The sequence below is a fragment of the Hymenobacter sp. UYP22 genome (assembly GCF_040547285.1).
Classification (GTDB): domain Bacteria; phylum Bacteroidota; class Bacteroidia; order Cytophagales; family Hymenobacteraceae; genus Hymenobacter.
Genome location: NZ_JBEPPK010000004.1, coordinates 56953 through 114623, shown reverse-complemented (window position 1 = coordinate 114623; position 57671 = coordinate 56953). Strand labels below are relative to the sequence as shown.

The following is a 57671-nucleotide window of genomic DNA, read 5'->3' as shown; positions in this document are numbered from 1 at the left end:
GTAAGCAAAAAGTCGGAAGTAGCTTCGCAGGAAGATGCCAACGCTATCAACCGTAACATAAAGCTTGGTATCATTCTGTTGCTGATTGGCGTACTGCTCGGCGTGTTTGGTGGTATCTTCAGCGTTCTGGGCGGCATCATCGGTATCATCGGTATCGTACTGATCATCCTGGGTCTGCTCGACGAGGTGTAACCACTTCGAAAAAGCCAATAGCAAAAAAGGCCGAGGCTTCAGCTTCGGCCTTTTTGTGCAGTAAAAATCTATATTGCCGCATACTTTACTTCTGCTAAATACTCCATTATTTCATTTTACCTTCTATTCAAATGAACTCTCGCCTCCTGGGTATCCTCCTAGGTATTCTATGGTTAACCTCCTGCCGCAGCACGCAGATACCCGCGTTTTTTCCGGCCGCCCAACAATATCAGCCGCATCTTGTGCTGCCTTCGCGTGCGGAGTCGGAAGCATTATCGCGCCCATCCGCTGCTGTACGGCCCGCGTCATCCCGCAAGCCAGTGGCCGGCAGCTTATTGCGCAAGTCGGTAGCCACGGCCGCAGATACTTCCCGGCGACCTGCCAAAAAACCCAAAGGAAACCAGCCCACGTTAGTTATAACAGGAACTGATACCTTGGTGGGGTATCCTGTTACTGGCCGCATACCTTCAACTATTACTTCCGACACGTCGGTTATTCCTTCTGATCCGGAGACTACGTTTGTCAATGTAATTGGCGGTGTGCTGACGGCAACCGGGCTTATTTCGCTGGCTGTATCAACTGACAATAAATCGGGCACAAGCTCTAGTTGGGAGAACCTCTATCTGGGAATAGTAGCTTTAACTTTAGTACCAATAGGTATTGCCTTGTTGCTTTATCAAGGAAAAAATGGCCGGTTGCGGCTTAAACGAGAGGCCCGCCGCCAAGCTCGCGCAGATGCGCAGGCACCTCACGTAGCGGCTGGTACTACCTCATCCAGCAAGAAAGCCAAGCGCCATCCACTGCGGAAACTGGCCGCTATTCTGTTGATAGCAGGAGCATTACTATTAGTAGGCGGCCTGTTGACCGCTCCTTATGGAATGCTTTTCTTCGGCTTGCCCGGCACCACTGCCTTGCTGATCGGGCTTATCCTGATGGTAGCCTCACTCTAGCTGGCCGCATGTTACCCCTACATCGGGTCCACGTCGGCGGCTAGGCGCACCTGCTTGAACTCCTTCTGGTCACGTACTAGGTTCATGGCTTCCAGAATATCAGCCTTGGCGGCGCGCAGCACGGTATGTTCCCGGCTGAGCTTGATGGTAATTTCCTGGAGGTAAAAGTTGCGGATGCGGAAAATGTAGGGCGCTTCCGGCCCCAGCACGGCTTCCCGACCCAGGCGGTCTACCAGCTCCTGAGTAAGCAGAATGGCGGCCCGCTCGCCCACTACGGCATCCATGTGCTTCACGGTGAGCCGAATGACGCGCATAAACGGTGGGTAGCCATGCTCCCGCCGCTGCAAAATCTCGTACTCGTAAAACTCCAGGTAGTCGTTGCGGATTACCTTGTCGAAAATCACCTGCTCTGGGTCGCCGGTCTGGATAATCACGCGGCCCTTCTTACCCTTGCGGCCCGCCCGTCCGCTTACCTGCACAAACATCTGGAAGGCCCGTTCGTGGGCCCGAAAATCGGGGTAGTGAATGATGCTGTCGGCGTTGATGATGCCCACTAGGCTCACGTTGGCGAAATCGAGGCCCTTGGTTACCATCTGGGTGCCTACCAGCACGTTGGTGGCCTGCTTCTCGAAGTCCGAAATGATTTGCTGGTAGGAATTTTTGGCGCGGGTGGTATCCAGGTCCATGCGCTGCACATTGGCCTGGGGCAGCATTACCTTCAGGTCATCCTCCAGCTTCTCGGTACCGAAACCCACGGTTTTGAGGTTGCGGGAGCCGCAGGCCGGGCACTGCACGTACATCCGCTCGTGGTAGCCGCAGTAGTGGCAACGCAGTTCGTGGCTGTGCTTGTGGTAGCTCAAACTCACGGCGCAGTTGGTGCACTTGGGTATCCAACCACAGTCGAGGCAGTTGATGAAGGGGGAATAGCCGCGCCGATTCTGGAACAAAATTACCTGTTCCTTAGCCGCCAGCTTGCTTTCCATGGCCTGCATCAGCTCCGGGGTGAAGTGGTTGAGCAGGGTTTTTTGCTCCCGGCTTTTGCGCGTATCCACCAGCTCAATTTCCGGCAGCCCGGCCTCCCCAAACCGCTTGGTGAGTGACACCAGCCCGTAGCGGCCGGTGCGCGTCTGGTAGTAGGTTTCTACGGCGGGCGTGGCTGAGCCCAGCAGGGTTTTAGCACCCTGGAAGTTGGCCATCATCAAGGCTACTTCCCGGGCATTATAGCGCGGGGCGGGGTCGTACTGCTTGTAGCTGGATTCATGCTCCTCGTCCACAATCACCAGGGCCAGGCTATCAAAGGGCAGAAACACGGCCGAGCGGACCCCAATCACCACCTGAAACCGTCCTGCCAGTACGCCATTCCACACTTCCACCCGCTCATTATCGGAGAACTTGGAGTGGTATACGCCCAGCCGCGACCCGAACACGCGCATCAGGCGAGTTACAATCTGAGCGGTGAGGGCAATTTCGGGCAGCAGGTACAGCACCTGCCCGCCCCCGTCCAGAGCCTGCTTAATAAGGTCGATGTAGATTTCCGTTTTGCCCGCGCCCGTTACCCCATGTAGCAGCACAATATCCTTCTGCTGAAACTGGCGCATGATGTCCTCACGGGCCGCCTGCTGCGCCTCACTCAGCGTGAAGTGCATGTTGGCCTCGGCATCGTCCTCATCCAGGGGGAAGCGGGATACAATTTGGTCAAACTGCTCCAGCACGCCGTTTTTGATGAGCGTGTTGACGGCGGAAGGGGAGAGGTGAGGGGCCGAGGTCAGGTAAGCTTTTTCGAGGCCGCGCTGGTTGGCGTGCTCGTTCTGGTACACCGGCACTTTCTGCAGGTAGCGCATAAGTACGTCCAGCTGCTTGGCCCGGGCGGCCAGTTGGGCAAATAGCTCCTCCAGCGCGGCCTCGGCAATAAACCGATGAGCCAGGCGCACCTTCTTCACCACCTTAGGCGAATACTTATCCTGTAAGTGCTCGAACAGAAATACCACATCCTTCTGCATCAAGGACTTGATGTACTTGTGGAAGGAAGCAATGCCCAGCAGCTCACCTACTTCCGTGAACGTCATGGATTTGCCCTCCTCACCGGTGCTCAGCGCGGCCACTACCTTCTGCTCCTGCTCACTAAGCGGATAAGGGTTCGTTTCGGCCTCAAAAGCCGGATGCAGCTGTACCCGGCTCTCGGAGCTGAGTTTCAGGGCCGAGGGCAAAGCCGCATTAATAACTTCGCCTAGAGTGCACAAGTAATAGTCAGCTATCCAGCGAAACAGCTTCAGCTGGGGCTGCGTGACTACCGGCGCATCGTCAATGAACTCCAGAATATACTTGGCCTGGTATTCCTTGGGCGGGTTCTCGTGCACGGCGGCCACGATGCAGCTCAGGGTTTTCTTGGCCCCAAATTGCACAATCACGCGCCCGCCCACCACCACGTGGTCGTTCAGCTCAAAGGGGACGCGGTAAGTATAAAGTTTCGGCAACGGTAAGGGCAGAATCACATCCGCAAACAGCGTTAGGCGGTCGGCGGCGGGTTCTGGCTGGGGCTGCACAAAGTCAAACGTCAGGCTCAAGGGCAAAAGGAAAAGCAGTGGCTTTTCCGTAGGTAAAAACGGTAGAAAAGGCGGCGGTGCGCAAGAAGACCATTCCCAGACAAGGGGCCAGGTCTGGGTACTGGCCAGTTGGTAAAGATACGGCCGGGCCATGCTTTCTTGGCGCGCCGAAAGCCTACTAAAAAAGAAAACCCGACCACTGGCGGTCGGGTTTTCAATTAGCTGTTTTCGGAAGTTGGCGTATCGGTGCTTGGCTTCTTACGCGGAGGGCGGGGCTTGCGCTTAGGGGCGGGAGCCGTTGCGGCGGGCGCTTCCCTGGGCGTCTCAACAACCGGTACCTCAATGGGTGAGGGAGCAGGCTCCGTTGCCGAAGTTTTGCGGCTAGGACGCTTACGAGGGGGTTTAGCAACGGGCGTTTCCGGCAGCGGGGCGGGTACCACCTCGGCCAGAACTTCTGCTGCTGATTCGGCTACTGGTTCAACGGCTGATACTGCCGCCGCTTTGGCTGCCGGCTTGCGGCGCGCCCGGGCTTTGGGTGCAACTGGGGTAGTAGCCGCCGCACTAGTCTGAGCTACATCCGATACTGCCTCACGCTGCGTTACAACGGGTACATCCGGGGGCAGTACTTCAGCAACAGGCTGGGCTGCGTCCGGCCCGGATTCTGGTACTACTGCTTTTTTGCGGTTGCGCGGGGTTGCCGCCCGTTTCGCACGAGGGGTTTCGGCAACTGGCTCCGTAGCTACGGCCGGCTCCACTACCTGTGGAGCAGGTGCTGGTGCGGCCACTTCCGGTTCGGGCTGGATAGCTGGAGCGGCTTCCAGAACGTTAGCCGGCGCGGGAGCAGCTTGGCTCGGAGCAGGAGTTGGTTCAATAGTTTCTGCGTCCGTTTCCTCCGGATTGGTTTCCTCGGTGGCGTAGAGAGCCGGGCGGCCGTTACGGCTGCCTGTGCGTGCGGGTCGTTCCCGCTGGTTGCGGCGGTTATTACGACTGCGGCGCGGAGCTTCGTTCTGTTCAGGGGCTGTTTCCTCCGCTTCAGTAGCAGCTGGTAGGTCCGGCTGCGGCTCTGTGGTTGCGGGCACTGCCGCTTCGCGCGGCTCGTCATTCGCCGTAGCAGTTACCGCTGACGTTGCTTCGCTGGTAATGGCTTGGTGCGCTGTTTCCTGAGCGGCTTCGGCAGCTAAGCGGGCATGCTTGCGTTTGGTGCGCTTGGCCCCACCACGGGAGCGGCGCTTCTTCCGGCGGACAGGCTCCTCACCCGCAGATGTAGGCAGTTCCTCTTCCTCCCCTTCTTCCGCCTCATCCTCTTCCAGCCCGGCCGTGTAGGCGTGTTCGTAGGCCGACTCGGGAGTGGGTGCTGATTCATCCTGCTCCTCAGTTGCCTCTGGTTCCTCTTCGTCGGAGTTTTCGCGCAGCATACCGGCCCCTGCTCCCAGTAAAGAGGCCTGCGAAGTCGTGGTTTCTTCCGCGTACTCCCCAATGTCAATGCGTTCCTCGTCGTCCTCCTCTTCCAACTCCGGCTCCGGCGCAGAGTAAGGGAGAGGCAAATCAGCCAGTTCCCGCTCCAGATGCAACGTCTCCATGCGCACATCGGCCTGCGAACCAAGCCGGCGCAGACGCTCCAGCGTGCTTTCCAAGAACTGCCGATGTTCGGGCGCCGCTGCGTACGTGGGCTTGTGGCCGAGCGCTTGCCGGATACCTTCCCACTCCTTCTTAAAACGCCCGAAAGAGGCATCGAAGTAAGTGCGGGTAAACCGTTCCCAGATATAATTCTCGGCTACCTCAGATGGGTGCAGCATATCGGCCGCGTAGAAGCGGTAGTCGCGTAAATCGTCCAGCAGCAACTCGTAAGCGGGGAAGTAGGTAACGTCGGGCAGCAGTTCGCTGAGGTAGTGGCAAGCCACCCGCAGCATGGATTTGCTGGTAGAGTTCAGCACCAGCGTATCCTTGATGTGGCGCACCGGACTAACCGTCAAAATAAACCGCAAACGTGGGTTAATGCGCCGCAGGTAAGCATGGGTTTCGGCTACGGCGGCAATGATGTCGTCGGCCGTCAGCAACTCCTTCTCAAATTTCTCGGCCGGCAGCTTGTGGCAGTTACTGATGATGGCATCCGTCTCGCGCAGGCGGTAAGCAAAGGCTGAGCCCAGCGTGAGTACCACCGCATCGGCCGTAGCCAGAAACACGCCTACCTCACGGGTCAACGTCTGGATGTGCTGCAACAGCTCTACCGGCGTCTCGGCCCCAATATCGGCGTGCAAGTCGTGGCTTTGCCAGCGGCCCCGGGCCTCCACTACGTGCTGCTGCCAGTCCATATCCTCGCCGGCGGCCGCCCGAAGCAAGCGGCAGGCGGAAAGTGGGTTGAAGACGGTACCAAACGGGTTGACCATGGTGGTCACCTTGAAGTCGCGCAGGCGCGACCCGATGGAATCCGAGAAACAGGAGCCTATCGTCAGCACCCGGGCCGAAAGCGGCAGCTGTTGGGGATGAGGCGTAAGCGGGAGTTCGGTACGAAACATTGGATGTGATACGGCCCTCAACTGAGCCAATAGACGATCAATCTGCTGTGGCATCCCGCACCCGGGCAGTTAAGCCAAGACTACAGGAGCGCGCCCGAAGGACGCGGAGCAGAAGCCGCTGAAAATACAATATCAGGCAATACAGTCATGCCAGAGCAGGCTATTGAAACCTTGTACGCACAAAGGTCTGTAATAGTCGGGAGCTTTGCGCGCATCCTACACAAATACAAACAAAACGCCCGGCTGCTTCCGCAACCGGGCGTTTCAGGGTACTAAAACGCGTAGCTTACTCAGCTACTACGTTGAAACGTACTTTGTGCTTTACCTCACGGTGCAGGTCAGCCGTAGCAGTGTATTCGCCTACCGAGCCGGGCTCCGAGTCGAACGACAAACGCTTGCGGTCAACGTCAACGCCTTTCGCTTTCAAGGCGTCGGCCAGCTGCAGCGTGGTTACGCGGCCGAAGATTTTGCCGCTCTCACCCACTTTGGCTGGAATTTCCAGCACCAGGTCACCGATTTGGTTAGCAATAGCCTGCGCGTCGCCTTTGATTTTGTCAGCTTTGTGAGCTGCCTGACGTACGTTTTCAGCTACGATTTTCTTGTTGGTCTTGTCGGCCAGAACGGCCAGACCCTGCGGGAGCAGGTAGTTGCGGCCGTAGCCGGGCTTCACCGTTACGGTGTCGTTCTTATAGCCCAGGCCTTTAACGTCGTCTTTCAGAATTACTTCCATGTCTTTATTGAGTTGTTAGCTGCTGGTTGCTGGTTGTTAGTCACTGTGCAGGCACAAGACCGTTAACCGACAACTGACAACTAAACACTGACAATCTATTTCAAAGAGTCGGTTACGTAGGGCATCAGAGCCAAGTGACGAGCTTTCGCTACGGCTTGGGCCACTTTGCGCTGAAACTTCAGGCTGGTGCCGGTAATACGACGGGGCAGGATGCGGCCCTGCTCATTCACGAACTTCAACAGGAAGTTCGGGTCTTTGTAATCAACGTACTTAATACCGTTCTTCTGGAAGCGGCAGTACTTTTTGCGGGTATCCTGCTTGTGGATCTTTTCGTTGGCGAGGCTCATGGTCTTACTGGGCTACGGCTTCCGATTGTTTAACTTTCTGCTGGTTCATCTCGCCTTTACGACGACGCGCACCGTAAGCTACGGCGTGCTTGTCCAGTACAGTAGTGAGGAAGCGGATAACCCGCTCGTCACGGCGGAACGCCAGTTCCAGCGTATCTACCACGTTACCTTCACCGGTGAATTCTACCAGGAAGTAATAACCAGTGTTCTTTTTCTGAATTGGGTACGCCAGTTTTTTGAGGCCCCAAGCTTCAGTGTTGATGATGTCGGCGCTATTTTCCTTAAGCACCTGCGAGAACTTCTCGACCGTCTCTTGCACTTGGCTCTCGTTCAGAACGGGAGTCAAAATGAAGACCGTCTCGTAATTTCTTACTGCCATTACGACGGGGTGAAAATTGTGTGAAAAACTAAATGAGGGGCAAAGATAGCACAATTTATGGCACTTGCTACTGCCTCATGACTCTTTTTAGTGAAAGCCTCCTGCTATAATAGGCTGATCATCAACTGCAAAAGAAGGTGCTGATGAGGAGACTACTCCGGCTGGCATAGTTACCGATATAGGCGTACACTCCTTTATTATATAGCCGAGCTGGTGAAGGCTTGTAAGGCAGGTAGTTGCTACTACTTCGCATTCTTTTCGGCGAACCGAGCCTTTTTAGAATGTTTCTAAGCTTCTAGAATAGGGCGAAAATTAGCCCAAGCCGGTTTGTTCTCTGGGTTTCCCAACCTACATTTGTGGCCTTGAAGCACCCCCGCGTTTCTTTTTTTCAGTCAATTTGTGCTATGGATAGCATCCGACTACGACCCCTTTCCCGCCTCTTTCTCGCTCTGTCTCTGTTCTTTGCTAGCGTAGGCTCGTCCTTCGCTCAAGGCACGGCGGCCGATCCGAGCAAAGCCGGCGTGGCACCCGGCGCTACGGCGGCCGCTGCCCCCGCCGCCGCTGCCGGCGCCCCCGCTGGCGACGCTGCTGCCATTGCCGCCGGCGACGCTCTTTTCAAAGGTAACTGCGCCCAATGCCACGCCGTGAACGAGGTGGTAGTAGGTCCGGCCCTGGCCGGTATTACCAAGCGCCGTCCTATGTCCTGGATTATTCCATGGATCAAGAACTCCAGCAAACTGGTGGCCAGTGGCGACGAGTATGCTGTGAAGATCTTCAACCAGTACCAGAAACAGCAGATGCCCAGCTTCCAGCTGTCAGATGCTGAAATCACCTCCATCATTGCTTACACTACTTCGCAGGAAGGCGGAGTTGCTGGTAAGCAGCCTTCCAACGATAACAGCCCAAAAGCTGAAGGTGATACTACTGCCGATGCTGGTGACGACGCTGCCGGGGCTGGCAAGTACATGAATCTCCTGCTCATCGTGCTGGTGGTAGTGCTGATTGTATTGGTTGTGACGTTGGTTATCATTGCCAACATCATGAAAGACGTGCTGCGTGGTCGCAAAGACCTCGACGGCCGTGATGTGGAAGTAATTGATCAGCGCTTCGATTTCTCGAAGATCTATAAGTCGACGGCTGTGCGTGGTATTGTGGGCACCTTGTTCGTGCTGGCAGTACTATACGAGAGCATTCAGGGCGCTATGGGCGTAGGCCTGCAGCAGGGCTATCAGCCTACTCAGCCCATTGCCTTCTCGCACAAACTACACGCTGGTGAACACCAGATTAACTGCGCTTATTGCCACACCTCGGTGTACAAGAGCAAATCGGCTAACATTCCTTCCCCTAACATCTGCATGAACTGTCACTCGCAGATCAAAACAGAGTCGAAAGAAATTCAGAAAATCTACCGGGCTATCGAGCGTAAACAACCCATTCAGTGGGTGCGCGTGCATAACCTGCCTGACCTAGCCTACTTCAACCACTCCCAGCACACCCAAGTGGGTGGCATTGAGTGCCAGACCTGTCACGGTCCTATCCAGAACATGGAAGTAGTGTACCAATACTCGCCCCTCACCATGGGCTGGTGCATCAACTGCCACCGCGAAACGCCCCTCAACACCAAGGGCAACGGATACTACGACAACCTCGTGAAGCTGCACGACTCGGCTAATGGTGCCGTGCCGTTCACCGTATCGTCCAACGGCGGTACCGAGTGCTCGAAGTGCCACTACTAGTAAGCTAGGGCCTTGGGCTCCTGGGTGGCTGGCCTCCTAACCAGCTCCGGGCGCTCAAGGCCTCACCTACCTTTACAAAAAACAGCCTACTTAGCGACTTATCGGACGTTACAATCCAAGTCCCTAAGTCCCTAAGACCCTAAGTTCCAAAAACACGATGCAAGAGTCGCCTAAGTACTGGAAGGGAATTGAGGAACTGGAGAACTCACCGGAGTTCGTGAAGAATGCACTCTCTGAGTTTGCTGACTTCATGCCGATGAAGGAAACCCATGGCACCTCGGATGCCACGGTGGCCCCGCGCCGCGACTTCCTCAAGCTCATGGGTTTCGGTTTAGCTGCCGCCACCCTCGCCAGTTGCGAAACCCCGATCAAAAAGGCTATTCCCTACCTCAACAAACCAGAAGAGGTTGATCCGGGTATTGCCAACTTTTACGCCTCTACCTTCTTCAACGGCCAGGATTACAACAGCGTGCTGGTGAAAACCCGCGAAGGTCGTCCGATCAAGCTGGAAGGTAACCCCGAGTCACCCATTACCCGGGGTGGTTTGTCGGCCCGCGCGCAAGCTTCCGTTCTGAGCTTGTATGATGGCGGCCGTCTGCAGCATTTCGCCAAGAAGGGCGCTAAAATTGACAAAGATCAGCTGGACCAGGAAGTGCGTAATGCACTGGCTGGGGCAGGTCGTGTTGCTATTGTATCGCACACTATCATCAGCCCTTCTACCAAAAAGGTAATTGCGGAGTTTGCTGGTCGTTTTGCAGGTACGGAGCACGTGATGTACGACGTGAACTCGGTATCTGGCCTACTGCGCGCCAATGGCGGTGCGCTCCCAGCCTACGACTTCAGCAAGGCTGATGTTATTGTAAGCTTCGGCGCTGACTTCCTAGGTACCTGGCTGTCCCCAGTTGAATTTGCCCGTCAGTACATAACCAACCGTAAAGTTTCGAGCGAGAAGAAGACGATGTCGCGTCACTTCCAGTTCGAAAGCAATATGTCTCTGACCGGCTCCAATGCCGATGTGCGCGTGCCGCTGAAGCCCTCTGAAATGGGTGAGGCTGTACTGGCCGTGTACAATACTGTTGTAGGTGGTGGTAGTGCCTCTTCTTACACCGATAAGCGCATCCAAACTGCTGCTGCTGAACTGGCCAAAGCTGGTTCGCGCGGTTTGGTTGTGTCAGGTTCCAATGACCCTGCAGTGCAGGCACTGGTAACGGCCATCAACCAGCGGTTAGGTTCGGCTGCCGTTGACGTGGCTAATCCTTCGATGGTTCGCCAGGGGGATGACGCCAAGATGAGCAACCTGCTCAAGGCTATCAGTGCAGGTCAAGTTGGGGCAGTTATCTTCTATAACGCCAACCCGGTATACGACCACCCAATGGGTGCCGAGCTGGCAGCTGCACTGAAAGCTGGTAAGGTTCGCACGACCATTTCGCTGAATGACCGCCTGGATGAAACCGGTGAGTTGTGCACCTACGCCGCTCCCGACCATAATTTCCTGGAATCGTGGAATGACTACGAGCCCAAGCGTGGCTACCTGAGCTTGGCTCAGCCAGTGATTACTCCACTATTCGCTACTCGTCAGGCTCAAGATTCCTTGCTGACTTGGGCTGGTAACCCTACTACTTATTACAACTACCTCCGTGCTCAGTGGAAAGCTGTATTAGGAGGAGACTTCAATAAGGCCTGGGATAAGGCAGTACACGATGGTGTAGCCATGGGTACTGCTGCTCTAGCAGCTCCCGCCCCAGCAGCTCCGGCTATGGACGCTGCTGCTGCTATTGCTGCCATCAAATCCGCTCCGAAACCCTCGGGCATCGAGTTGATGGTGTATGAGAAAGTAGGTGTCGGCAGTGGCGCTGATGGCAACAACCCTTGGCTGCAAGAGTTGCCTGATCCGGTAACCAAGGCTACTTGGGGTAACTACGTAACTGTGCCACGCGCATACGCCGAAGCCCAGAAGTGGAAACAGGATGATGTAGTGACTGTAACGGCCAACGGCAAATCCGTTCAACTGCCTATCCTTATTCAGCCTGGTCAGGCTGCCGGTACGGTAGGTATTGCTCTTGGATACGGTCGCGTTAATGCTGGTAAAGTTGGTAACGGCCTCGGCAAAAATGTTCTGCCGTTGCTGGCCATGCGCAATGATGCCATCAGCTACGCAACTGCTGTTACCCTAGCCGCTACCGGAACTCAGGAGCCGATTGCTCAAACGCAGACGCACCACACCATTATGGACCGTAAGCCGGTGGTGCAGGAAGCTACGCTGGCCCAGTATATCAAAGACCCCAAGGAGGTTACGGAATACGAGAAGATTTCGACTCCGGAAGGGTTACAGAAGCCTAACAAGGTTTCTTTGTGGCAAGACTACGAGTACAAGAACCACCATTGGGGGATGGCCATCGACCTCAACTCCTGCATCGGCTGCGGCTCTTGTGTGGTGGGTTGCCAAGTAGAGAACAACGTAGCAGTAGTTGGTAAGCAGGAGGTAATCAACCGTCGCGAAATGCACTGGATGCGTATCGACCGGTATTACAGCTCTGATGCCCACAAATCAGACTTCGATACCAAAGGCAAGCTGGATACATACGCAGCCATGGAAGACCCCTCTGAGAATCCCTCAGTAATCTTCCAGCCCATGATGTGCCAGCATTGCAATCATGCTCCTTGTGAAACGGTGTGCCCAGTACTGGCTACTACGCACAGCTCGGAAGGGCTGAACCAGATGACCTACAACCGTTGCGTTGGTACTCGTTACTGCGCTAACAACTGCCCATACAAGGTTCGTCGCTTCAACTGGTTCTCGTATTACACCAACGAGAAGTTTGAGTCGGTAAACGGTCACATGTTCACGGATCTTGGCCGGATGGTTCTGAATCCGGATGTGACAGTGCGGGCCCGCGGGGTAATGGAGAAATGCTCGCTTTGCGTGCAGCGTATCCAACTCGGCAAGCTGGAAGCCAAGAAGCAAAAGCGTCGTCCGCAGGACGGAGAAGTTGTTTCGGCCTGCGCCCAGTCCTGCCCCACGCAAGCCATCGTGTTTGGTGATATGCGGGACCCCGAGTCGCGGATATCGAAGCTGCTTCGCCGTGAAGATGGTGAGCGTGCCTTCCACGTCCTTGATGCCATCAACGTACAGCCGAACATTACGTACCTGACGAAGATCCGGAATACGGAAACTTCGGAGTTCAACGCCTAGAAACCGAGCCACGGGGGAGGGCAGGAGCGCCCACCGCACTACAGCCCTCCCTCACTATTCCTTTAAGTCCAAAAAACTATGCAGCACGTATCGCCTGTACGGGAGCCGCTCGTTACCGGGGGGAAAACGTACCACGACGTCACGCAGGACGTGTGCCGCCAGGTAGAAGCCGCCCCGAATGTTCGGTGGATGGCCGCCCTGAGCGTTGCCCTCCTGCTCCTTGGCGTCTTCTTCTACTCCGTGTACCGCACTCTGTGGTACGGTATCGGGGAATGGGGCCTGAACAAAACCGTTGGCTGGGCCTGGGACATCACCAACTTCGTGTGGTGGGTAGGTATCGGTCACGCCGGTACACTGATTTCGGCAGTTCTGCTGCTGTTCCGTCAGAAGTGGCGTACCTCCATCAACCGTGCGGCTGAAGCCATGACGATTTTCGCCGTAATCTGCGCCGCCATGTTCCCGGTTCTGCACATGGGTCGTCCGTGGCTGGCCTTCTGGGTTTTCCCGCTGCAAAACACCTTCGGTTCGTTGTGGGTAAACTTTAACTCTCCGCTGCTGTGGGACGTGTTTGCCATTTCGACCTACTTCACTGTGTCGCTGGTGTTCTGGTACACGGGTCTGGTACCCGACTTTGCTACCATCCGTGACCGGGCGAAGGGGCCTATTGCCAAAGTAGCCTACTCGCTGCTGAGCATGGGCTGGAAAGGCTCGGCCAAGCACTGGTCGCGCTACGAAACGGTTTCGCTGATTTTGGCGGGTGTTTCGACGCCGCTGGTACTGTCGGTACACACCATCGTATCCATGGACTTTGCTACCTCGGTTGTACCGGGCTGGCACACCACCATCTTCCCGCCCTACTTCGTAGCCGGTGCTATCTTCTCCGGTTTCGCCATGGTACTTACGCTTATGCTCATTACCCGGGTAGTGTTCAAGCTGGAAGACTATATCACCATCGAGCACATCGCCCTCATGAATAAAATCATGATGATTACGGGCTCGATTGTAGGCGTAGCGTACATCACGGAGTTTTTCATTGCCTGGTACTCGGGCGTAGAGTTTGAACAGTACGCCTTCATCAACCGGGCTACTGGTCCTTACTGGTGGGCTTACTGGTCGATGATGACCTGCAACGTAATCACACCCCAGCTGGTGTGGATCCGTCGGGTGCGTTACAGCATCCCATTGACTTTCATCTTATCGATCATCGTGAACATCGGGATGTGGTTCGAGCGTTTTGTAATTATCGTAACCTCCCTGCACCGCGACTACCTGCCTTCTAGCTGGGCTATGTTCTCGCCCACTATCATTGATATCGGCATCTACGTTGGTACCATTGGCCTGTTCTTCACCCTGTTCTTGCTGTTTGCCAAGTTCTTCCCGGTAATTAACATGGCAGAAGTGAAATCGGTACTGAAGTATACCGTGGATAATGGCCCGACCTATACCGGCCATGATGCCGCCCACCACGCTCATCAGCCTGCCACCACCCACGGAGTGCCTGCCTCGGCCTCTGTAAACTACGATAAGCATGACTAAGCGCTTCGCCCTCGGCATCTTCGACGACGAAGACGTGCTGCTGCACGCCGTTGAAAACGTCCGCGACGCGGGTGTTAAGATCTACGAAGTTTTCACGCCGTTCCCCATCCACGGAATGGATGATGCTCTCGGTATTGAACGTTCCCGCTTACCCATTGCGGCCTTCTTCTTCGGCCTGACAGGTCTGTGCTTCGCTTTGTGGCTGCAGATTTACACGCTGGGCTTCGATTGGCCGATGATTATTGGTGGTAAGCCTCACATTGCGCTGCCTTCCTTTATTCCGGTATCGTTCGAGTTAACAGTACTCTTCTGCTGCCACGGTATGGTAATCACATTCTATACCATCAGCAAGCTGTACCCGCGCTGGAAAACGCCGGTTCTGGATGTCCGTTCTACCGATGATAAGTTTGTAGTGGCCATCGAAGTGAATGAAAACACGGATATGACCAAGCTGACCCAGTTGCTGCGCGATAATGGTGCTTCGGAGGTGAACCAAAAAGAAATGTCCAAGTTCTAATGACGCATTCGCTGAAATTAACTCTGCAAGCGTCGGCGGTTCTGCTGGCATCGGTGTTCACCACCGCCTGCAACCGCGCCGATGACCCCGGCCTGGAGTATGCTCCAGAAATGTACGAAGGTATCCCGTACGACCCCCTGCGCCAAGTAAATGCCAATACGGTTAATCCCATGGGCATTAACGAGCGCACCCCTGCAGTTGGTACTGTCCCCCGTGGAAAGCTCAACTACTACACGCACATTGCCAAGGAGGATGTGGCTACGGCTGAAACGTCCTTGCGCAATCCTTACGCTTACTCCAAAGCCAATCTGGAAGAAGGTAAGGTGTTGTACCTGCGCAACTGTCAGCATTGCCATGGCGAACAAGGTGATGGTCAAGGGCCAGTAGGAGCCAAGTTCAAAGGTGTGCCAAACTATTCGGCTGGCGCTTACAAAACCATGAATGACGGCCATATCTACCATGTAATCCAGTGGGGTAAAGGCCGCATGATGCCTCACGGTTCTCAAGTGAATCCGGAGGAGCGTTGGAAGATTGCCATGTACGTCCGTGCTCTCCAACTGGGCAAAGGCCCTGACGGACTTGCTGACATCGTGAAGTCAGGTAGTTCTAATGCCAACGTACCTACTGCTGACTCAACTTCGACCACTGGTCAGATGAAGGAAAATCCCACTGAGGCAGGTTCTGATAAAGCATCGGAAACTCCCGGACAAGGTGACAAGGCACGAAACGGCACGGCTATTTAACCTACTTCTATGGCAACTCTGACGCATCAAGAGAGCGTTACGGCTGAACACCTGGAGGTTTCGCCGGGCACCCGTAAAAATTTCATGCTGATTATCGTAGCAGGCGTAGTTCTGCTGGTAGCCGGCATCATCATGTCCATGATGGGTATTGGAGCTGCGCACCACGAAGGTGCCGCTGCTGCCCACGGTGCTGCTCACGGAGCTGCCGAACACCACGGTAGTGCTCCTTGGCTTAAGCGCCTAATTGTAAGCTTATGGCATAACAACGTATTCTTTACCGGGGTAGCCTCCATTGGTACGGTGTTCGTTGCTATTCAGTACGTAGCTTACGCAGGCTGGTCGGTATTAGTGAAGCGAGTAGCTGAAGCACTCAGCGCGTGGCTCATACCCGGGCTGGTAATCATGATTGTGGTGTTTGCCATCAGCTACTTCACGCATGATATCTTCCACTGGACTATGCCAGGTATCATGGACCCTAAGTCGGAAAACTACGATGCCATCATTGCGGGCAAATCGGGTTTCCTGAATATGCCCTTCTATGTTGCCCGTATGATCATCTTCCTGGGGCTGTGGGCATTCTTTACCAAGAAACTACGTGACCTGTCGCTGGCAGAAGATCTGAATGGCGGTACGGAGTACTTCCATAAGAGCATCAACACAGCAGCACTGTTTCTGGTAATCTACGCTGTATCATCGCCCATTGCGGCCTGGGACTGGGTTATGTCTATCGACACGCACTGGTTCTCAACCATGTTTGGCTGGTATATCTTCGCCTCTTGGTGGGTATCGGGTCTGGCTGCTATTACGCTCTGCACTATTCTGCTGAAGCAGGCAGGCTACTTGCGGTGGGTGAAAGAAGGCCACCTGCACGACCTCGGCAAATTCATGTTTGGTTTCAGCATTTTCTGGACCTACGTATGGTTCTCGCAGTTCATGCTGATCTGGTACGCTAACCTTCCCGAAGAATCGGTTTACTTCAACCAGCGCCTAGGTGGGTTCAACGGTCAGTATACTTGGATGTTCTTTGGTAACCTGTTTATCAACTTTGTGTTTCCCTTCTTAGTGCTCATGACTCGTGATGCCAAGCGTCAGATGATCATGCTCAAGATTGTAAGCATTGCCATCCTGATAGGGCACTGGTCGGACTTCTATTTGGCTATCATGCCCGGAACGATGAAGGCTGAAAACGGGTTTGTAATTGAGATTGGAGTAGCCTTGATTTTCCTGGGGGCTTTCCTTACGCTCATGACCAACCGCTTGGCGCAGGCATCATTGGTGCCAGTTCATCATCCGTTCCTGGATGAAAGCGTCCACCACACTACCTAAATTTGAAGAAGCTAGGAATTGGAAGCCAAGAGTGAGAATACTCTCTAATTTGACTTCCGGTTCCTAGCTCTTAGCTTCTAACTTCTTTCCAAATGACTACTCTTGGTATTCTTCTGGTGCTGGTGTTGCTGCTGGTCGTGTTTGGCCTGCTGTTCCGCCTCCAGATCCTGACCTCTATTTTCTCGGGCAGTTCTACCCGCGAAGTAGGCGTTAGCAACCGCGTAAATGCCATCCTGTTTATCATCTTCTTGGTAGTTGGTGGAGCGGCCTTTGCTTGGTCGTTCGTTGACAGCTACGACAAGATGAACCCCCCCATTGCATCCGTGCATGGCCATGCTACTGAGCGCATGTTCTGGACGACAATGATTATCCTGGGCATCGTATTTACGCTGACTCAAGTTCTGCTGTTTGTATACTCTTACAAGTACCAGCATAAAGAAGGTCGTCGTGCTTTCTTTTTCCCCCACAACAACAAGATTGAGGTTATCTGGACGATCATCCCTGCCATCGTAATGGCTGGTCTGGTATTCGCCGGGTGGAAAGAGTGGACGCGCATTACTGGTCCCGCTCCTAAAGATGCCATTGTTGTGGAAGTGATGGGCAAGCAGTTCAATTGGCTGGTTCGATACCCCGGCCGCGACCAGAAGCTAGGTCTTGTGAACTACCGACTGATTGATGCTACAAACGAATTCGGGTTTGACCTGAGTGACCAGAACGGCATCGATGACTTTGTAGCACCTGAGATTCACGTACCAAAAGGTCACCCAGTCTTGCTAAAGATTCGCTCCCGCGACGTATTGCACGCAGTATATATGCCGCACTTCCGCGTGCAGATGTATGCTGTACCCGGCATGCCCACAAAGTTCTGGTTCACTCCAACCAAAACTACCGACGACATGCGTGCTCAGTTGGGTAACCCTAAGTTCAACTACGAACTAGCCTGCAATCAAATTTGTGGCCGGGGGCACTTTGCCATGAAGCTGAACATTGTGGTAGATGAACCGGACGACTACGTAAACTGGTTTGCTGCTCAGAAGTCGTTCTCGGAGCAGAATCCTGACGTACTGGCTACCTTCAAACAGAAAGGTGCTAAGCCGGTTGTAAAAGAGGCTGCTGCTGTTGTTCCGGCTGCTGCCAAAGCTTCGCTCTAACTTATTTAACTGCACGCTTCATTTATGGCTGCTAATTCTCCTACTCAAGTGCAAGGCGGTATCGGGGCAACCGAGCCGGGCGTTTCGCACGATGAGCACCTGCACCACGACGAGCACCATGATCATCATGAGCAGGGCTTCCTCGAGAAATACGTATTCAGCACTGACCACAAGTACATTGCCAAGCAATTCCTGATTACGGGTATTTTCTGGGCTATCATCGGAGGTACGCTGTCGAGTTTGTTTCGTTTGCAACTTGGTTGGCCTGAGGCTACGCTGGAATGGCTGAAGCCTTTCCTGGGCAAATGGATTGAAGGTGGTAAACTCAACCCTGAGTTTTACCTAGCCCTCGTTACTATGCACGGCACCATCATGGTGTTCTTCGTACTGACAGCTGGTCTGTCGGGTACGTTCTCGAACTTCTTGATTCCGCTGCAGATTGGTGCCCGTGATATGGCATCGGGTTTCATGAACATGCTCTCGTACTGGTTCTTCTTCATGTCGAGCGTAGTAATGTTCTCCTCCCTGTTCATCGAAACCGGACCTGCTGCTGCCGGCTGGACAATCTACCCGCCGCTGTCAGCCCTACCGCAAGCGATTTCGGGTTCGGGTGCGGGTCAGACGCTGTGGCTGGTTTCGATGGCTCTGTTCATTGTGTCGCAGTTGTTGGGCGGTGTTAACTACATCACTACCGTAATCAACCTTCGGACGCAGGGCATGAGCATGAGCAAACTGCCCCTGACGATCTGGGCGTTTTTCCTGACGGCTATTCTGGGTCTGCTTTCATTCCCGGTGCTGTTCTCGGCCGCTCTGCTGTTGATCTTTGACCGTTCGTTCGGTACTTCATTCTTCCTGTCGGACATCTACATTGCTGGTAAGGCTCTGTCGAACACGGGTGGTTCGCCGATTCTGTTCCAGCACTTGTTCTGGTTCCTAGGTCACCCCGAGGTGTATATCGTAATCATGCCTGCTATGGGCATGGTATCGGAAATCTTGGCCACCAACGCTCGTAAGCCCATCTTCGGCTACCGTGCTATGATTGGCTCCCTCTTGGGTATCTCGTTGCTGTCGTTCATTGTGTGGGCTCACCACATGTTCGTAACAGGCATGAACCCCTTCCTGGGCTCGGTGTTCATGTTCCTGACGCTGATCATTGCGGTACCTTCCGCCGTGAAGACCTTCAACTGGCTGGCTACGCTGTGGCGCGGTAATATTCGCTTCACTACAGCCATGTTGTTCTCTATCGGCTTCGTGTCACTGTTCATTGCCGGTGGTCTGACGGGTATTGTACTTGGCAATGCTGCACTGGATATCCAAATGCACAACACGTACTTCGTGGTAGCTCACTTCCACTTGGTAATGGGTTCTTCGGCATTCTTCGGTTTGTGGGCTGGTGTTTATCACTGGTTCCCCAAGATGTTTGGCCGCATGATGGATGAGAAGCTGGGGTACATCCACTTCTGGCTGACGTTTATCGGTGTATACCTCGTGTTCCTGCCGATGCACTACGTTGGTATTGCCGGCTTCCCCCGCCGTTATTATGCTTGGACTGGTTTCGACAGCTTCAGCCAGTTTGCTGACCTGAACAAGTTTATTTCGGTAGCGGCTATCGTAGCCTTCATCGGGCAGTTCATCTTTATCTTCAACTTCTTCTACAGCATCTTCCGTGGTCGTCGGGCAACCGAAAACCCCTGGAACTCGACGACGCTGGAGTGGACAACACCAGTGGAATTGGGGCATGGCAACTGGCCTGGCGCAATTCCAGCCGTGCACCGTTGGCCCTACGACTACAGCAAGCCAGGTGCCGCTGAAGATTTTATTCCTCAGCATATCCCTCACTCGCAGACGCAGTCATCTAACCTGCCATACGAGAAAGAAATGGAGTAGTGCTTTCGGGCACCAGCCTTCTAAAAACGGGCCGCTGTATACACGGCGGCCCGTTTTTCTTTTCCTAGGGGGAACCGGTTCGGCAGCGCCGGGCAAGGTTCCCCCTTTGGCATTATACAGACTGCGGTTTTTAGTCTGCAAAACTTTCACCTTAACAAGTAGGTATGTCGACTCCTTCTTTTGTGCGCCGCTTTCGGTTTTGGGGAATCCTAACGGTAGTGTCCGTATATGTGCTAATTTTAGTTGGCGGAGTAGTGCGAAGCACGGGTTCCGGCATGGGCTGCCCTGATTGGCCCAAGTGCTTTGGTAGCTGGATACCACCTACCCATATCAGTCAGCTCCCAGCCAACTACAAAGAAATCTATACAGCACAGCGGGTAGCTAAGAACAAAAAACTGGCAACTCGTCTGGAGCAGATGGGCTTCAAACAGGTGGCAGGAGACATTTTCGCTCATCCAACGCAGTACATCGAAACGGACTTCAACCCAGTAAAAACCTGGATTGAGTACGTGAATCGGTTAGTGGGCGCCTTGATTGGGGTATTTGTATTTGGCACAGCGGTATTCGCGTTACCTTACTGGCAGCGGGATAAAGTTGTGTTCTGGCTGGCGTTCGGGTCTTTTTTGCTTACTGGTGTGCAAGGCTGGCTTGGCTCTTTAGTAGTATCTACCAATCTGTTGCCCATTATGGTTACTATTCATATGGGGCTGGCACTGCTGATTGTGGCCATGCTACTGTATGCCGTAGACCGCTCTCAGCACAGTGCGGCGGTTGATGTAGACGCAGTGCGGCCAGTAGCCGGGCTGACGATGGTGCTGGGAGTAGCAGTACTACTAACTTTTGTACAGATTGTGCTAGGCACTCAAGTACGGGAGCAGATTGACTTGATTGCAGCAGCGGCTAACTATGTGGGTAGAGCTGGTTGGGTGGAGCAGTTGGGAAATATATTCAAGTTTCACCGCTCGTTTTCCGTTGTGCTGCTGCTCTTGAATGGCTACCTGGCGTATCGGCTCTATTCCTTGCCTTCCCGACGATTGCACGGGCTGGCTACAGCTATTCTGGTACTGATAGGAGGGGAGATACTGGCGGGAGTTGTGCTGGCCTACTTGGCTTTCCCGGCTGCCGTACAGCCTGTGCACCTCACACTAGCCACTTTGCTGTTCGGAGCACAGTTTCTGGCAGTAGTTGCTTACCGTCGGGCCACTAAGTTGCGGCGGCAGGTGGCTACTCCGGCTGTTGTTGCGTAACTTTGCGGCCCCGTTTGGCGGACTTTTTCGCCGCGCAACCTGTTTTCAACAGTTGATGAGCAAGGCTAGGGCTTTTTTCCAGTTACTAAAATTCCGGCTGGCTCTCACAGTAGCCTTTTCCAGTGCCATTGGGTACCTGCTGGGGGCACATGAGCTGGATTGGAGTCGTGCCCTGCTGGTGATGCTAGGGGGCTTGGCTGTAACAGGGTCAGCTAATACCATCAATCAGATTTTTGAGGTTGATCTAGACCGGCAGATGAAGCGTACTGCGCAACGGCCGCTGCCGCTGGGCAGTATTACAGCCGCTGAGGCCTGGGTGTTTGTAGTAGTGCTGGGAGTACTTGGATTGGGCTTGCTCACGTATTTCTTCAATCCGCTGGCCGCCGCACTGTCGTTGGTTTCCCTGATTCTGTACGGCTTTGTGTATACCCCGCTGAAAACCATTTCGCCGGTGTGCGTTGCTGTAGGCGCTATTCCGGGTGGGTTGCCCCCCCTAATTGGCTGGGTAGCCGCCACCGGTTACCTGGGAGTTGAAGGATGGATCTTGTTTGGCATTCAGTTCATGTGGCAGTTCCCTCATTTCTGGGCTATTGCCTGGGTGCTGGATGACGACTACAAGAAGGCTGGCTTCAAAATGCTGCCTACCCCCGGCAAAAAGGATTTGCGCACGGCTTTTCAGATCATGACCTACACGCTGGTTCTGATACCCTTGAGCCTGCTGCCGTTTTATTTCCGCATGACGGGTACTACCTACCCAATGGTTGCAGCTATTTGTGGGGTGCTGTTTCTGATGCAGACGTTCTACCTGATGCGCACCGTGAGTAAGAAAGCTGCTATGAGCATCATGTTTGGGTCGTTTCTCTATCTACCCATTGTACAGATTGCCTTAGTGCTGGATAAAATCTAAGAAGTAAGAAATGAAGCACAGACGGGGGACAAAAGGACCCTGCCAACTGTTTTTATAGCGTCTTATTTCCCACGTTGTACGTTCACTTCTGAAAATATGCATCCTTCCGAAGCTCTAAATACCAAGCAGCCCTCTACCGGCATACACCCGGCCCGCTTCCTGCTGATGCTGATGATGGTCAGTGTCTTCATGATTTTTGCGGCCTACACCAGCGCCTACATTGTGCGGCGTAACGAGGGCAACTGGCTGGAGTTCAGCTTGCCGGCTGGTTTCCTGCTCACAACCATCGTTATTGCGCTGAGCTCCGGCACCATGCAGTGGGCGTGGCTGGCTGCCCGCAAGGATAACCTAAACCAAGTACGCATAGCATTGTCAGTTACCCTGGCACTGGGCGTGGCCTTTCTGATTGGGCAGTGGCTGATGTGGAACCAGCTGGTAGACCAGCGCATCTTTTTTGCGGGGGTTGATGCCAACCCTTCTGGCTCATTTCTGTATGTATTAACTGGCGTCCATGGTTTTCACCTGATTACTGGCCTCATCTTTTTGCTGGTAGTTTTGCGTAAAAGCTTTAAGTATCAGGTGCATTCCCGCCAGATGCTCTCCATTGGCAACGTAACCATTTACTGGCACTTCCTGGGCGCGCTTTGGTTGTACCTGTATTTGTTCCTACTTTTGAACCACTAGAATTTCGTCAACCCCGCACGCTATGTCCACCATTTCCACGACGCAGGCCATTTCTGATTCCGCCCTGGATAAGCCGCGCACCGGCACCTGGGACGGTGGGAACGAGCCCTTCAACGCGAGCTACGGCAAGCTGATGATGTGGTTCTTCCTGTTGTCGGACGCCTTCACGTTCGCCGCCTTCCTGACCACCTACGGCCTGATCCGTCACCGCCATTTGGCCTACGAAGGTACCCCTGAGGCCTTTACCTTCTCCACCAACTACTGGCCTATCCCCGAGAAGGTATTCAACTCCTTCCCTGGCCTGCACGGCGTAGATTTGCCGTTGGCGTTTGTGGCGTTGATGACGATGATCCTGATTTTCTCGTCGGTGACGATGGTACTGGCCGTAGAGGCTGGCCACCGCTTCGATAAGAAGGACGTGCAGAAATGGCTGCTGTGGACGATTTTGTTCGGTACCATCTTCGTTAGCTGCCAGGCTTGGGAGTGGAGCCACTTTATTGGTGGCACGGATGAGGGTACGCTGATGAACGATGGTACCCGCTTCTTTGGTGCTAACCTAGCCGCCAACCAGTACGGCCCGGTTCTGTTTGCTGACCTGTTCTTCTTTATCACTGGTTTTCACGGTACGCACGTATTCTCGGGTATCTGCCTGCTGATTTACTGCTTCATTGCTACCACCAACGGTACCTTTGAAAAGCGCGGCCACTACGAGATGGTGGAGAAGATCGGCCTCTACTGGCACTTTGTAGACTTGGTGTGGGTGTTCGTTTTCACCTTCTTCTATCTGGTTTAATTTCCTGGCATACCTGAGCAGCTGAGTAACCCTAATTGGTTGTTCAGCTGCTCGCGTTTTTGCTTCCTAACTCCGTTACGACTAGAACTCATGGCACAGCACGCGCCGCAGCACCCCACTCACGTAGGCGAAATTCCGAAGCCTAACACTGCTTGGATCTGGAAAACCTTCTGGGTTATCACGGCCATTACGGCCCTCGAATTTGCTATTGCCTTCGTGATGCCCGCCAGCACGCTGCGCAACAGCATCTTCATCATCCTGACCATTTGCAAGGCCTTCTTTATCGTGGCCGAGTTCATGCACTTGAAGCATGAGACTAAAGGTCTGATCTGGACAATTCTGATTCCCATGTCTCTGTTGATATGGCTGCTGGTTGCGCTTATCACCGAAGGCAACGCTATTCATAAAGCCATTTTCTAAGGCATGAAGCCCCAACAAGTTCTGCTGTTGGGCCTCATTCTGCTTGTTCCGGTACTGGCTTTTCTGTTTCTGAAGAGCTTTGGTACCAACCGTTACGCGCTGCCAACTTACCTGCCCGACCGTGTGGACTCCACGCAGGTAGGCGGGAAGTGGCAGCGCGATACTGTTTTTCACCAAATCGGTGATTTTCGGTTTGCGTCCCAATCGGGGCGAGAAGTGACGGGAGCGGAATTGCGCAAGAATGGCCTGTACGTAGCCAGCTTCTTTTTCTCGACCTGCCCGGGTGCTTGCCCGCGCCTGAACAGTCAACTAGTGCGGGTGCAGGAGAAATTCCGCCAAGATCCTCGGGTACGGTTAGCTTCTTTCACCGTTGATCCAGCCACCGATTCTGTACAGGTACTGGCCCGTTACGCGGAGAGCTATGGCGCCATTGCGGGTAAATGGTTTTTCCTGACCGGTGACAAAACGGCGCTGGACCGGTTAGCTATTGAGGAGTTTCGTTTGCCCGCGCCTACCGGCAACGGCCCGGCCCTGGTACACAGCCAAATCGTGTTTCTGGTGGACCGCAACGGGCAGGTACGGGGCCGCTATGAGGGTACCAATGAGCGAGACATGAACCGGCTCATTACTGAAATTGACGTTCTGCTTTACACTTATGAACATCCCTGAACCAACTGCCAATCCGGCTGGCTTCACCAAGTACAAAGTGATAATGGTGGCTTTGGCCGCTATTATTCCGGTAGCGGTAGCCATTCTGTACTTTTTGCCGGGTGTCTTTGTCATTCCCGGCTTGGATGTGAAGATGCTGCCCGGAGTAAACGCGGTGTTAAACTCATTGACGGCCGTGTTTCTGGTAGCCGGGTACTGGTTTATTCGTCGGAAGAATGTGGCCGGACACCGCGCCATGATGGGGCTGGCTTTTCTGCTGGGCTCCTTATTTCTGCTCTCGTATGTGGCGTATCACTCACAGGTACCCAGTACTAAGTTCGGCGGGGAAGGCATCATCAAAGGGGTGTACTACTTCATTCTGCTTACGCACATTCTGCTGGCGGCCATAACAGTGGGGCTGGTGCTGTTTACCCTATACTTTGCCCTAACCGAGCAATTTCAGAAGCACCGGCGCATTGCCCGCTGGACCTATCCGGTGTGGCTGTACGTGTCGGTGACGGGTGTAATCGTGTACTTCATGATTAAGCCTTACTATCTGTAAAATAGCAGTAGTTGAACAGCAGTTGCCGAACCACCGGCTCATGGTGGCGGTTATAGAAATACAACTTTTGACGAAGAGCATGAAAAAGACGGTAGTTGGAGGGTTGCTGACTATGCTAATAGCAGCGTTGTTGAGCGTGCTGCCTTTATCGGTGCAGGCCCAGTGTACCATGTGTAAAACGCAGGTAGAGGCCTCGCGCCAGGAGAAAGACGGCTACGACACTACGGGCCTCAACAAAGGAATTTTGTATCTGATGACGATTCCGTACGTACTGATTGGTACCGTTGGCTTCTTCTGGTACCGGCACAGCCAGCAGCAGAAGAAAAAGGCCGCCCAAGCATAGCATATGGACTCAACCCTTGTTAGTATCCTGCAACAGCGGTGTCCCCGGTGTCATCAGGGGCCGCTGTTCAAGCATTCGGCCCTCAACGTGGCCCGCTTCACCGAGATGCCCGAAGCTTGCCCCGTATGCGGGCAGGTATACGAGCCGGAGCCGGGATTCTACTGGGGTGCTATGTACATCAGTTTTGCCTTTTCCACGGCTATTATGCTGGTGGTGGGCTTTGCGGTGTACTACTTGCTGAACGACCCTGATACGTGGGTATACATCACGGCCGTGGCCGTTGTGGCCCTGCTACTTACGCCTTTGAGCCTGCGCTATTCCCGCACTCTGATGCTTTACTTGTTCGGGGGTGTGCGCTACGACGCTAGCTACGCTACCCGCCGCCTGTAAGCACACTGATCAAGCTGGTTAGGAAATGCCGCCCCAGGGCGGCATTTTTGTTTGGTATCAAGGTTGTAGTATTACTCAGCTCACTAGCTGTCCTTTCTGTTGAAGATTCTGCGTTCTATTCCGGTGATGCTGTTGGCACTGGCGCTCCTGTGCTTCGCGGGCTCATACTTCAGCAACCGCCACAGCCAGAACCCTACCGTAATGTTGCGCGCATCGGCCACTCGCCTGCAGGAAGTGCTGATGGAGGCTGAGCTGACGGGGGAACGGGAATCGACGGATTTGTTGCAGCGCCTAGCTACGGGCCGGGTGAGTTTCCGCAGCCTAATTAGCCATACCACCTATCCTACGTTCATCTTCCGGGGAGAGCAGGTGGTGTATTGGTCAGACCACGCAGTGCGGCCCGATGCGGAACAGGCCCTGCAACGCTACCATGAACGGCTGCTGGAAACGCGCTTCGGCAAGTTTCTGGTGCTGCGCCACGTCGAGGATCCGTACGTGGTACTGACCTACATTCCACTGGAAATCAGCTACGGCATCAGTAACCGCTACCTGCGCGAAGGCAACGGCCAAGGCCTGTTTCAGGGGCAGAATGTGCGGCTGGTGGTGGAAAAGCCCGGGCCGGAAACGGGGCTGCCGCGCCTATCCTCCAACGAAGGCAACTACTTATTCTCCATTGAGAGCCTGCAGGCGGCTCCGATTACTGGTAAGTACCTCACACTGCTGCTACTGGTTGCGGGAGTAGTGGCGTACGTGCTCGGCTGGGTACTACTGGCCCGCCAACAATTTGCGCAGGGCCGAGTGTGGCAAGGGGCTTTGCTGGTACTGGTACCGCTGTTGCTGTTTCGGGCCGTGCTGCTCTATTCGGGCCTGCCGTTTTCTCTGCTAGAGATAGGATTGTTCGACCCCCGGGTGTACGCTGCCTCCTTACTGTCTCCCTCCTTGGGCGACCTATTACTGAATGCCCTGCTGCTGCTGGTAATGGCCTGGTATGCGCTGTTGTTGTTCAGGCGCTACAAATTGCGGCGGTTTGCACTGAACGTACACGGGTGGCGGCTCCGGGTGCTGGTGGGCGGAATCATTGTAGTGAGCTTTTATGGCTTGCTGGTTCTGCTGTTCGACTTCTACACCAGCAGCTTCAGCAACTCCCTGCTCATTCTGGATATCACCCAGGATATACAGTTTAGTTTTTATAAGCTGCTGCTGGGCCTTGCCATTGTGATGCACACCGGAAGCTTCCTGATTGGGTTTTACATGCTGGCCCAGTTGTTTGCAGCGGTTGTTCGCCCCTCAACCCGGCGCGTTGGCGTGCTGCTGCTGTTGGTGTTAGGGGCACTGTTTTTAGTGCTGGGCTTAGGGCTGCACCTGGTACACGCTACGTTGCTGGGCCTCACGCTGCTATTCTTCCTGATTCTGCGGCTTACCGGGCTGAAGTCGATAGGCGCAGTGCTGCCCTACCAGGTGTATCTGTTCATCTTCCTGATGCTAGGCATAAGCTCCGCGGTGGGGGCCCTGGCGCTGTATGAGCATTTCAACCGGCAGTTGCAGCTTAACAAGCAGAATCTGGCCAGCAACCTGCTAACCGATAATGACTTGCAGGGAGAATACCTGCTAGTGGAGCGCGGCCAGGAAATGGCCCAGGACCCGGTAATGCGCACCATGCTGGCCAGCCCGTTCGTGAACCTGGACTTGATCCGGCAGAAAGTAGTGAAGTATTACCTGCGCGACTACTTTGATAAGTACGAGGTGCGGGTGATGCTCTTCAACCCCGAGGGTCGCGGCGTTGCCATTGGCGGCTCTTTGGCCACTACCCGCGAGTTCCTGCTACGCAACGCCCGGCCCACCGACCACCCCAGCATCTTTCTGGTGCGCGACAACGGTACGGCGTTCAGCTCGCGGCGGTATGTGGCCTTTGTGCCGGTGCCTGCCCCAGAAACCGCTCAGGGTACCAGTACTATTGTGCTGGAGCTGACGCTGAAAAAGCTCACTACCAATAGCGTAGTGCCCGAGTTGCTGGTCGAACAGAAGTTTTTTCAGCCTCGTCTGGGCACGGAACTGAGCTACGCCGGCTACGAGAATAGTCGGCTGGTGTACAGTGAAGGAGACTTCGACTACGTAAACCGCCTGCCTCCTAGCCTGTTCCGGGATGCGCGGCTGTATTCTACTGGCCTGGCTCTGAACGGCTTTCACCACCTGGCCGTGCGCGCCACCGACCAGTCGGGGCGGGTAGTGGTGGTGACTACGGCTACTTATTCCTTTTCAGACTGGCTGGCCAACTTCTCGTTTCTGTTTCTGCTATTCAGCTTTTGCTGGCTACTGCTGATGGGGGTAGTGGTGGTGTTCCGGGGGCGGTACCGGGAGCTGCTGCGAGCCAACTTCAGCACTAAAATCCAGCTGTTCCTGAATTTTGGGGTGCTGGTGCCCCTCATTGTGGTGAGCGTGGCCATAGCCAGCCAGGTCACCAGCTCCTATAAGCGGGACTTGCGCCGCGCCTACCAGCGCCGGGGCCAGGCAGTGCAGGAAAACTTGCTGGAGAATCAAAACCTGCTCAGTGACGCGGCCAACCGCTCCGATTTGGTGGACCTGGCCGAAAACGTGGCAGCCCTTACCGAAACCGACCTTAACCTCTACGATGCCGATGGGCAACTACTAGTAAGCAGTCAGCCGCTCATTTTCGAGGCCAACCTGCTCAGTACCCTCATGAACCCCCAGGCGGTGGCCGCGCTGGCTGAAAACGGGCAGCCTCGGGCTTTGCTCACGGAACGGGCCGGCACCTTATCGTTCAACACGCTGTATCTGCCGTTGCGGGCCCGCACGTTTCAGCAGGGGCGTCCGGGGCCAGTGGTGGGCTACGTGGGCATCCCGTTCTTCGATTCGGAAAAGGACCTGGACAATAAGCTCACGGAGCTGCTGAGCACGGTATTAAACGTGTTTACGCTCATGTTCATCCTGTTCCTGGTGCTGGCCTTCGTGGCCTCCCGCATCCTCACTGAGCCGCTCAAGCTCATCACCGAGAAGCTGAAGCAAACTACCCTCACTGGCCAGAACGAAATGCTGGCCTACGAGTCGGAGGATGAGATTGGGCTGCTGGTGCGCGAGTACAACCAGATGCTGCTGAAGCTGGAGGAAAGCAAGCAGGAGCTGGCTACTCAGGAGAAAGAAGCGGCCTGGCGCGAAATGGCCCGGCAGGTGGCCCACGAAATCAAGAACCCGCTTACGCCCATGAAGCTGAGCCTGCAGTTTCTGCAGCGCGCCATCCACGACCAGCGCCCCAACCTGGACGAGCTGATGAACAAGGTTTCCCAGACGCTCATCACCCAGATTGACGTGCTGACGGACATTGCCACCTCCTTCAGCAACTTCACCAACCTGCCGGCCATGCGCCCCGAGCGGCTGGACGTAGCGCCCATTCTGCGCCGCTGTGTGGGCCTGCACCAGGGCGGGGCCGGGGGCGGCAGCATTCAATTGCAACTGCCCGAGGACGCCGAAACAGGCCGCTACGTGGTATTTGCCGATGAGAGCCTGCTGGTGCGCACTTTCAACAATTTGCTCATCAACGCCCTGCAAGCCGTGCCGGCCGGCCGCACCCCCGAAATTGTGGCTGCTTTGGAAGCCGTGGGCGCTGGCCGGGTGCGCATTAGTATCCAGGATAACGGTACGGGTATTCCGGAGGAAGTCCAGAGCAAAGTATTCGTGCCCAACTTTACCACCAAAGAGAAAGGCTCGGGGATTGGGCTGGCAGTAGCCCGGCGCGGTATTGAAAGTGCCGGCGGCCACATCTGGTTTGAAACCGAGGACGGCCAGGGCACGCAGTTTTTTATTGAATTGCCCCTAGCGGGCTGAGCGGTGAGTGGAAAAGTAGGGTAAAGCGAGCGGGAGTATTGTACGCGGGGCAAAGTGAATAGTGAAACCAGCATGGTGAATATAACCAGCAGAACGTCAGCTTGAAGCCTGATGATTGGCGCTTACAATTTCTTGAAAATCACTACTGCCACTTTGCCTAATTACCTCTGAGTGTTATATTTTTACTAGAGCTATTGCACCAAATGTGTAGTTAGCTCTGTCCGACAATTGAGGCGCCCTAAGCCCCTTCGTCTCCAGTCACTAAAGTCCCTTTTTTGATTTCAGCAACTTAGCGAGAAGAGTTACGTGCACAGGAACGCAAAGACATGTGGTCGAGCTATTTAGGCCGGTATAAATCGTAAATACACGTTTGATACAATGACCCTACTCGAGCGGCCAGCTAGTAGGTAGGCGCTTTTTATATGGGCATGAGCATTCTGACGCATTTTGGTGGAGTAATGCTCGGTGACGTGCGCTGCAGCCGGCGAAAGCAGCAGTTGGCGGCGGGTTGAGTGTTTCATAAGAGTCAGTTAAAGAATAAAGAATTGTATGTTGAATTAGAAAAGTATTTATAAATTCTTGTAATTATACATTTATCCTATATTTGCTCCTCAACCACATTTCAAATCATCTTATGTACAAGAAACTCAAAATAAGCCTCTTGGTATTATGCACGCTGCTGGGTGTCGTAGTTACTTCATGTCAGGACAATAGCAAAGATGTTGCACCTATCACCGAAAGTCAAACGCCTAAAAGCGTTGACGACCTTATCCGTGCGATGGCAAACGACGACCTCGTGCGGGAAGACATTCTAAAGGACGCCAGCTACCTGAGCAAACATATGCTGTGGTTCCGCAGCCTGACCCGGAAGGAGCAGAAAGCAAACTTAAAATCTGTGAGCCAGAACGTTAGTGACCCTGCGCATACAGCAGAACAACAAAAAGCTTATTTCACGGGTGCCCAGGCTCGTCGGGCGGAAATTGCAACTCGCTATCCAGAACTGGGCAAGCTTGATGAGAAGGGTCTTTCCCGCGTGTGGAGCGAGGTAGTCGGGACAATTGTCACCGACCCGGAAACGTTGAACAGTATGGTGGATGGCAACTGTTACGGGAGATACCGTCAGTGTGGTTCTACCGATGCTTGCTACAGGGATTATATATTGTGCGAATACTGGATTGATATAACACAGTAGCCTGACATATTGGTCTCTTTCACTATGAGATTCGCTCTACAAAGTCACAGTGAGCACAGACGCATTTCGATAAGGTCGCTTTAGGTCTACTCGTGACCCGATCCAGCTCATAATGGGACTATACATCTAGTAACCCAAAAAGCGCGCCAGCCAGTAGGCCGGCGCGCTTTTTGGGTAAGGCCAAGCTAGTAATAGCAGGGCTTTTTTAGTTTAAAAAGAGCTATTCAATTCCCAATTCACAGCTTGCGCAACCTTTCTGCGTATCAATTAAGCTTGTTTTCTGCTACGTGTAGGGTTTAATCAAACTATGACGATGGAACATATACCGCGCCATCTGTTTCTAAACGGCAGTGGTGGCCTTGGTTAAAAGTTTGGTACAAAGGTTAATCGGCAAATATCTCAGAAGTCTCGCTGAGTTGCAAGACGTAAGTGATGCAATAGTAGAATCGAGTAGTTATCAGCGCAAGGCACTTGCTCTCAGCAATCGACGTACAGTTTTGCGTTACACTAGCCGAGTTAACGGTACGTTGATTGCTGAACAAATCTTCTGTACCAAATGTAGGGCCATTGCACCAAACGTGTATTTAGCGAACATTAGCAGCTCTGGACTCTTGATAATGCGCTCTTTCCTGCGCTTCTGGGGGCTGCTGGCGGTTTTGTGGCTGCTGGCTGGTGGCGTGCGGGCCCAGCAGCGGCCCGATGCGCCGCCCAGTACCCGCCGCTGCGTCTGGGTGCGCCTGGCCCCGGGCCGGGATACCACAGAGTTTGCCTTGCGTGATACGTTGACGGTAGTGCCTTCCTCGGTAAGCGTGGAGGGCCGTTCGGTGGCCTATGATGCCCGCTCGGACAATTACCGGCTGGTACTGCCCGGGCGACGAGTACCCAGCCCGGAGCCCGGCCGCCCTGATTTGGTGCTGGCCAGTGGGCCCGATTCGGTGCTGGTGTGCTACAGGGTGCTGCCCCTGCAGCTCTCGGCGGCGCGCTACCTGCGGCCCCGCCAGCTTATGGACAGCCTGGAGTTCTTTCGGCGGCCTTCCTTTGGCACCGAGGACTTTGCGGTGAAGGAGCAGATTTTGAGTACGCCGGGCATCAACAAATCGGGCAACCTGTCGCGGGGCGTGTCATTTGGCAATGCCCAGAATGTCTTCGTCAACTCCTCCCTGAACCTGCAACTGGAAGGCCGGCTGACGGACCAAATCAACCTCACGGCGGCCATCAGTGACCAGAACGTGCCCTTCCAGCCCGAGGGCAACACCCAGCAGCTCCAGGAGTTCGACCGGATTTACATCACTCTTACCCACCCGCGCTGGAACCTGACGGCCGGGGACGTGGTACTGCGCAACAAGCCCGATTACTTCCTGCGCTACTACAAAAACATTCAGGGTGGGGCTCTGGAAACCAACTTCGGTCGGGTGCCAGTGGGCGGCTTTGGCGGCGGAATTGGGCCAGGCGCGGCCACGCCCCAGCTGTTTCAGTACCCCAACACGGCGGGCACCAGCACGGGCACCTTCGTGACGGCTCCACCCACCGTGCCAGTGCCGGCCGGCTCGGGGCAGGTGCAGAATGGCACGGCCGCCGCGCCCACCAGCGCCACGCCCAACGGGGTAGGCCCGAACGGGCTAAGCCAGTCCGTTACCACGCGTACTGGCCGCCGCAACGGGCCGTTGCTGTCCACCAAAACCGGGGAGGCATTTGCCACTACCTCGGTGGCGGCGGGCGTGGCCAAGGGGAAGTTTGCCAGCCTGGACATTGCACCGCTGGAAAACGTGCAGGGCCCTTACCGCCTGCGCGGGCCTAACGGGGAGCAGTTCATCATCATTCTGGCCAACTCCGAGCGGGTGTACCTGGACGGGCGGCTGCTGGTGCGGGGCTTTGATTTCGACTACATCATCGACTACAACCAAGCCGAGCTGACGTTTTCGCCCCGCCACCTGATTACCAGCAACTCCCGCATCAAGGTTGATTTTGAGTACTCCGACTTCAACTACACCCGCTCCCTGGTGCAGGCGAGCCACTACCAGCAACTCGGCCGCCTGCAGGTGCACGCCAACTTCTACCGCGAAGCCGACAACCCCGATAACTCGCCCAACCTCACCCTCGACGACTCCACCAAAGCCCGTCTGCGCCGCCTGCGCGGCAACGTGAGCCTGGCCCAACTGCCCGGCGCCGACTCGGCCCGCTACGACCGAAACCAGATTCAGTACAGCCGAACCGTGCAGACGGACCCCACAACGGGCCAGCAGGTGCCGGTGTTCGTATTCCCGCTGCGCGACACGCTCCAGGGAGCCTACACGGTGCGCTTTACCAATGTAGGTACCAGCCAGGGCAGTTACCGCATCAGCACGCAGTATGGTTCGGCCAACGGGCGGGTGTACGAGTTTGTAGGCCAGGGGCGCGGCGACTATACGCCCCTGCGTCTGCTGCCCACGCCCCTGCAGAAGCAACTGATGACGGTGGGCACCAGCTACCAGGTTGATTCGACGGCGACGGTATTCGTGGATTTGGCTGCCTCCGACCTGGATTTGAACCGGTTTTCGCCGGAAGCCGTGCAGGGCCGTGCCCTGCGGGTAGGCTACGCCGTGCAGGATAAGCCGGTGCGCCTGCCGGGGCTCACCGGCTATAAGCTGCGTAGTGCCCTCGACTACGAGTATACCAGCCACCAGTTTGCGCCCATTGATAGGTACCGCGACATTGAGTTCGACCGCAACTGGAGTACCGATAATACCCTCCTTACCAACAACCAGCGCCCTCGCGAGGAGAACATCCTGAATGCGGCCGTGGGGCTGGTGAAGGATGCCGATAACGCCATCGGCTACCGGCTGAGCCGACGCTACCGGGCCGGGGAGGTGAATGGGGTGCAGCACTGGCTGGATGCGGCCCGGCAGCTGGGGCCGGTGCAGCTGCGCGGCAACCTGTTTCTGCTGAACTCGGAGGCCGGCCGGCGGGAGTCTCGGTGGGCGCGGGGCGAGGCGGCGGCGCGCTACGTGGCCGGCCCGGTAGTGCCCGGCTACGTGTACCGCTTCGATAAAAACCGCGTAGCCCGCGCCGCTGGCGACTCGCTTACCTCGGCCAACTACTACGATGAGCACGCCCTGTTCGTGCAGAGCCGCGACTCAGCCCGCACCCGCTTCCGGCTGGATTACAGCTACCGCCGCGACCAGACGCCTAACCCCGAGCAAAACGCTTTACGTGAGCGGGGGCGGGCCCAAACCTGGCAGGGTACCTTCGCCTCCCGCCTCAGCCCCAACCAGGACCTAAACATTCTGGCGACCTACCGCGACCTGGCCGTGCGTGACTCGGCCCGGCAGCGCACGGTGCTGGGCAAGCTCGATTATAACGCCAGCTTTCTGCAGAATGTGTTTCGCTCGGAGCTGAGCTACGCCGTGGCTACCGGCCGGGAAGCTAAGCGCGACTACACGTTTCTGAGCGTGCCCGCCGGGCAGGGCACCCACTACTGGGACGATTTGGACGGGGACGGACAGCAGGAGCGCAACGAGTTTTTTGAGGCCCAGACGCCTGATGCTCAGTACCGCACCTACATCAAGCTGTTTTTGCCCACCGATGTGTACGTGCCCGCCTTCAGCAACCGTTTCAGCTACCGCCTTACCACCACGGCCCCGCGCAGCTGGCGGGAGCAGCCGGGCTGGCGGGGCTTGGCCAGCCGCTTCTCCACCCTCACCACCGTTACCCTGGACCGGCGCTCAACGGATAACTCCCTGTCTTCGCGCCTGAACCCGTTTGCCTTCCAGACGGCCGACTCGCTGCTGCTGAGCCTGAACAAGCTGCTGCGCAATACGCTCTACTTCAACCGCTCCAACCCCATCTTCGGGGCCGAATTCACGGTGCAGCAAACCCAGCAAAAGGTGCTACTTACCCAGGGCTCCGACACGCGCAACCTCGCCAGCCAGAGCGTGCTGCTGCGCCGCACCCTGGCCCAATCGTTCACGGGGCGCTTCACGGCCACGCGCGGCATCCGCGAAAACCTGTCAAATTTTCTGCCGGAGCGCAACTTCCGGGTACTGCAGCTGGAGCTGGCCCCCGAGCTGAGTTATCAGCCCAACCAGGTACTGCGCCTAACCACCAGCTACCTGCGCACCACCAAGCAGAACACCGCCGGCCCCGATGGTGATACCAGCGGCACATTTGATGACGTGGGCCTCGAAACCCGGGTTAGCCAAGTGGGCAAACGCACACTTTCGGCTACCACGCGCTTTGTCCGGGTAGGTTTTCGGGGCAACCAGGCCAGCCTGGTGGGGCTGGAAATCCTGAATGCCCTGCGCCCCGGCAGCAACTTCACCTGGAATCTCAACCTGGAGCAGCGCCTGAGCAACGGCCTCAACGTCACGCTGGCCTACGACGGCCGCAAGCCTAACGGCCTCAGTCCCGTGCACACCGGCCGCATGCAGGTGGCGGTACTGTTTTAGGGTGAAGGCAGAACGTCATCCTGAACTTGCGAAGGACCTTATTAGGTTAGCACGAGCCGTAACAACGACTTTTGCTGATGTGGGAAGGTCCTTCGCAAGCTCAGGATGACAGGTTATTCCTGTTGCTTGCCTGTCACTATTTACCTCATCACCCCATTACTTCGCTTCTACCAAACGGCGCAAGTGGGGCAGTACGGCCAACTCGGTCTGACCGGCCGGGGCTTTCAGGGCGTCCAGCTGCTTCAAAGCCGCCGCCTGCCAGGCCGGCGTGGGCGTCTGGCCCTTTTCCAGCATTGCCAGGCGTTCCTGAGCCAGGGTGGCGGCGGTTTTCAGGGTAGTAGAAAGCGGGGCGTACTCCTTCAGCAGCGGATTTTGCTGCAGCGTCGGTTGTACCAGCGCATCATTGTTCTGCCAAAGCTGTAGCTGCTCCTGCAAGGCGTTCAGCTGCTGCCTGCCGCCGGCGTCGCGGAAGCGGGTGGCGGTGGGGGCAGTCCGGTTATAAGCCAGCAGCTTATCCACAGCCGCGCCAAACTCCCGGGCCACGTCCGATTCGGCGGGGGCGGCATCTACGAGGCGGTTGAGGGGTGTTAAGGTACTGTATTTGAATCCCTGGAAATGGCGCTTGTATTCCTTCACTGGCTCCAGCACCTGGGCCAGCGTGCGCAGGGGCAGAACCGCCGCCGGACTACCGGCCAGTTGCTGCAGGAGCTGGGCTGGTGCTTTGCGGTGCTGCAGGCCCAGGGTTTCCAGTTGGGGGCTGAGTAGGGCCAGGCGGCGGTACATATCGGGCACGTCGCGCACTTGGGCGGGGGTCCAGAGGCGCTCAGCCACGGCGGCAGCCCGGGGCCAGATGCGGGAATCCACGATAATGGAATCGGCAAACTCAGCCCACATGGTAGCCTCGCCACCCAGAATCAGCTTTTGCTGCTCAGGTGTAAGGGGCGCATCCTGTGGTAGCGGATCTGGCAGGTAATGGGAGGCGGCCGTTAAGTTCAGGTCAATGTAGTAGCCGTTGGACAGAATAGCCTGGTGCCCGGCTTTGGCCGCGTCATACAGTCCCTTCTTGCCCCGCCAGCTCTGAATAACGGCTTCGGCTGGCAGGCCCGGCCCCAGAATTTCGTCCCAACCCACCATGCGCTTCTGGTATTTCGTCACCATAGCCAGTACTCGCCGGTTGAAGGCCGTCTGCAGAGCGTGCTTATCAGGCAGACCTTTTTCCGTGACGTAGCCCTGCTGCTTCATGTAGGCCGCAATGCGCGGGTTGCGCCGCCACTGCCGGCCGTCATTTTCGTCGCCGCCTACGTGGAAGTAGGGGTCGGGGAATAAAGGCGTCACCTCACTCAGCAATGAGTCGATGAAGCTGTAGGTAGTTTCCCGGGTGGGGTCCATGGCAATGTTGAGCACGCCCCACCGCGTAGCCACGCCGTAGGTGGAGTCGTTGGAGGCCAGGCGCGGGTAGGCGGCTAGCCAGGAAGTGGCGTGGCCCGGCATATCGAGCTCCGGCACCACCCGAATACCGCGCCGCCCAGCGTAGCGCACCACCTCCCGAATCTGCTGCTGCGTGTAGTACTGCCCCTGCCCGCCCACTAGGTGCAGGCGCGGAAACAGCTTGCTCTCCACCCGGAAGCCTTGGTCGTCGGAGAGGTGCCAGTGCAGCACGTTGAGCTTGGTGGCCCACATGCCATCCAGGTTGCGCTTGATAACGGACAGGGGCATAAAATGGCGGGCCCCATCTAGCAACAGCCCCCGCCACGGAAAGCGGGGCGCGTCCATCACGTCCACTTCGGGCAGCGTAGAGCCGCCTGACTTGGTGGGAGATGCCAGCTCCCGCAGCGTAGCCAATCCGCGCAAAATGCCCAGGTGCGTGGGTGCGTTCAGCGCCACACCCATGGGCGTTACCCGCAACGTATACGATTCATCCTCGCCCACCGTGAGCAGGCTGCCGGGGCGACCGTACTGCAGCACCAGCGCCGCCGTGGGCAGGGGCGAAGTCCGCCGACGGGATACAGTCTTGGTCCGGCCCGGCAGCAACACCGGCAGCACCAGCCGCTCCACGGCCTCCGCCACGGCCGAGTCGGTGGCTTGGCTGGCGGCAGTTTGGGTGGGCGTAAATACCTGCCAGGTAAAATCAGACTTTATTGTAAAGCGGCTGTTACCCCAGTTGGCCTGCACCGGTGCTGGCAGCAACATCCGGGAATCGGGTGGGGCCGGCTGGGCGTAAACCGGGGCTGACAGCAGCAGGGCGAATACAGAAAGGAGGAAGCGCATGGGCAGGAAAGGCAAGTAAGGCGGTACGACGAAGGTAGCAAGCCCCGGGCCAGAAGCGGCAACTACCCGTGTCAGCGCATGACCCTGAATGATAAAGGCACTGTAACCGTCTGCCATTGCGAGCAGCGCGAAGTAGTCCTGCCTTTTTTCGGTGCGAAGTCCTGAGAAAAGGAAAGCCCCTGATACCAGCGTGGGTATCAGGGGCTTTTGAAGAGGCTGAAGTTAGGCGCTATGAGAAGGGTAGGTTGCTTCGGCTACCACCTCGCAGTAACAAGTAGCCTCAAATCAGGCCCCGGGCCTTAAATTCCAAGTATTTGTTGATGGTATTGACCGTCAGGTTCTGAGGAGCGGTGAGCAGGGCATGGATGCCGTAGCGGTTCAGCTCCCGCACAATCTGCCGTTTCTCCTGGGCAAATTTCTCGGCTACCGTCTGGTTGTACACATCCTGGGTGGTAGCGGTGGGACCATCGAGGTAGGAGCGCAACTCGGTATTTTCGAAGAATACCACCAGCAGCAGGTGGTCTTTGGCCATGCGGCGCAGGTAGGGCAGCTGCCGCTGCATGCCGTGCAGGGTTTCAAAGTTGGTGAACAAAATCAGCAGGCTGCGCTGGCGAATGTGGCTGCGCACCGAAATGTAGAGACGCTCGTAGTCCGTTTCGAGGTACTTGGTTTTCTGGCGGTACAGCACCTCGATCAGCTTGCGCAGGTGGCCGCTGCGCCGGTCGGCGGGCAGCATGGCCCCGGGCTGGTGCGAGAAGGTGAACAGCCCGGCTTTATCGTGCTTGAGCAAGGCAATGTTGCTAACCACCAGCGTGGCGTTGATGGCGTAGTCCAGCAAACTCAGCCCCTCGAACGGCATGCGCATCACCCGGCCCTTATCAATGAGGCAGTACACCTGCTGGGCGCGCTCATCCTGGTAGTGGTTGACCACCAGGGTATCGGCCGCGCCCGGCGTACCGGCCCGGCGGGCGGTGGCCTTCCAGTTGATGTTGCGCGGGTCGTCGCCGGTTACGTAGGGCCGAATCTGCTCAAACTCCATACTGTGCCCCACCCGCCGGATACGCTTCACGCCCACTTCGGTGAGGCGGTTATGAATGGCCAACAGCTCATACTGCCGCATCTGCAGAAACGAGGGGTACACCGGCACCACCCGGCTGTCATCAAACCGGAAGCGCCGCCGCACCAGCCCCAGCGGGGAAGCCACGTACACGTTCACCGCCCCAAACTCATATTCGCCCCGTTTGGTAGGCCGCAGCTGGTAGCGAATAATGCCGGTTTCGCCGGGCCGAATGCCAGTCTTGAATAGCACGTCGCGCCGCTGAAACTGGTGGGGTACTTCGTCAATCGTCTCGGTTTGTACCGGAAAGCGGTACAGGTTTTCGAGGTAGATGGCAATGTCGTTGTCTGAGCCATTGGCCAGCTTGTCGCCCATCACCCGCCGCCCGAATACGCTGCCGCCGCCCGCGTACAGCAGCACCACATCCACTACCGTAAGGCCCAGCCCCAGGCCCAGCGCCAGCAGCACCGGCGTAAGCCAGCCCGGCAGGAAAAACGCTACCACCAGCCCTACAATCAGGGCCGTAGTGAGCAGGAAAAAGCGGGAGGTAAGGAAGAAGGATTTCAAGAGGGAAGGACTAGTAAACGTCGTGCTGAGCTTGCCGAAGCATCTCTACCGAGGGTAATCAATGCGCATTGTACCGAATCCGCCGAAGCAGCATAGATGCTTCGGCAAGCTCAGGATGACGTGCAAGTAGATACGTGATACACTCTACCGGGGCACCTCAATCTGCTGCAGAATCTGCTTTACTACATCATCTGGCGTGCCGCCTTCCATTTCGCGCTCCGGCGTGAGCTGAATGCGGTGGCGCAGTACCATGGGAGCCAGATACTGAATGTTCTCGGGCGTAACGAAGTCGCGGCCACGCAGGGCGGCCAGGGCTTTGGCGCCATTGAGCAGGGCCAGCGAGGCCCGGGGCGAAGCGCCCAGGTACAGGCCCTTATGGGCGCGCGTCTGGCCGACCAGGCGGGCAATATATTCCAGTAGCTTAGGCTCTACGTGCTGACGGCGCACCTGCTCCCGCAGCCGCTGCAAATCCTCGGCCGACACTACGGCGCGCACTGCATCCAGCGGGGTACCGCCAAAGCCGGCGTGGTGACCCTGCAGAATGGCAATTTCTTCCTCCACCGTGGGGTAACCCACATTCAGCTTGAACAGAAAACGGTCTAGCTGGGCTTCGGGTAGGCGGTAGGTGCCTTCCTGCTCCACCGGGTTTTGCGTGGCCAATACTACGAAGGGCGCGGGCATGGCGTAGCGGGTGCCATCCTGGGTTATCTGCCGCTCCTCCATTACCTCAAACAGCGCCGACTGCGTTTTGGCCGGAGCCCGGTTGATTTCATCAATCAGCACTACGCTGGCGAAGATGGGACCGGGTCGGAATTCAAATTCGCCCTGTTGGGGCCGGAACACGGAGGTGCCCAGTACATCGGAGGGCATCAGGTCGGGGGTAAACTGCAGGCGGCTAAACGGCACACTCAGGGTGCGGGCCAGCAGTTTAGCCGTGAGGGTTTTGGCCACGCCCGGCACACCTTCCAGCAGCACGTGGCCGTCGGCAAGCAGGGCCACCAGTAGCAATTCGGCCAGGGCCTGCTGGCCCACAATCACCTTGCCCAACTCCTGCCGAATGGCGTCGGCGTGGCGGCTGAGGTGGCTGAGGTCGGTGCGCGGGGCAAAAGAATCGGTAGCAGTAGTAGCTTCGGGCGCTAGCGGTGGTTGAGAAGAAGCCGGATCAGTGGCGGAAGGAAACGAGGAATCCATGTTGGGAAGTGGTGAAATGACGAAAGTTGAGCTATGATATAATTACATTTGATAAAATGTATATTGGCTGCAATTACGCTTATTATGATCAATACGCTGAGCAACGGAATAATTATATAACGGAATAAGACAGTTTAAAAGATAAGTACAATTCTAAGCTGCTGCCTGCCGGAAGGTGTTGATAGCCTTGTTGAGAGCCAGCAACTCGGCATCAGAAACCTGCCGGGCTGTGAGTACAAAGTTGAGGCGGCGGCTCAGTGCGTCGATATCGGCGCGTGGAATACCGGTCTTCTGGGCCAGTCGCTCCCGGGTATCAGCTTCGCCTAAATCAAGGCTGGGCTCGTGGTAGCGGGTGCGCAGGTGCTCCAGAAACAGCCCGATTTTCTTTTCGGCAATGAGCTGGTGGTTGCGGTCTTGACGGTAGAGGCCGGCCACGGTGCGCGTAAAGAGTAGGGTGGTATTAGGCAAGGGCTTGAGTACCGGAATAACGCGCTGCCGCCGCCGGGCCTCGAAGACCACAAACAACACCGCCGCCAGCAGCGTGAGGTAGGTGGCGTAGCGCAGGGCATCGTGGTCCATGAGCACCCGCAGCAACGACTGTTCCCCGCGCCGCCCCTGTTTCTGGTACTCATCCCACCACACGGGCCGACCAGTGGGCAGGTAGGAGAGGGCCGCGAAGGCAAAATTGCCGGTGCGGGGCTGCAGCACGAAATAATTGCTGAACGCCAGCGGCACCGAGCAAACATAGACGTGGCCTCGCCCGTGCGGAACCCGCAGCAGCACTGTGCGGCCCTGCTCATCAGTGGCCAAGGAGGTAGCTTTGGCCGGCAAATTGGGGCGGGCCAGCAGTCGGGCAGTCAGGGCCTGCGCGGGCAGGCGGAACGAAGCGCCGGCCTGGCGGGCCAGCCCTGGGTTGCGGAGCCGCAGCTGTACGGAGTCCTGCAGCAGGCTGCGGGAGCCATTGGGGTTGGTTCTCAGGGGCGGAAAAATTGGGCGGACGGCAAAGCCCAGGGTGTCGGCGAAGAAGTAATTGAACTCATTGGCTGCCACCAGTACGTCGTTGCCGCGGGCTACGTGGCGCAGTAAGGAGCGGCAATCCAGACGGCTCAGCTCAAAGCTGGGGGCCACAAAGAGGTAGGTGGCCGGCGTGAAATCTCCGGCTTCGAGGCCCGCTGCGTAGTCCGCATCATCGTCAGCTTCCGCACCATCTTCAGTTGGGAGCCGGCTAGAAGTAGCTTCGGAGCCGGTCTGCACGGAGTCGGTGGCCCAATCAGTAGAGGCCGTTTGAGCAGAGTCGGCAACTGGTGCGTTTTCTGTTGCGTCGTCCCGGCCCGCCAGGTTTTCTGACCTCGCCTTGTCCTCATCTACCCCCTCAATCTGGCTATAGATGGGCACCCGAATGGGCTGCACCTGGTTGCGGGAAGCACCTAGCAAATCGGGCAGCTCCTGAAACAGGACGTAGGTGCCGTACGGAATCTTATCGTTGTTTTGAAGAGTGGGGCGCCAGTCGAGGGGTTTAGGGCGGTAATACTCCACGGCTACGTAAGCCCCCAACAGCAGCGCCAGCCCCACCAAATACCACCGAAACGTTGTCATGTAATAACTGAGTTAAGCAGCTTGGCGAGTGGAGGAAAGGCGGCGCTGAAACGCTTGGCGGGTAGTGCGGGCCCGCTCGTAGTCAGCTGCCGAGAGGTCGTCCTGCTCTCCGTACCACACGTACTCAAACTGGCGCGTAAGCTCCCGGAATGCCTCCGGCAGCGGCCCGACCGGCAGTTCATAGAGGTAGTCGTGGTTGGTTTTGTCGGGCTGCCAGCGGATGAGGCCCTGGTCGGAAAGCTGCCGTAGCACCTGCAGGTAGCCCAGCCGTACGGCCAGGCGGTAGTTGTTCTCGCCTTCGGCCTGGGCCAGCAGCGCGTCAATATTCAGCGTGTTCAGGTCTTCGGTTTCGGTATCGTAGCTCAGGCCGGCCGGGCGCGGGGCGCGGCCGAAAGCCCGGGTCAGGTCTACTTGCATGAGCTTGAGCACGGCAAATACCAGGGCTGCCACCATTAGGGCGTAGATACCATACTTCCAGGTAAAGTGCCCGGCGGGCGTATCCAGCACCTCGGCCAGCCACCGCCAGAAAGGGCCCAAAAACGACCAGGATTCACTGTTCTCACTTTTGCCCTCCACGTACCGAAAATCCCGCTGCCCCCGCAGGTCGCGTAGGTGCTCCTCGGAGGGGCGACGCAGGCGCGGAGCCGGGGCCGCATCGGCGGGTATCAGGCGGTTTAGCGCCCGGCCCTCAACCTGTTGCTGCTGAAGTGTGCTGTCGGGGGCCTGACCGTAGGAGGGCAGCGCGGCGCTTAGCCACACCAGGGCCAGGGCAGCGCAACCGTAGCGGCGCACTAGTTGAAAACGGATAGGAACAGACACGCGCGGGAGGCAATAAACAACGGAATACGGAAGACGTAGCTGACGGGCCGGCTAGTACTCACCTTCGTCATCGGGCCGCAGGTGCTGGTTGGCTACCGTGGGAGCCGGGGCGTTGCCCAACGACATTACCTGCATCCGGAGGCCATACCCTTCCTTGCGCTCTACCAGGTTGAAGTACTGAAACGCTATAGCCACCATCAGTATCGAGTACAGCAGCTGATGCCCAGCCGCCGCCACAATCCCACTCACAATCATGAGCAGATCCGACGATAGAAAGTCCCAGTGCAGGGCTTTGCCGAAAATGGCCAGGTATTGCGGAACCTGAAATATGGCCCCCATCATCCCAATAATAATACTCACTACTATCGTGAGGCCAAACGTAGACCACCACTTGCCGCTGATAAGGTTCATACTGCGCCGTAAGCTGTAGCCAACACCGCCCTCTTCCAGTACCTGAATTGCCCAAACCAAGCTCAATGCAACCCCCAGATAGATACCCGGAATCAGCAAAAACATGCTGGCAACCACGACGATGAGAATGGTCACCACGCTGCTGAGCAGCAACATGGGCGAGTAACGAGTCACATACTGCCACACTTGGCCAGGAGTAATAATTTGCTCGGCTGGGGTATCCAGGCGGGCCCGCAGGTAGCCGTAAACAGTGGAGCCCAGCAGAATATAGCCGATGAGGGAAGCCACCAGCCCCAGCCAGTAAGCCGGCCCCATGTACGACAAGGTGGAGAACCGGCCGCTACCAAGCATAAGAGGCAAGCTACTACCGCTGAACATCTGTGTTTGGGAAAAGCCCATACCCAAGCCGGTAAGCACTGCTGCCGGCAGCACAAAGTATAGCAGGCACTTGCCCAGCGGTTTCCAGTGAGCGGCCAGAAACTCAAACGTGGCCCCAATCTTCTGTCCAAAGTCCCGCTCCTGCCGGAACTCGGCTTCCTGGGTAAATTTCTGCTGCATATAGCTGAATAAAGAAAAGACGAGAGAAAACTTAGCGGCGGGCGGCCAACCGGCGCGGATACACTACAAAGTACCAGATGATGAAGGCGGCCGACAACCCGATAATCAGCAGGCTTAGCCACATGGGCATTTCGGTGTGGCGCGTGACAAAGCCTTCCAGAAAGCCGGCCACCACGAAGATGGGTACGAGGCCAATAGCCAGCTTCAGCCCGTCGCGGGCAGCCTCACGGAAGGCGTGAGCCCGGGTGTAAGTGCCTGGGAATAGCATGCCCCGCGCCATTACCAGGCTGGCCCCGCCCGCCAGCACAATGGCCGATATTTCCAGGGTGCCATGAATCCAGATGGTGAGCAGGGAAGGCAGCAGTACGCCTTTCTGGTAGAAGAAATACTGGAAGGAGCCCAGCATAATACCATTGCGAAACAGCGCCCAGATAGTGCCCAGTCCGGCCGTGGCACCCAGGGCAAAAGTCATCAGGGCCACGTAGATGTTGTTGGCCGTAATACCCAGGAACATCAGCGTTTCGTTGTGGCGTTTGTACACGGCCATTGGGTCGCCCTTCTCGATATTCTCCAGCGTCTGGTTTACGTAAGCATCCCCCAGCACCACGCGCACAAACGACTCATCATAGGCCGCCGACAGGGCTCCAATGGCCGTGAACAGCGCGAAGAGGAGCAGGGCACTAGCTAGGGTGCGGTGATGCTGCGCCACCAGCAGCGGCAGCTCCTGAGCCCAGAACTGGCGGAACCGCCCCGTCGACTCGGGCTTGTTTTTGTACAGCGCCTGGTGCTGGCGGGCGGTTAGGTCGTTGAGGTACTGGGTGGTGGGGGAGCCGGGGTAAAACGTTTGGGCGTAGGCCAGGTCATCGGTGAGGGCTATGAAGCGGGCGGCCAGCTCCTCGGGGCCCGTGGTCTGCTGCTCATACTCTTTCCACCGGGCTTCGTTCTGACGCAGAAAAACGGCTTCGCGCATAATCCTGTTACTTTCTAATAAGCAGGCTGGGGGCAGCCGGATAAAAATTGACGAGCGGCAGATTCGGGGGTTTGCCGGTCAGCCTGTAATTTGCACAGCGGGCCGGCCCTGCGAAGATTGGGAAAATTTCCGTTTCGGCCCGCATGTTTTCTGTTTCTATTGTTTGTCGTCGTCAGTATGAGCACCATCCGCATTCAAACTACCCAAAACGTCAGCCTGGAGTATGAGGTAGCCAGCGTGGGCGACCGGGCCCTGGCTGCCATCATCGACAACATTATTCTGTTTGCCTGGATAGGCGTGGTAGTTGGCTTAACCGTCTACTCCGAAGCCTCAGAGCTGGTGATGGGCAGTATTGTCATAATTCTGTGCGGCATCCCTTACGTGTTCTACAATCTGGCGAGTGAGATATTGTTCAATGGGCAAAGCATCGGCAAAAAGGCCCGGGATATAAAGGTGGTGCGCCTGGATGGCACCCCGCCCCGCTTCGGCGACTACCTCATCCGCTGGCTGCTGCGCATCGTGGATACGGTCATGTTTAGCGGGTTGGTGGCACTGGTAGTTGTGCTGGCTAATGGGCGCGGGCAGCGCACCGGGGATATTGCGGCGGGTACGGCCGTGGTGCGTGTGCGGGCTCGGCAGGCCGGGGGCGTGCTGGCCCCCTCGTTTACGGAGCCTGGCTACGTGGTGGTGTTCCCGGAGGCGGCCAACCTCGCCGACCACGATGTAGCCACCGTGCGGCAACTACTGCACAAAGCTTCCGCCTCCGAAAACTACGTGCTGCTTAATGAGCTGGCAACCAAAGTCAAAGACCTCACTGGTATCCGCACCGATTTGCCCGATGAAGCCTTCCTGCGCACTGTGCTCCGCGACCATGCCCACCTGGCCGCTCAGGAGAGTCCTCATGCTTAACGGATGAAACTTTACAGCGAAAAAGGCCTGCCCCGAAACGGAGCAGGCCTTTTTTTTACGTATATCACCGAAGTGCAATACCGGATTACTCCAGCATCAGGCGCTGAATACCGGCATTCTCACCATCTACCGTCAGACGTAGGAAGTACACGCCAGCGCGGGCTGCGGTAGGCTTCCAGGGCATTTGGTGCCCGCCGGCCGACAAGGTGCCCATGGCGCGGTGCTCAACAGTGCGGCCCAGGGCATCGGTCAGCGTCAGCTCGGCCTGGCCGGCGCGGGGCAGGCGGAAGCTTACTTGGGCCTGGTCGGTAACGGGGTTGGGGTAGAGGCTGAAGCCAGTAGCTACGGCTGGCTGCCGAGTACCAGTAGTTACGCCTGCTGCACCAGCAATGGCAATATCCCGCACCGTAATTCCATTCCCGATTAGGGCCGGGGAGGTGGCGGCACCGGTAGTCAGGTTCAGGGAGTACAGGCTGGAGTTGGCCGAAGTACCCGTGGTGGCAGTCAGGTAAGCCGTGTTGGTACCAGCGGCGGGGCTGAAAATGTCGATATCCACGTTCTGGCCGGCCGTAACCGTTACGCCCGAGGCGCCTACCGTGTTAAGCGTACCGTTGTTTGGGGGGTTCTGGGTAACCAGAATGTTGAGCGCCTCATCATACCCGTACAGGGTAGTGGTGCGGGTAGCATCAGCGGGGCCGCCGTAGCTGTTGGTGTAGGCAACTGAGCCTAGTGCCGGAGTAGCAGCCGTGTTGGCATCGGCGGTGGCGTACGCAATGGTACCATCCACGGTAGGAGCAGCAGTACCGTCGTTCGGGTTAATCCGGAAATTAGCACGGTTCACGCCCACAATCCGGATCCGGTCAACGGTCGGGTTGAAGTCGAAGCCAATGCTGCCAGTACCCAGCGGCAGGGCCAGCACGTTGCTTACCGAAGTAGCAACCCCGGTAGTGGCATTAATGGTGTAAAGCTGACCGGTTTGGTCGGTGGCATTGTAGCCCAGGGCATACAGCGCATTGTTGAGCGGGCGCACATCCATGCCCACAATGGTTTGGGTAGTTGGTACTCCCGTAATACCCACGGAGGTCCGAATCAGGCTAGGCTGGGCCGTGTCGAAGGTAAGCAGGTTGGTGCCCGCCAGCGCGTAGGCCAGGTTGCCCGTAACGGCCGGCAGCGTGGCCGGGCGCGTAATCTGGAAGGCAATATCCGTTACGGCTACAAAAGCTCCGGTACCGATGTTGCCCACCTGCGTGGTAGTCCCGTTTGCCAGGTTTACCGTGTACAGCGTAGTGGTAGCGGCGGTAAGGCCGGTAGGCGTAGCTACCGACAGGTAAGCCGTGTTGGTGCCGGTAGTGGGGTTGAAGTAAATGTCCAGATCAGAAGCCTGGAGGGCGCCATTCACGCTTACGCCCAGCGTACCAATGCTGTTCAGCGTTCCATCATTCGGCGGAATCTGGCTTACCAGGCGGTTGTTGGCTTCGTCGAGGTTGTAGAGCGTGGTGCCCGTAGCTCCAATGTAGCTGTTGGTGTAGGCTGAGGAGCCCACGCCCGGGGTCTGCGCTGCGTTAGCGTCAGTGGTAGCGTAGGTCAGGGTACCGTCGGTGGCGGCCAGGGCCCCGTTGTTGGGATTCAGGCGGAAGTTCTTACGGTTATCGGCCGTCACCCGAATGCGGTCCACGGTGGGGTTGAAGTCGAAGCCGATGCGCAGGATGTTGGTACCCAGGTCCAGAGTGAGGGCGCTGCCTACGGGCGTAACAATACCAGTAGTGCGGTTGATGGTGTACAGTTGCGCCTGAGTGTTGCTGGAGTTGTAGCCCAGGGCAAACAGCTCACCCGTGTTCGGCCGGAAATCAATACCGACAATGGCCTGGCCGGCCGTGAAACCGGTAATGGCCACGGTGGAGGTTAGGGTACCTGGAGTGGCGGCATCGAATGAAACCAAGCTCACTACGGCCGGCGAAGCAGTGCTGGATAGGCCGTATACCGTTTGGGCGGAGGCGGAGGAAAAACCGAGCAAACCCAGTGCGCCCAGCAGCAGGCCGCCCCGTTGGAAGGCCTTGCGGCGAGTAGAAAATGTAGACATGAAAAGGGTAGTAGAGTTGGTGAATGAATGAACTGGTTAATGGTATGCCCATAGCAGGCGTTTCAGATACGAGCTCTTCTATGAATTTGGCTTGCTCTATATTGATATTTAATTGATTTTTAATCTAAAGGGTCTCAAAAGGTGCTTTTTGCGGGCGAAATGCCAAAAACGTGTACCTACAACATATACCAAAACGGCCCGTCAGGTTTAACCTGACGGGCCGTTTCTGAAAAGAAGTTGCGCTGGTATGGTCTTACCCAGCCGATACCGCTTTGCGGCGGCTAGCTGTTTTAGGCGCACGCTCCTCGCCCTGGGCCAGGAGCTCGTCGTCGCGCTCCGTTTTCTTCGACCAGCTCAGCGAGTACAAATCCTTGCGCCGGTCGCGCAGGTTGCGCACGGCTCCGCTCGTGTTCAGGTCTTTCAGCAAGTCCAGGTCGAGGTCGGCAATGAGGGTCATCTCCGTGTTCGGCGTGGCCTCGGCCACAATGGCGTCGTGGGGAAACGCGAAGTCACTGGGGCTGAACACCGCCGACTGCGAATACTGGATGTCCATGTTCTCCACGCGCGGCAGGTTGCCCACCGAGCCGGTAATGGCTACGTAGCACTCGTTTTCGATGGCGCGGGCCTGGGCGCAGAGCCGTACGCGCTGGTACGCGTTTTTGGTATCCGTCCAGAAGGGCACGAACAGAATTTTCATGCCCTCATCCGACAGCATGCGCGAGAGTTCGGGGAACTCCACGTCGTAGCAGATCAGGATGCCGATTTTGCCAAAGTCCGTATCGAAAGTGCGCAGCTTGTCGCCGCCGCGCATGCCCCAATAGCTGGCCTCATCGGGCGTTACGTGCAGCTTATACTGCTCGTCCACGGTGCCGTCGCGGCGGCAGAGGTAGCTCACGTTGTACAGCTTGCCTTCCTCGTAAAGCGGCATGGATCCAGCAATAACGTTGATGTTGTAGCTCACGGCCAGCTCCATCATCTTGGTTTTGATGGGCTCGGTGAAGGCCGCCATGGAGCGGATGGCCACCGAGGGCGACTCCTCGTTGGTGAGGGCCATCATGGGGGCGTTAAAGAACTCCGGGAACAGTACGCAGTCGGCCTTGTAGCCTGACACAGTATCCACGAAGAACTCAATCTGCTGGAAAAAGTCCTCCAGATTCTTGGTAGCCCGCATCTGCCACTGCACAATGCCAATGCGCACGTTGGACTTCTGGTTGCCAATCAGCTTGTCAAATTCCTCATCGTAGTACACGTTAATCCACTCCAGCAGCGTGGCGTAGGCCTTACTTTCGGAGTCGTAGGGCAGGTACCCCCGAATGATTTTGCGGACGTAGAAGTCGTTGGAGAGCTGGAAGGTGAGGATGGGGTCAACCAGCTCCTTGTTGCGCACCATTTCTACGTACTTGGCGGGCGTCATTTCCTCAGCATACTGGTTGTAGCCGGGAATGCGGCCGCCGGCCACCATAGCGCGCAGGTTTAGGTTTTCGCACAGCTCCTTGCGGGCGTCATAGAGGCGGCGGCCCAGGCGCAGGCTGCGGTACTCAGGGTCCACGAACACGTCCACGCCATACAGCGTGTCGCCGTCGGCGTTGTGGGTGTCAAACTTGCCGTGGCCCGTGATTTTGGCGTAGGTGTGCCGGTCGCCGAAGTCGGAATACTGCACAATGATGGCCAGGGCCGCGGCCACTACCTGCCCATTGTCTTCGATGCAGATTTGGCCTTCCGGGAATTTCTTGAGCAGCGCGTTGTACTCTTCCTGCGACCAGGCGCCTTCCATGTTGGAGTACACCTTGTCCATGATTTCCTGCACTACTTTAAAATCGGAGCGTTTCAGGGCGCGCAACACCAGTTTGTGGGCTGGTACCGCCGTGGGCGTGAGGCGCTCGGTAGTAGTGGCACCGCCTTTTTTGGCGTGGCTGCCGCCCGTTTTGCCAGTGGAGTTCGTGGCCATATAAGTTCAGAGAATGAGAGTCGGGAGAAAGGCGCAAAGGTACCAGCTCCGGCGAGCCGGCTGCTGCTAGTACGGCAGCACAACAACTTCGGTGACAAAAAGTGTCAGCCGGGCCACTACTCGCGCACCACGCGGCGCACGGCCGCACCGGCCGTGGTTTGCACCCGCAGCAGGGCCACGCCCCGGAAAGTACCAAAGGCATCTGCCGGAATTTCCGCTGTGCCATTCTGAGCGAGTACCCGGCGTTCAAACAGCAAGCGGCCCGCCAGGTCAGTAGCCGTAACGGTGGCTGCACCCGCTAGTCCCAGCCGCAGATTGCGGCCGGCCGGCAGGGGGTTGGGGTACATTGGAGCCGATGAAGCCGGCAGAACCCGGGCAGTAGACAGTGGGCCGGCGATGCGGCGGTATACGTCACGGTACTCCACTTCCGCAACAACTTCCTGGGCGCCTACTTGCGAGGTAGTGATGGTGAGTAGCGGCACGTGTTGGCCCGGAGTCAGCCATTTGTACTGGCGCATCACGGGCAAGGTGAAGCCTTGGTTGATGCCCCCGGCCGAGAGGCTGTCATAATCCTCCAGGCGGGTAACCACTCTCACTGCTTGGAACGTGCCGTAAGGGGTAGTGAGCATGCCCCAAGCATCTACCTTGTTTACCCGCTTACGGCGCTGGCTTAGGTAGCCGGTACCCGGAATGTTGATGCTGAAAAATGACCGGCTGGAATCGGCGGGGCTGGCGTAGCTCAGCGGAAACCGATAAATGATATCCTGCTCCGCGGCCGAAGCATACGTTACGGGTACGGCCGTGCCGGCCAGGGTGCCGCCGTACCCTACCGAGCGAAAATCGGCCGCGGAAGCGTTGAAAAACTGATACGGGTCGGTGATGGGCAGGGTGAGGCCGGGCGGGACGGGCACTGTCTGCGGGGCCGCCACCGTTGCCCGGTTAGCCCCGCTGAGAATGGAGTTGAACGTGAAGGTGTAAAGCGGCTGATTGGGAACAGCCGTGAAGCGCGCCACATTCTGGGCCGTAGCCACCAGCCCGCCGTAGTTCCAGGTTTGGTTGGGGCCGTTGCGGGTGAGGGGCGGGGCATTGGCTGGCAACCCGGGCGCAGCCATACTCTGGCGGAGCGTATCCGTGGGCACCGGCATATCGGCGCGGGTAATGATGGGCGAAGTTTGAGCTACTGCTGCCGTGCCCGAGAGCAAGCCGCAGAAAATCAGGAAGTAATAGTAGCGCATACGCAAGCAGAAAAGGGCCGGTAGCCGGAAACCGGGTGCCCTAAGATACGCGGCCCGCCTCGCCGGTACTACTCCCGCTCCAGCCGTTGCCGGGCCTGCTGTCGGGTTCCTGCGTACCTTGCCGCGTGGCTCTTCCCGAACAACGTATGCAAACCCTGGCCTCGGTGCTGCAAACTCCGGAGCAGTTTCCGGCGACGGCCTGGCTGTGCGCGCCGCCCGAGCCGGACCGCTGGGAGCCCCGCAGTCCGGCGGCCGTGCTGCTTACCGCGGCGGCCGGCCAGCCGGTGCCCACCCCGCCCGGCCTGATACGCACGCTGTTTCTGGATGAGGTGCAGCTCCTGATGGAGCAGTTGCTGCGCCAGGTACCGGGGGCAATACCTGGCCTGCGGGTAGAGGTGCTGCGGCGCTACTGCCAGGAACACGAGTTTCCGGCCCTCACCAGCCAACCCGACGAGCTGGCGCGCCACTTGGTAGAGGCCGTGCGGGCTGGTAGCCTGCCCCCACCCGAGGCCCTGGCTCACTTCCGGCGCTGCTTCTCCCACTTCACCCGTGAGGCCGCTCAACATATTCTGGCCACGGCTTTTTTGAAGTGGTGAGGCAGTAAAAAAGTTGTCATCCTGAGCGGAGCGAAGGACCTTATCACACGTGAACAAACCGTTGCAACGTAATAAGATCCTTCGCTCCGCTCAGGATGACAGTTTAGTTACTCGCCTCTTTCCTCAAACGCCGGTCATTTCCGGTATTTCACCACGCACAACGAGCTTCCCGGCCGTGGCCGCCTGAATTTGCTCTACCGTAACGCCCGGAGCCCGTTCCCGCAATACAAAACCATCGGGAGTTACGTCCAGCACGGCCAGCTCCGTCACAATCTTCTTGACGCAGCGCAGGCCGGTGATGGGCAGCGTGCAGGCCGGCAGCAGCTTGCTGCTCCCGTCGCGGGCCACGTGCTGCATGGCCACGATGATGTTTTTGGCCGAGGCTACCAGGTCCATGGCGCCGCCCATGCCTTTTACCATCTTGCCCGGAATTTTCCAGTTGGCAATGTCGCCGGTTTCCGAGACCTCCATGGCCCCCAGAATAGTCAGGTCCACATGCTCTCCCCGGATCATGCCGAAGGAATCAGCAGAGCTGAAGATGCTGGAGCCGGGCAGGGTGGTTACCGTCTGCTTGCCGGCATTAATGAGGTCGGGGTCCACTTCCGCGTCGGTGGGGAAGGGGCCCATACCCAGCAGGCCGTTTTCGCTTTGCAGCTCCACATTGATGCCCGCCGGAATATAGTTGGCCACCAGCGTTGGAATGCCAATGCCCAGGTTTACATACGAGTTGTTCTGAACTTCCTGCGCAATGCGCCGGGCAATACCGTGTTTATCAAGCATAAGAATGGGGTGGGGGTCAGAGAGAGGTGGAAGTAAGGGCGCAGCGCAGTTTCCGCATCTGCCGCCGCTGGACAAGGTGAGCAAGCACTAACAGCCCCAACAAGCCAGGAATCAGCAGAAGCAGAATGCGGGTGTTAGCCTCGTTGTAAGAAATATGCCATCGGGCGGCCAGATTCACCATAAAATCGGTGCAATACCAGTACGCCAGCCTAACCAATTGGTCAATAAGAGCAAGCCGACTACTCATGCCGCAGTTTTTTCAAACCCCGGATTAGCACGGCATTGCGCAGGAAGCCATACGTGAGCAAGAGCAGCAGCAGCGGAATAGCCACCAGAAACACCGCAATATTGGCTGTGGCGTACCATGTTGCTCCCCCAACCGCCAAAGCCGCAATGGTGGCGTGGTAGAGGGGCCGCAGCTGCCAGTAGGCGGGGCTGTTGGCGGCAGTGGCGTGGGGGCAGCCGTGCGCTTCGCAGTAGCGGGTGCAGCGGCCGGCCACGTACCGGGTGGTGGGGCGGTACTGCGCAGTTTCGTTCACGTAGCCGCCAAACACCACTGGCAGGCAAGCCAGCAGCAACGTCAGCAGCATTATACCCGTCCGCGCGGAGTAGGTCAGCATGGTAGAAAGCGGATTGGTTGGCGGGCCACAGCCGAAAAACTACAGCAGAGCCGCAAAAAGCAGTGGCTTATGACCGAGTGGTGCGTTGCTCAATACGCTTTTCGTAGTTCTGGCCCTCAAAAATGCGCTGCACAAAAATGCCGGGCGTATGAATCTGGTTGGGGTCCAGCTCCCCGGCCGGTACCAGCTCTTCTACTTCCGCCACCGTTACTTTGCCGGCCGTGGCCATCATGGGGTTGAAGTTGCGGGCCGTGCCCTTGAAGATGAGGTTGCCGGCCGTGTCGCCCTTCCAGGCTTTCACGAAGGCAAAATCGGCGTGCAAGGCCGTCTCTAGCAAGTACATTTTGCCATTGAACTCCCGGCTCTCTTTGCCTTCGCCCACCTCCGTACCATAGCCGGCCGGCGTGTAGAAGGCCGGAATGCCCGCCCCTCCGGCCCGGCACCGCTCGGCCAGGGTGCCCTGCGGAATCAATTCTACTTCCAACTCGCCACTGAGCAACTGACGCTCAAACTCGGCGTTTTCGCCTACGTAGCTGGAAATCATTTTGCGCACCTGCTTGGTCTGGAGCAGCAGCCCAATGCCAAAATCATCGACGCCGGCATTGTTGCTGATGCAGGTGAGGTTCCGTACGCCCCGGCGCAGAATTTCCTGAATGGAGTTTTCGGGAATGCCGCACAGGCCAAAGCCGCCCAGCATCAGGGTCATGCCATCGGTGAGGCCTTCCAGCGCCGCCTGGGGGCCGGCTACTACTTTAGTAATCATAAGAGGAATGGGTGGGTTTGGAACGGAAAGGTAAGCGGTAGCGCATTATGCCCGGTAAAAATACCTGCCCACCCGAACGCTCTAGCATTGTACCGCCACTTATTCCAGCCACTAATCGGCCGCTTCTTGCACTCCCATTACGCCGAGCGGATAGGCAGGTGGCGGGCCAGAGCTTGCTGAGAGAATAGCCCGACTAATAGCAAATAGGCAAGGTGTTGCTATGCGGGAATGCTTGGGGCAACGCCTAGGGCAATCAGGCCAGGGCCAACCGGGCAGCCTCCGCATCTAGGGCCAGTTGGGCTTTCAGCTCGTCAAGGCCATTGAATTTTCGCTCGTCGCGTAGGCGGGCCACAAACTCCACTTGCAATGGCTGGTCGTACAGGTCGCCCTCGAAGCCCAGCAAGTGGGCTTCCACGGTTTGATTGAGGCCCCCGGCCACGGTGGGGCGGACGCCAATATTGAGCATGGCGGGCCAGGTTTCGCCGGTGGCGGTGGTAGCCCACACAGCGTACACGCCCCGGGCCGGCACCAGCTTCAGCAGCTCAACTGCAGATACGTTAGCAGTGGGCCAGCCGAGGGTGCGGCCCAACTGCCGGCCCTTCACCACCGTGCCCGTGAGGGGGTAGGCGTAGCCGAGGTAGCGGTTGGCCGTGGCTACATCGCCGGCTTCCAAGGCCCGGCGGACGCGGGTACTGCTCACGCCCACGGCATCCACATCCTCGCGCGGAATTTCCTCCACTTCCAGGCCATAGCGGGCTGAGTGGGCACGCAAATACTCGAAACCCCCTTCCCGGTTGCGGCCAAAGCGGTGGTCGTAGCCGATAACCAATTTGCGGGTGCCCACCGTTTGGAGCAAAATCTGCTGAATAAACTCCTCCGAGGTAAGGCCGGCAAACTCCCGGGTGAAGGGCACCACCAGCAGGTAGTCGACCCCAAACGAGGCCAGGCGGGCAGCGCGTTCTTGCAGGGTGTTGAGCAGGCGCAATTCCAGCAGCTCAGAGTGGGAGGGCGGCGGCCCCAGCACCAGGCGGGGGTGAGGCCAGTAGGTAATAACTACCGAAGGCCCCTGACTGTGGCGAGCTACTTCCTGCAGTCGTCGCAGAATCTGCTGGTGACCCACGTGCACGCCATCGAAGGTGCCACTGGTAACTACCGCGTTGCCGAGGTAGGGAAACTGAGCCGGATCCTGAATAACCTGCATGGAAAGGGGCGTTTCGCGGAGAAGAAGGGAAGAAGGCGGGCTGAATCAGGCAACCGGCGCGTCGGCCGATGGTTCAGCGGCACCGGGAGCAGAGTGGGTGGCCTGGAAGTATTCCAGGCCGGCGCGCCGCTCGGGCTGCCGCTCCCGGCGCGGGCGGGTCGGGCGCTCTGGGGCACCCTCGGGGCGGGGTGGGCGCAGGGCCTCAACGGCGTCCATCGTCAGGGCATCGGCTAGGTGGTACTCGCCAATGCGGGTACGCACCAGCTTGGTGAGGTGGGCTCCGCAGCCCAGGGCGGCGCCAAAGTCGCGGGCCAGGCTGCGGATGTAGGTGCCCTTGGTGCAGGTGACGCGGAAATTCACTTCGGGCAGGGCAATGCGCGTAAGCTCAAACTTCCGAATGGTAATCTGCTTGCTCTTGATTTCGGCTTCGCCGCCGCGGCGGGCTACCTCGTAGGCCCGCTCCCCATTCACCTTCACGGCCGAAAACAGCGGGGGCGTTTGCTCCAGCAGCCCAGTGAACTGCGCCGTAACCGCACTTATCTGCTCCTCGGTAAGGTGGGCGTAGGGCTTTTCTTCATCCACGGGCGTTTCCAGGTCGAAGGAAGGAGTAGTCTGGCCCAGGCGGAACGTGCCGGTGTACTCCTTTTCCTGGGCCTGAATCTGGTCGATTTGCTTGGTCTTCTTGCCGGTGCACAGAATCAGTAGGCCGGTAGCCAAGGGGTCGAGGGTGCCAGCGTGGCCGATTTTCTTGATGCGCAGCGTATTCTTCACCTTGCGCACCACGTCAAACGACGACCAGGTAAGGGGCTTGTCCACCAGCAGCACTTCGCCGGTTTCAAAATCGAAGCCAGCGGCGGCGGCCGGGCTCAGTTCAGGGTTTTCCATACGTAGTAGTACGCCGTAGCGGGCCGAAGTAGTCCGGCAGCGTGAAGCGGCAAAAGTACGGACTCTGGGGCTAGCAAATGGCTACAACAAGTAAAGCGCGGAATGTGGGTTTCCGCTCTGCTGGATAACCCAAACTCCGCGCTTTGCCTGCTGAAAAACTGCGTCTGAAGAAGAACTACACAATTTTGAGCGGAATGCCCAGAGCCAGCATAATCAGGATGATCAGGCCCACGGCAATACGGTAGAGGCCAAAGGCCCGGAAACCGAAGCGCGACACGAAATCCACGAACGTTTTGACGGCCAGCAGTGCCACAATGAAGGCCACCACGTTGCCGAACAGCAGCAGTTTGATGTCGTTGGCGCCGGGGGCGGCTACTTTGAAGGTTTTGTAAAGCTGATAAGCCGTAATGACAAACATGGTCGGCACGGCCAGCAGAAACGAGAAGTCGGCGGCGGAGCGCCGGTCGAAGCCCTGCGCCAGGCCGCCCACAATGGTAGCAGCGGAGCGCGACACGCCCGGCACCAGCGCAATGCACTGAAACAAGCCAATTTTGATGGCCTGGGCGAAGCTAGGCGTAGTTACCTGCTTGCGCTCCGAGGTGAACAGCTTATCCACGAACACCAGCACAATACCTCCAATCATCAACGACCAGGCCACCACGCTCACGTCCTTGAGCAGGCGCTCAATCACATCCTTTAGCAGAAAGCCCAGAATGCCGAAAGGAATAAAAGCGGCGGCCAGCTTCAGGTAAAAATCGAAGCTCTGCAGGAAGCGCCGCCAATACAGGGCCACCACCGACAAGATGGCGCCAAACTGAATGGAGGTGATAAAGGTATCGGTGAAGGGGAGTTGCCCGATGCCCAGCAGGTTGGCCACAATAATCATGTGCCCGGTGCTGGAAACCGGCAGAAACTCAGTGAGGCCTTCAACAATGGCGAGCAACAGCGCGTGCCAGTACGACATAGGAGCAGGGGGTAACAGTCAGCAGGGAGCGTGCCGCCTGCCGATACCGACAACAGGCTACACCCTCCCTGATGGATAAAAAAGCAAGAACTAGCGCTTGTAGGTAGGCGCGGTGATGATGGGCTTGGCCGGTGCCGGCTGTGAGGGCACGGTGTTCACCGTAGCAGCATCCTGGGCCACTGGGGCCGTGGCGCCGGGGCGGGCCATAATAGCCCAAAACTCAATAATAAAGCCCACGGCCAACAGAATGGGCCCCAGGGTAATGCCCAAAAAACCTTCGCCGTAATCCTCAGAGTCCAGCGTCATGGTGATGAAGCCGGCGGCCAGCACGGCCAGCCCGACAAACATCAGGCGGTAGTTGCGCGGCCCGAAGGCGAAGCGGGGAGTAGTCGGTTCCATGAGGGCAAAGGTAGGAGGGTTGCCGGAAGATGCTGCGCAAATTCAACCAACCCTGAATTTTGAGGGTACGAATCAACGGTTGAATGACTAAAATAGTCATTCTGAGCGCAGCGAAGGACCTTATCAGCACGGCCAGCGTGAGAGCAAGTTGTTCTAATGTGATAAGGTCCTTCGCTCCGCTCAGAATGACAGTTTATAGTAACTATCAGCAATCCTCAACCAATCAGTACAACTCGTCCAGCGACATGCTGAGGTATTTGCGCACCGCCCGCCAGGAGCTCAGGAATCCAATACCCATGCCCAGCAGCACCAGCGCCACTGCCAGAGCCCCAAACAGGCGCACATCCTGCAGCAGCCGCAACTCGGCCAATTGTAGGTAGGCGTATTGGAGCAGGGCCAGCAGCAGCAGGCCGGCCAGCAGGCCGCTTACCAGCCCCTGCCACACCGCCCGACGCATAAATGGCCACTGAATGAAGCCCGAGGTAGCGCCCACCAGCTGCATGCTCCGAATCAGGAAACGCTGCGAAAACAGGGCCAGCTTAATGGTATTGTTGATGAGTACTACCACCACAAACGTAAGTACCGCCGCAAAACCCAGCAGCACCAAGCTCACGTTGCGCAGGTTCTCATTCACGGAGGTAATCAGGCTTTCCACGTA

47 protein-coding genes (2 of these 47 only partly in view) are annotated in these 57671 nt (G+C 57.1%); 24 read left to right on the top strand and 23 right to left on the bottom strand.

Going from position 1 to position 57671, the window contains the following annotated elements; translation table 11 throughout:
* Together ABIB60_RS09060 and ABIB60_RS09055 are read left to right on the top strand one after the other, a co-directional pair.
* On the top strand, window positions 1-192 hold the 3' portion of the coding sequence (locus ABIB60_RS09060; protein ID WP_354579300.1) for a hypothetical protein. 348 nt of this gene lie to the left of the window's left edge; the window shows 192 of its 540 coding nt (coding positions 349-540); its start codon lies off the left edge, out of view; it ends in the stop codon at window positions 190-192.
* 131 nt (window positions 193-323) lie between these two features.
* Window positions 324-1142, top strand: a complete 819-nt coding sequence (locus ABIB60_RS09055) for a hypothetical protein (protein ID WP_354579299.1) — start codon at window positions 324-326, stop codon at window positions 1140-1142.
* A 17-nt stretch (window positions 1143-1159) separates the two neighbouring features.
* On the opposite strand, the gene priA is transcribed toward ABIB60_RS09055, so the two are convergent.
* The 5 genes from priA to rpsF form a co-directional block, all read right to left on the bottom strand.
* Entirely contained in the window at window positions 1160-3706 is a 2547-nt protein-coding gene (gene priA / locus ABIB60_RS09050) for a replication restart helicase PriA (RefSeq protein WP_354579298.1), read from the bottom strand.
* 197 nt (window positions 3707-3903) lie between these two features.
* The gene (locus ABIB60_RS09045; RefSeq protein ID WP_354579296.1) at window positions 3904-6201 is read right to left on the bottom strand and encodes a GSCFA domain-containing protein; all 2298 of its coding nucleotides are present in this window, start codon (window positions 6199-6201) and stop codon (window positions 3904-3906) included.
* A 286-nt stretch (window positions 6202-6487) separates the two neighbouring features.
* A complete protein-coding gene (gene rplI, locus ABIB60_RS09040; protein WP_315998580.1) occupies window positions 6488-6931 on the bottom strand; it encodes a 50S ribosomal protein L9 in 444 nt (147 codons plus the stop codon).
* 95 nt (window positions 6932-7026) lie between these two features.
* On the bottom strand, window positions 7027-7278 hold the full coding sequence (rpsR, locus tag ABIB60_RS09035) for a 30S ribosomal protein S18 (RefSeq protein WP_044002832.1): 252 nt from the start codon (window positions 7276-7278) through the stop codon (window positions 7027-7029).
* Window positions 7279-7282: 4 nt separating this feature from the next.
* Window positions 7283-7657: a 30S ribosomal protein S6 gene (gene rpsF / locus ABIB60_RS09030; protein ID WP_125421248.1), complete on the bottom strand. Its 375-nt coding sequence runs from the start codon at window positions 7655-7657 to the stop codon at window positions 7283-7285.
* A gap of 404 nt (window positions 7658-8061) precedes the next feature.
* Here rpsF and ABIB60_RS09025 point away from each other — a divergent pair, with 404 nt between their 5' ends.
* From ABIB60_RS09025 to ABIB60_RS08930, 20 genes are all read left to right on the top strand, one after another.
* The gene (locus ABIB60_RS09025) at window positions 8062-9393 is read left to right on the top strand and encodes a cytochrome c3 family protein (RefSeq protein WP_354579294.1); all 1332 of its coding nucleotides are present in this window, start codon (window positions 8062-8064) and stop codon (window positions 9391-9393) included.
* 157 nt (window positions 9394-9550) lie between these two features.
* The gene (locus ABIB60_RS09020; RefSeq protein WP_354579293.1) at window positions 9551-12586 is read left to right on the top strand and encodes a TAT-variant-translocated molybdopterin oxidoreductase; all 3036 of its coding nucleotides are present in this window, start codon (window positions 9551-9553) and stop codon (window positions 12584-12586) included.
* 78 nt (window positions 12587-12664) lie between these two features.
* Window positions 12665-14122, top strand: a complete 1458-nt coding sequence (gene nrfD, locus ABIB60_RS09015; RefSeq protein ID WP_315998583.1) for an NrfD/PsrC family molybdoenzyme membrane anchor subunit — start codon at window positions 12665-12667, stop codon at window positions 14120-14122.
* Complete coding sequence (locus ABIB60_RS09010) at window positions 14115-14639, top strand: DUF3341 domain-containing protein (protein WP_315998584.1); 525 nt, start codon at window positions 14115-14117, stop codon at window positions 14637-14639. The genes nrfD and ABIB60_RS09010 overlap by 8 nt, the downstream gene beginning before the upstream one ends.
* Window positions 14639-15382, top strand: a complete 744-nt coding sequence (locus ABIB60_RS09005; RefSeq protein ID WP_354579290.1) for a c-type cytochrome — start codon at window positions 14639-14641, stop codon at window positions 15380-15382. The genes ABIB60_RS09010 and ABIB60_RS09005 overlap by 1 nt, the downstream gene beginning before the upstream one ends.
* A gap of 9 nt (window positions 15383-15391) precedes the next feature.
* Window positions 15392-16708 (top strand): quinol:cytochrome C oxidoreductase, encoded by a 1317-nt coding sequence (locus tag ABIB60_RS09000; RefSeq protein WP_354579289.1) that lies wholly within the window; start codon window positions 15392-15394, stop codon window positions 16706-16708.
* Window positions 16709-16800: 92 nt separating this feature from the next.
* Complete coding sequence (locus ABIB60_RS08995; protein ID WP_354579287.1) at window positions 16801-17859, top strand: cytochrome c oxidase subunit II; 1059 nt, start codon at window positions 16801-16803, stop codon at window positions 17857-17859.
* 24 nt (window positions 17860-17883) lie between these two features.
* Window positions 17884-19746: a cytochrome c oxidase subunit I gene (locus ABIB60_RS08990; protein WP_354579286.1), complete on the top strand. Its 1863-nt coding sequence runs from the start codon at window positions 17884-17886 to the stop codon at window positions 19744-19746.
* A 164-nt stretch (window positions 19747-19910) separates the two neighbouring features.
* Window positions 19911-20993, top strand: coding sequence for a COX15/CtaA family protein (locus ABIB60_RS08985; RefSeq protein WP_354579284.1), 1083 nt, complete (start codon window positions 19911-19913; stop codon window positions 20991-20993).
* Between the two features lie 55 nt (window positions 20994-21048).
* Window positions 21049-21900 carry a heme o synthase gene (gene cyoE / locus ABIB60_RS08980; protein ID WP_354579282.1) on the top strand — a complete coding sequence of 284 codons (852 nt, stop codon included), beginning with the start codon at window positions 21049-21051 and terminating at the stop codon, window positions 21898-21900.
* A gap of 96 nt (window positions 21901-21996) precedes the next feature.
* Entirely contained in the window at window positions 21997-22584 is a 588-nt protein-coding gene (locus ABIB60_RS08975; RefSeq protein WP_354579280.1) for a cytochrome c oxidase subunit 3, read from the top strand.
* 22 nt (window positions 22585-22606) lie between these two features.
* A complete protein-coding gene (locus ABIB60_RS08970) occupies window positions 22607-23377 on the top strand; it encodes a cytochrome c oxidase subunit 3 (protein ID WP_315998592.1) in 771 nt (256 codons plus the stop codon).
* Between the two features lie 90 nt (window positions 23378-23467).
* The gene (locus ABIB60_RS08965; RefSeq protein ID WP_315998593.1) at window positions 23468-23797 is read left to right on the top strand and encodes a cytochrome C oxidase subunit IV family protein; all 330 of its coding nucleotides are present in this window, start codon (window positions 23468-23470) and stop codon (window positions 23795-23797) included.
* A gap of 3 nt (window positions 23798-23800) precedes the next feature.
* Window positions 23801-24466: an SCO family protein gene (locus tag ABIB60_RS08960; protein ID WP_354579279.1), complete on the top strand. Its 666-nt coding sequence runs from the start codon at window positions 23801-23803 to the stop codon at window positions 24464-24466.
* Window positions 24453-25007 (top strand): DUF420 domain-containing protein, encoded by a 555-nt coding sequence (locus ABIB60_RS08955; RefSeq protein ID WP_354579277.1) that lies wholly within the window; start codon window positions 24453-24455, stop codon window positions 25005-25007. The genes ABIB60_RS08960 and ABIB60_RS08955 overlap by 14 nt, the downstream gene beginning before the upstream one ends.
* A 79-nt stretch (window positions 25008-25086) precedes the next feature.
* A complete protein-coding gene (locus ABIB60_RS08950; RefSeq protein WP_315998596.1) occupies window positions 25087-25350 on the top strand; it encodes a CAMCR motif-containing small membrane protein in 264 nt (87 codons plus the stop codon).
* A 3-nt stretch (window positions 25351-25353) separates the two neighbouring features.
* Entirely contained in the window at window positions 25354-25740 is a 387-nt protein-coding gene (locus ABIB60_RS08945) for a DUF983 domain-containing protein (RefSeq protein ID WP_354579275.1), read from the top strand.
* A gap of 99 nt (window positions 25741-25839) precedes the next feature.
* On the top strand, window positions 25840-29580 hold the full coding sequence (locus ABIB60_RS08940) for a sensor histidine kinase (protein WP_354579273.1): 3741 nt from the start codon (window positions 25840-25842) through the stop codon (window positions 29578-29580).
* Window positions 29581-30214: 634 nt separating this feature from the next.
* Window positions 30215-30772 carry a hypothetical protein gene (locus tag ABIB60_RS08935; RefSeq protein WP_354579272.1) on the top strand — a complete coding sequence of 186 codons (558 nt, stop codon included), beginning with the start codon at window positions 30215-30217 and terminating at the stop codon, window positions 30770-30772.
* A 617-nt stretch (window positions 30773-31389) separates the two neighbouring features.
* Window positions 31390-35196: a DUF8818 domain-containing protein gene (locus ABIB60_RS08930; RefSeq protein WP_354579271.1), complete on the top strand. Its 3807-nt coding sequence runs from the start codon at window positions 31390-31392 to the stop codon at window positions 35194-35196.
* A gap of 156 nt (window positions 35197-35352) precedes the next feature.
* Here ABIB60_RS08930 and ABIB60_RS08925 read toward each other — a convergent pair whose 3' ends face one another.
* The 7 genes from ABIB60_RS08925 to ABIB60_RS08895 all read right to left on the bottom strand — a co-directional run bounded on the left by ABIB60_RS08925 (window position 35353) and on the right by ABIB60_RS08895 (window position 44633).
* Complete coding sequence (locus tag ABIB60_RS08925) at window positions 35353-37464, bottom strand: beta-N-acetylhexosaminidase (protein ID WP_354579270.1); 2112 nt, start codon at window positions 37462-37464, stop codon at window positions 35353-35355.
* Between the two features lie 280 nt (window positions 37465-37744).
* Window positions 37745-39088: a DUF58 domain-containing protein gene (locus ABIB60_RS08920; RefSeq protein ID WP_354579269.1), complete on the bottom strand. Its 1344-nt coding sequence runs from the start codon at window positions 39086-39088 to the stop codon at window positions 37745-37747.
* A gap of 144 nt (window positions 39089-39232) precedes the next feature.
* Window positions 39233-40279 (bottom strand): AAA family ATPase, encoded by a 1047-nt coding sequence (locus tag ABIB60_RS08915; RefSeq protein ID WP_354579268.1) that lies wholly within the window; start codon window positions 40277-40279, stop codon window positions 39233-39235.
* A gap of 153 nt (window positions 40280-40432) precedes the next feature.
* A complete protein-coding gene (locus tag ABIB60_RS08910) occupies window positions 40433-41875 on the bottom strand; it encodes a DUF4350 domain-containing protein (RefSeq protein WP_354579266.1) in 1443 nt (480 codons plus the stop codon).
* Between the two features lie 12 nt (window positions 41876-41887).
* Window positions 41888-42694 (bottom strand): DUF4129 domain-containing protein, encoded by an 807-nt coding sequence (locus tag ABIB60_RS08905; RefSeq protein ID WP_354579264.1) that lies wholly within the window; start codon window positions 42692-42694, stop codon window positions 41888-41890.
* 51 nt (window positions 42695-42745) lie between these two features.
* Window positions 42746-43663 carry a DUF7847 domain-containing protein gene (locus ABIB60_RS08900; protein WP_354579262.1) on the bottom strand — a complete coding sequence of 306 codons (918 nt, stop codon included), beginning with the start codon at window positions 43661-43663 and terminating at the stop codon, window positions 42746-42748.
* A gap of 31 nt (window positions 43664-43694) precedes the next feature.
* The gene (locus tag ABIB60_RS08895; RefSeq protein WP_354579261.1) at window positions 43695-44633 is read right to left on the bottom strand and encodes a stage II sporulation protein M; all 939 of its coding nucleotides are present in this window, start codon (window positions 44631-44633) and stop codon (window positions 43695-43697) included.
* Between the two features lie 177 nt (window positions 44634-44810).
* Between ABIB60_RS08895 and ABIB60_RS08890 the strand changes: the two genes are divergently transcribed.
* Window positions 44811-45542: a DUF8484 domain-containing protein gene (locus ABIB60_RS08890; RefSeq protein ID WP_354579259.1), complete on the top strand. Its 732-nt coding sequence runs from the start codon at window positions 44811-44813 to the stop codon at window positions 45540-45542.
* Window positions 45543-45627: 85 nt separating this feature from the next.
* Here the strand turns inward: ABIB60_RS08890 and ABIB60_RS08885 are convergent, their stop codons facing one another.
* From ABIB60_RS08885 to ABIB60_RS08875, 3 genes are all read right to left on the bottom strand, one after another.
* Window positions 45628-47622 carry a DUF4394 domain-containing protein gene (locus ABIB60_RS08885; protein ID WP_354579257.1) on the bottom strand — a complete coding sequence of 665 codons (1995 nt, stop codon included), beginning with the start codon at window positions 47620-47622 and terminating at the stop codon, window positions 45628-45630.
* Between the two features lie 253 nt (window positions 47623-47875).
* Window positions 47876-49417, bottom strand: a complete 1542-nt coding sequence (locus tag ABIB60_RS08880) for a bifunctional GNAT family N-acetyltransferase/carbon-nitrogen hydrolase family protein (RefSeq protein WP_354579641.1) — start codon at window positions 49415-49417, stop codon at window positions 47876-47878.
* A gap of 269 nt (window positions 49418-49686) precedes the next feature.
* Complete coding sequence (locus ABIB60_RS08875; RefSeq protein ID WP_354579255.1) at window positions 49687-50805, bottom strand: hypothetical protein; 1119 nt, start codon at window positions 50803-50805, stop codon at window positions 49687-49689.
* A 146-nt stretch (window positions 50806-50951) separates the two neighbouring features.
* On the opposite strand from ABIB60_RS08875, the gene ABIB60_RS08870 reads away from it, so the two are divergent.
* Window positions 50952-51401, top strand: coding sequence for a hypothetical protein (locus ABIB60_RS08870; protein ID WP_354579253.1), 450 nt, complete (start codon window positions 50952-50954; stop codon window positions 51399-51401).
* A gap of 123 nt (window positions 51402-51524) precedes the next feature.
* Here ABIB60_RS08870 and ABIB60_RS08865 read toward each other — a convergent pair whose 3' ends face one another.
* From ABIB60_RS08865 to ABIB60_RS08830, 8 genes are all read right to left on the bottom strand, one after another.
* On the bottom strand, window positions 51525-52181 hold the full coding sequence (locus ABIB60_RS08865; RefSeq protein ID WP_354579252.1) for a 3-oxoacid CoA-transferase subunit B: 657 nt from the start codon (window positions 52179-52181) through the stop codon (window positions 51525-51527).
* Window positions 52182-52420: 239 nt separating this feature from the next.
* Window positions 52421-52801 carry a hypothetical protein gene (locus ABIB60_RS08860; protein ID WP_354579250.1) on the bottom strand — a complete coding sequence of 127 codons (381 nt, stop codon included), beginning with the start codon at window positions 52799-52801 and terminating at the stop codon, window positions 52421-52423.
* Window positions 52802-52868: 67 nt separating this feature from the next.
* Window positions 52869-53564 (bottom strand): CoA transferase subunit A, encoded by a 696-nt coding sequence (locus ABIB60_RS08855; RefSeq protein ID WP_354579248.1) that lies wholly within the window; start codon window positions 53562-53564, stop codon window positions 52869-52871.
* A 253-nt stretch (window positions 53565-53817) separates the two neighbouring features.
* Window positions 53818-54765, bottom strand: a complete 948-nt coding sequence (locus tag ABIB60_RS08850) for a bifunctional riboflavin kinase/FAD synthetase (RefSeq protein ID WP_354579246.1) — start codon at window positions 54763-54765, stop codon at window positions 53818-53820.
* A gap of 45 nt (window positions 54766-54810) precedes the next feature.
* A complete protein-coding gene (gene truB / locus ABIB60_RS08845) occupies window positions 54811-55650 on the bottom strand; it encodes a tRNA pseudouridine(55) synthase TruB (RefSeq protein WP_354579244.1) in 840 nt (279 codons plus the stop codon).
* A gap of 175 nt (window positions 55651-55825) precedes the next feature.
* Window positions 55826-56614, bottom strand: coding sequence for an undecaprenyl-diphosphate phosphatase (locus ABIB60_RS08840; protein ID WP_354579242.1), 789 nt, complete (start codon window positions 56612-56614; stop codon window positions 55826-55828).
* A gap of 90 nt (window positions 56615-56704) precedes the next feature.
* A complete protein-coding gene (locus ABIB60_RS08835) occupies window positions 56705-57013 on the bottom strand; it encodes a DUF3098 domain-containing protein (protein WP_354579240.1) in 309 nt (102 codons plus the stop codon).
* Window positions 57014-57236: 223 nt separating this feature from the next.
* A protein-coding gene (locus ABIB60_RS08830; protein ID WP_315998621.1) for a cell division protein FtsX crosses the window boundary here: on the bottom strand, window positions 57237-57671 show its end. 453 nt of this gene lie beyond the right edge of the window; the window shows 435 of its 888 coding nt (coding positions 454-888); the start codon falls outside the window, past its right edge; the stop codon is at window positions 57237-57239.

Coding starts and splice junctions, on each gene's coding strand:
- ABIB60_RS08885 (WP_354579257.1), bottom strand. CDS start 47,622: ATGTCTACATTTTCTACTCGCCGCAAGGCCTTCCAACGGGGCGGCCTG.
- rplI (WP_315998580.1), bottom strand. CDS start 6,931: ATGGAAGTAATTCTGAAAGACGACGTTAAAGGCCTGGGCTATAAGAAC.
- ABIB60_RS08970 (WP_315998592.1), top strand. CDS start 22,607: ATGTCCACCATTTCCACGACGCAGGCCATTTCTGATTCCGCCCTGGAT.
- nrfD (WP_315998583.1), top strand. CDS start 12,665: ATGCAGCACGTATCGCCTGTACGGGAGCCGCTCGTTACCGGGGGGAAA.
- ABIB60_RS08930 (WP_354579271.1), top strand. CDS start 31,390: ATGCGCTCTTTCCTGCGCTTCTGGGGGCTGCTGGCGGTTTTGTGGCTG.
- rpsR (WP_044002832.1), bottom strand. CDS start 7,278: ATGAGCCTCGCCAACGAAAAGATCCACAAGCAGGATACCCGCAAAAAG.
- ABIB60_RS09055 (WP_354579299.1), top strand. CDS start 324: ATGAACTCTCGCCTCCTGGGTATCCTCCTAGGTATTCTATGGTTAACC.
- ABIB60_RS08880 (WP_354579641.1), bottom strand. CDS start 49,417: ATGGACAAGGTGTACTCCAACATGGAAGGCGCCTGGTCGCAGGAAGAG.
- ABIB60_RS08900 (WP_354579262.1), bottom strand. CDS start 43,663: ATGCAGCAGAAATTTACCCAGGAAGCCGAGTTCCGGCAGGAGCGGGAC.
- ABIB60_RS08945 (WP_354579275.1), top strand. CDS start 25,354: ATGGACTCAACCCTTGTTAGTATCCTGCAACAGCGGTGTCCCCGGTGT.
- ABIB60_RS08855 (WP_354579248.1), bottom strand. CDS start 53,564: ATGATTACTAAAGTAGTAGCCGGCCCCCAGGCGGCGCTGGAAGGCCTC.
- ABIB60_RS08865 (WP_354579252.1), bottom strand. CDS start 52,181: ATGCTTGATAAACACGGTATTGCCCGGCGCATTGCGCAGGAAGTTCAG.
- ABIB60_RS08895 (WP_354579261.1), bottom strand. CDS start 44,633: ATGCGCGAAGCCGTTTTTCTGCGTCAGAACGAAGCCCGGTGGAAAGAG.
- ABIB60_RS08935 (WP_354579272.1), top strand. CDS start 30,215: ATGTACAAGAAACTCAAAATAAGCCTCTTGGTATTATGCACGCTGCTG.
- ABIB60_RS08840 (WP_354579242.1), bottom strand. CDS start 56,614: ATGTCGTACTGGCACGCGCTGTTGCTCGCCATTGTTGAAGGCCTCACT.
- rpsF (WP_125421248.1), bottom strand. CDS start 7,657: ATGGCAGTAAGAAATTACGAGACGGTCTTCATTTTGACTCCCGTTCTG.
- ABIB60_RS08960 (WP_354579279.1), top strand. CDS start 23,801: ATGAAGCCCCAACAAGTTCTGCTGTTGGGCCTCATTCTGCTTGTTCCG.
- cyoE (WP_354579282.1), top strand. CDS start 21,049: ATGAGCAAGGCTAGGGCTTTTTTCCAGTTACTAAAATTCCGGCTGGCT.
- truB (WP_354579244.1), bottom strand. CDS start 55,650: ATGGAAAACCCTGAACTGAGCCCGGCCGCCGCCGCTGGCTTCGATTTT.
- ABIB60_RS08850 (WP_354579246.1), bottom strand. CDS start 54,765: ATGCAGGTTATTCAGGATCCGGCTCAGTTTCCCTACCTCGGCAACGCG.
- ABIB60_RS08975 (WP_354579280.1), top strand. CDS start 21,997: ATGCATCCTTCCGAAGCTCTAAATACCAAGCAGCCCTCTACCGGCATA.
- ABIB60_RS08965 (WP_315998593.1), top strand. CDS start 23,468: ATGGCACAGCACGCGCCGCAGCACCCCACTCACGTAGGCGAAATTCCG.
- ABIB60_RS09025 (WP_354579294.1), top strand. CDS start 8,062: ATGGATAGCATCCGACTACGACCCCTTTCCCGCCTCTTTCTCGCTCTG.
- ABIB60_RS08890 (WP_354579259.1), top strand. CDS start 44,811: ATGAGCACCATCCGCATTCAAACTACCCAAAACGTCAGCCTGGAGTAT.
- ABIB60_RS08915 (WP_354579268.1), bottom strand. CDS start 40,279: ATGGATTCCTCGTTTCCTTCCGCCACTGATCCGGCTTCTTCTCAACCA.
- ABIB60_RS08910 (WP_354579266.1), bottom strand. CDS start 41,875: ATGACAACGTTTCGGTGGTATTTGGTGGGGCTGGCGCTGCTGTTGGGG.
- ABIB60_RS09005 (WP_354579290.1), top strand. CDS start 14,639: ATGACGCATTCGCTGAAATTAACTCTGCAAGCGTCGGCGGTTCTGCTG.
- ABIB60_RS08835 (WP_354579240.1), bottom strand. CDS start 57,013: ATGGAACCGACTACTCCCCGCTTCGCCTTCGGGCCGCGCAACTACCGC.
- ABIB60_RS08860 (WP_354579250.1), bottom strand. CDS start 52,801: ATGCTGACCTACTCCGCGCGGACGGGTATAATGCTGCTGACGTTGCTG.
- ABIB60_RS08870 (WP_354579253.1), top strand. CDS start 50,952: ATGCAAACCCTGGCCTCGGTGCTGCAAACTCCGGAGCAGTTTCCGGCG.
- ABIB60_RS09000 (WP_354579289.1), top strand. CDS start 15,392: ATGGCAACTCTGACGCATCAAGAGAGCGTTACGGCTGAACACCTGGAG.
- ABIB60_RS08875 (WP_354579255.1), bottom strand. CDS start 50,805: ATGCGCTACTATTACTTCCTGATTTTCTGCGGCTTGCTCTCGGGCACG.
- ABIB60_RS08925 (WP_354579270.1), bottom strand. CDS start 37,464: ATGCGCTTCCTCCTTTCTGTATTCGCCCTGCTGCTGTCAGCCCCGGTT.
- ABIB60_RS08955 (WP_354579277.1), top strand. CDS start 24,453: ATGAACATCCCTGAACCAACTGCCAATCCGGCTGGCTTCACCAAGTAC.
- ABIB60_RS09045 (WP_354579296.1), bottom strand. CDS start 6,201: ATGTTTCGTACCGAACTCCCGCTTACGCCTCATCCCCAACAGCTGCCG.
- ABIB60_RS09010 (WP_315998584.1), top strand. CDS start 14,115: ATGACTAAGCGCTTCGCCCTCGGCATCTTCGACGACGAAGACGTGCTG.
- ABIB60_RS08995 (WP_354579287.1), top strand. CDS start 16,801: ATGACTACTCTTGGTATTCTTCTGGTGCTGGTGTTGCTGCTGGTCGTG.
- ABIB60_RS08950 (WP_315998596.1), top strand. CDS start 25,087: ATGAAAAAGACGGTAGTTGGAGGGTTGCTGACTATGCTAATAGCAGCG.
- ABIB60_RS08990 (WP_354579286.1), top strand. CDS start 17,884: ATGGCTGCTAATTCTCCTACTCAAGTGCAAGGCGGTATCGGGGCAACC.
- ABIB60_RS08985 (WP_354579284.1), top strand. CDS start 19,911: ATGTCGACTCCTTCTTTTGTGCGCCGCTTTCGGTTTTGGGGAATCCTA.
- ABIB60_RS09020 (WP_354579293.1), top strand. CDS start 9,551: ATGCAAGAGTCGCCTAAGTACTGGAAGGGAATTGAGGAACTGGAGAAC.